47 protein-coding genes are annotated in these 47,269 nt (G+C 73.1%); 25 read left to right on the top strand and 22 right to left on the bottom strand.

The features are described 5' to 3' along the window. Positions 1-38 precede the first annotated feature (38 nt). Positions 39-1,334 (top strand): ThuA domain-containing protein, encoded by a 1,296-nt coding sequence (locus tag PV341_RS12880; RefSeq protein WP_500357791.1) that lies wholly within the window; start codon positions 39-41, stop codon positions 1,332-1,334. A gap of 61 nt (positions 1,335-1,395) precedes the next feature. On the opposite strand, the gene PV341_RS12875 is transcribed toward PV341_RS12880, so the two are convergent. Continuing rightward, a complete protein-coding gene (locus PV341_RS12875; RefSeq protein ID WP_500325153.1) occupies positions 1,396-2,244 on the bottom strand; it encodes an SDR family oxidoreductase in 849 nt (282 codons plus the stop codon). A 119-nt stretch (positions 2,245-2,363) separates the two neighbouring features. Between PV341_RS12875 and PV341_RS12870 the strand changes: the two genes are divergently transcribed. Together PV341_RS12870 and PV341_RS12865 are read left to right on the top strand one after the other, a co-directional pair. Next, positions 2,364-2,786, top strand: coding sequence for a winged helix-turn-helix transcriptional regulator (locus PV341_RS12870; protein WP_500325155.1), 423 nt, complete (start codon positions 2,364-2,366; stop codon positions 2,784-2,786). Between the two features lie 106 nt (positions 2,787-2,892). After that, positions 2,893-3,321 carry a type II toxin-antitoxin system Rv0910 family toxin gene (locus PV341_RS12865; protein WP_499510516.1) on the top strand — a complete coding sequence of 143 codons (429 nt, stop codon included), beginning with the start codon at positions 2,893-2,895 and terminating at the stop codon, positions 3,319-3,321. Between the two features lie 66 nt (positions 3,322-3,387). Here the strand turns inward: PV341_RS12865 and PV341_RS12860 are convergent, their stop codons facing one another. Beyond that, positions 3,388-5,679, bottom strand: a complete 2,292-nt coding sequence (locus PV341_RS12860; protein WP_500357789.1) for a glycoside hydrolase family 3 N-terminal domain-containing protein — start codon at positions 5,677-5,679, stop codon at positions 3,388-3,390. A gap of 107 nt (positions 5,680-5,786) precedes the next feature. On the opposite strand from PV341_RS12860, the gene PV341_RS12855 reads away from it, so the two are divergent. After that, positions 5,787-6,905, top strand: coding sequence for a LacI family DNA-binding transcriptional regulator (locus PV341_RS12855; protein WP_500357788.1), 1,119 nt, complete (start codon positions 5,787-5,789; stop codon positions 6,903-6,905). Between the two features lie 97 nt (positions 6,906-7,002). Beyond that, on the top strand, positions 7,003-7,629 hold the full coding sequence (locus PV341_RS12850) for a hypothetical protein (RefSeq protein WP_500325161.1): 627 nt from the start codon (positions 7,003-7,005) through the stop codon (positions 7,627-7,629). A gap of 94 nt (positions 7,630-7,723) precedes the next feature. Here PV341_RS12850 and PV341_RS12845 read toward each other — a convergent pair whose 3' ends face one another. Next, complete coding sequence (locus PV341_RS12845) at positions 7,724-8,335, bottom strand: PadR family transcriptional regulator (RefSeq protein WP_499510520.1); 612 nt, start codon at positions 8,333-8,335, stop codon at positions 7,724-7,726. A 230-nt stretch (positions 8,336-8,565) separates the two neighbouring features. On the opposite strand from PV341_RS12845, the gene PV341_RS12840 reads away from it, so the two are divergent. The 7 genes from PV341_RS12840 (at position 8,566) to PV341_RS12810 (ending at position 16,629) form a co-directional block, all read left to right on the top strand. Next, entirely contained in the window at positions 8,566-9,105 is a 540-nt protein-coding gene (locus PV341_RS12840) for an ArsR/SmtB family transcription factor (protein ID WP_500325163.1), read from the top strand. Then, positions 9,102-10,406, top strand: coding sequence for an MFS transporter (locus tag PV341_RS12835; RefSeq protein ID WP_500357786.1), 1,305 nt, complete (start codon positions 9,102-9,104; stop codon positions 10,404-10,406). The genes PV341_RS12840 and PV341_RS12835 overlap by 4 nt, the downstream gene beginning before the upstream one ends. A gap of 327 nt (positions 10,407-10,733) precedes the next feature. Continuing rightward, the gene (locus PV341_RS12830) at positions 10,734-11,300 is read left to right on the top strand and encodes a hypothetical protein (RefSeq protein ID WP_500357785.1); all 567 of its coding nucleotides are present in this window, start codon (positions 10,734-10,736) and stop codon (positions 11,298-11,300) included. A 273-nt stretch (positions 11,301-11,573) separates the two neighbouring features. Beyond that, a complete protein-coding gene (rox, locus tag PV341_RS12825) occupies positions 11,574-12,998 on the top strand; it encodes a rifampin monooxygenase (protein ID WP_500357792.1) in 1,425 nt (474 codons plus the stop codon). A gap of 295 nt (positions 12,999-13,293) precedes the next feature. Beyond that, positions 13,294-15,816, top strand: coding sequence for a Pls/PosA family non-ribosomal peptide synthetase (locus tag PV341_RS12820; RefSeq protein ID WP_500357784.1), 2,523 nt, complete (start codon positions 13,294-13,296; stop codon positions 15,814-15,816). Positions 15,817-15,928: 112 nt separating this feature from the next. Further along, positions 15,929-16,168: a Sec-independent protein translocase family protein gene (locus PV341_RS12815; RefSeq protein WP_499510525.1), complete on the top strand. Its 240-nt coding sequence runs from the start codon at positions 15,929-15,931 to the stop codon at positions 16,166-16,168. A 98-nt stretch (positions 16,169-16,266) separates the two neighbouring features. Then, complete coding sequence (locus PV341_RS12810) at positions 16,267-16,629, top strand: hypothetical protein (protein WP_500357783.1); 363 nt, start codon at positions 16,267-16,269, stop codon at positions 16,627-16,629. A 4-nt stretch (positions 16,630-16,633) separates the two neighbouring features. Here PV341_RS12810 and PV341_RS12805 read toward each other — a convergent pair whose 3' ends face one another. Together PV341_RS12805 and PV341_RS12800 are read right to left on the bottom strand one after the other, a co-directional pair. Then, positions 16,634-17,665, bottom strand: coding sequence for a hemolysin family protein (locus tag PV341_RS12805; RefSeq protein WP_500325172.1), 1,032 nt, complete (start codon positions 17,663-17,665; stop codon positions 16,634-16,636). Then, positions 17,662-18,963 carry a hemolysin family protein gene (locus PV341_RS12800; RefSeq protein ID WP_500325174.1) on the bottom strand — a complete coding sequence of 434 codons (1,302 nt, stop codon included), beginning with the start codon at positions 18,961-18,963 and terminating at the stop codon, positions 17,662-17,664. Before PV341_RS12800 ends, PV341_RS12805 begins: the two co-directional genes overlap by 4 nt. Positions 18,964-19,386: 423 nt before the next feature. Between PV341_RS12800 and PV341_RS12795 the strand changes: the two genes are divergently transcribed. Continuing rightward, positions 19,387-20,229: an undecaprenyl-diphosphate phosphatase gene (locus PV341_RS12795; protein WP_500325176.1), complete on the top strand. Its 843-nt coding sequence runs from the start codon at positions 19,387-19,389 to the stop codon at positions 20,227-20,229. A gap of 34 nt (positions 20,230-20,263) precedes the next feature. Here the strand turns inward: PV341_RS12795 and PV341_RS12790 are convergent, their stop codons facing one another. From PV341_RS12790 to PV341_RS12775, 4 genes are all read right to left on the bottom strand, one after another. Continuing rightward, positions 20,264-21,484, bottom strand: coding sequence for a serine/threonine-protein kinase (locus PV341_RS12790; protein WP_500357781.1), 1,221 nt, complete (start codon positions 21,482-21,484; stop codon positions 20,264-20,266). A gap of 96 nt (positions 21,485-21,580) precedes the next feature. After that, positions 21,581-22,306 (bottom strand): DUF2625 family protein, encoded by a 726-nt coding sequence (locus PV341_RS12785; RefSeq protein WP_500325179.1) that lies wholly within the window; start codon positions 22,304-22,306, stop codon positions 21,581-21,583. Between the two features lie 364 nt (positions 22,307-22,670). Continuing rightward, the gene (locus tag PV341_RS12780; protein ID WP_500357779.1) at positions 22,671-23,162 is read right to left on the bottom strand and encodes a cupin domain-containing protein; all 492 of its coding nucleotides are present in this window, start codon (positions 23,160-23,162) and stop codon (positions 22,671-22,673) included. Between the two features lie 47 nt (positions 23,163-23,209). Beyond that, positions 23,210-23,578, bottom strand: a complete 369-nt coding sequence (locus tag PV341_RS12775; protein ID WP_500325183.1) for a DUF4267 domain-containing protein — start codon at positions 23,576-23,578, stop codon at positions 23,210-23,212. An 87-nt stretch (positions 23,579-23,665) separates the two neighbouring features. Between PV341_RS12775 and PV341_RS12770 the strand changes: the two genes are divergently transcribed. Further along, positions 23,666-24,247: a TetR/AcrR family transcriptional regulator gene (locus tag PV341_RS12770; protein WP_500325185.1), complete on the top strand. Its 582-nt coding sequence runs from the start codon at positions 23,666-23,668 to the stop codon at positions 24,245-24,247. 44 nt (positions 24,248-24,291) lie between these two features. Here PV341_RS12770 and PV341_RS12765 read toward each other — a convergent pair whose 3' ends face one another. The 4 genes from PV341_RS12765 to PV341_RS12750 form a co-directional block, all read right to left on the bottom strand. Beyond that, a complete protein-coding gene (locus PV341_RS12765; protein WP_500357777.1) occupies positions 24,292-25,032 on the bottom strand; it encodes a GNAT family N-acetyltransferase in 741 nt (246 codons plus the stop codon). A 158-nt stretch (positions 25,033-25,190) separates the two neighbouring features. Then, on the bottom strand, positions 25,191-26,645 hold the full coding sequence (locus PV341_RS12760) for a glyceraldehyde-3-phosphate dehydrogenase (RefSeq protein ID WP_500325188.1): 1,455 nt from the start codon (positions 26,643-26,645) through the stop codon (positions 25,191-25,193). Between the two features lie 82 nt (positions 26,646-26,727). Beyond that, complete coding sequence (locus PV341_RS12755) at positions 26,728-27,186, bottom strand: hypothetical protein (RefSeq protein ID WP_500357775.1); 459 nt, start codon at positions 27,184-27,186, stop codon at positions 26,728-26,730. Between the two features lie 195 nt (positions 27,187-27,381). Then, the gene (locus PV341_RS12750; RefSeq protein WP_500357774.1) at positions 27,382-29,331 is read right to left on the bottom strand and encodes an N-acetylmuramoyl-L-alanine amidase; all 1,950 of its coding nucleotides are present in this window, start codon (positions 29,329-29,331) and stop codon (positions 27,382-27,384) included. 661 nt (positions 29,332-29,992) lie between these two features. On the opposite strand from PV341_RS12750, the gene PV341_RS12745 reads away from it, so the two are divergent. The 3 genes from PV341_RS12745 to PV341_RS12735 are packed head-to-tail and all read left to right on the top strand — an operon-like array spanning position 29,993 to position 32,872. Then, complete coding sequence (locus PV341_RS12745; RefSeq protein ID WP_500325256.1) at positions 29,993-31,504, top strand: GMC family oxidoreductase; 1,512 nt, start codon at positions 29,993-29,995, stop codon at positions 31,502-31,504. A gap of 59 nt (positions 31,505-31,563) precedes the next feature. Continuing rightward, positions 31,564-32,238, top strand: a complete 675-nt coding sequence (locus PV341_RS12740; protein ID WP_500325257.1) for a molybdopterin-dependent oxidoreductase — start codon at positions 31,564-31,566, stop codon at positions 32,236-32,238. Continuing rightward, on the top strand, positions 32,180-32,872 hold the full coding sequence (locus PV341_RS12735) for a cytochrome b/b6 domain-containing protein (RefSeq protein ID WP_500325194.1): 693 nt from the start codon (positions 32,180-32,182) through the stop codon (positions 32,870-32,872). The genes PV341_RS12740 and PV341_RS12735 overlap by 59 nt, the downstream gene beginning before the upstream one ends. Before the next feature lie 108 nt (positions 32,873-32,980). Here the strand turns inward: PV341_RS12735 and PV341_RS12730 are convergent, their stop codons facing one another. Continuing rightward, positions 32,981-33,544 (bottom strand): CGNR zinc finger domain-containing protein, encoded by a 564-nt coding sequence (locus PV341_RS12730; RefSeq protein WP_500325259.1) that lies wholly within the window; start codon positions 33,542-33,544, stop codon positions 32,981-32,983. 140 nt (positions 33,545-33,684) lie between these two features. Next, positions 33,685-34,158, bottom strand: coding sequence for a MarR family winged helix-turn-helix transcriptional regulator (locus PV341_RS12725; RefSeq protein WP_500325196.1), 474 nt, complete (start codon positions 34,156-34,158; stop codon positions 33,685-33,687). A 191-nt stretch (positions 34,159-34,349) separates the two neighbouring features. On the opposite strand from PV341_RS12725, the gene wrbA reads away from it, so the two are divergent. The 4 genes from wrbA (at position 34,350) to PV341_RS12705 (ending at position 37,286) form a co-directional block, all read left to right on the top strand. Further along, complete coding sequence (gene wrbA / locus PV341_RS12720) at positions 34,350-34,958, top strand: NAD(P)H:quinone oxidoreductase (protein WP_500325197.1); 609 nt, start codon at positions 34,350-34,352, stop codon at positions 34,956-34,958. 116 nt (positions 34,959-35,074) lie between these two features. Continuing rightward, positions 35,075-35,725 (top strand): DsbA family oxidoreductase, encoded by a 651-nt coding sequence (locus PV341_RS12715; RefSeq protein WP_500325198.1) that lies wholly within the window; start codon positions 35,075-35,077, stop codon positions 35,723-35,725. Positions 35,726-36,048: 323 nt separating this feature from the next. Continuing rightward, positions 36,049-36,447, top strand: coding sequence for an MmyB family transcriptional regulator (locus PV341_RS12710; protein ID WP_500325199.1), 399 nt, complete (start codon positions 36,049-36,051; stop codon positions 36,445-36,447). A gap of 125 nt (positions 36,448-36,572) precedes the next feature. After that, positions 36,573-37,286 carry an SDR family oxidoreductase gene (locus PV341_RS12705; RefSeq protein ID WP_500325201.1) on the top strand — a complete coding sequence of 238 codons (714 nt, stop codon included), beginning with the start codon at positions 36,573-36,575 and terminating at the stop codon, positions 37,284-37,286. A 70-nt stretch (positions 37,287-37,356) separates the two neighbouring features. Here the strand turns inward: PV341_RS12705 and PV341_RS12700 are convergent, their stop codons facing one another. From PV341_RS12700 to PV341_RS12685, 4 genes are all read right to left on the bottom strand, one after another. Further along, positions 37,357-38,070, bottom strand: coding sequence for an SDR family NAD(P)-dependent oxidoreductase (locus tag PV341_RS12700; RefSeq protein WP_500325203.1), 714 nt, complete (start codon positions 38,068-38,070; stop codon positions 37,357-37,359). An 86-nt stretch (positions 38,071-38,156) separates the two neighbouring features. After that, positions 38,157-39,461: a YbfB/YjiJ family MFS transporter gene (locus tag PV341_RS12695; RefSeq protein ID WP_500357772.1), complete on the bottom strand. Its 1,305-nt coding sequence runs from the start codon at positions 39,459-39,461 to the stop codon at positions 38,157-38,159. A 119-nt stretch (positions 39,462-39,580) separates the two neighbouring features. Further along, the gene (locus PV341_RS12690; RefSeq protein ID WP_500325207.1) at positions 39,581-39,883 is read right to left on the bottom strand and encodes a muconolactone Delta-isomerase family protein; all 303 of its coding nucleotides are present in this window, start codon (positions 39,881-39,883) and stop codon (positions 39,581-39,583) included. A 192-nt stretch (positions 39,884-40,075) separates the two neighbouring features. Further along, a complete protein-coding gene (locus PV341_RS12685) occupies positions 40,076-40,465 on the bottom strand; it encodes a YybH family protein (RefSeq protein ID WP_500325209.1) in 390 nt (129 codons plus the stop codon). A gap of 238 nt (positions 40,466-40,703) precedes the next feature. Here PV341_RS12685 and PV341_RS12680 point away from each other — a divergent pair, with 238 nt between their 5' ends. Then, a complete protein-coding gene (locus tag PV341_RS12680; RefSeq protein ID WP_500325211.1) occupies positions 40,704-41,735 on the top strand; it encodes a nitronate monooxygenase in 1,032 nt (343 codons plus the stop codon). A gap of 69 nt (positions 41,736-41,804) precedes the next feature. Here PV341_RS12680 and PV341_RS12675 read toward each other — a convergent pair whose 3' ends face one another. Further along, positions 41,805-42,425 carry an HAD-IA family hydrolase gene (locus PV341_RS12675; RefSeq protein ID WP_500357770.1) on the bottom strand — a complete coding sequence of 207 codons (621 nt, stop codon included), beginning with the start codon at positions 42,423-42,425 and terminating at the stop codon, positions 41,805-41,807. Between the two features lie 332 nt (positions 42,426-42,757). Here PV341_RS12675 and PV341_RS12670 point away from each other — a divergent pair, with 332 nt between their 5' ends. Continuing rightward, positions 42,758-43,816: an alpha/beta fold hydrolase gene (locus PV341_RS12670; RefSeq protein ID WP_500357768.1), complete on the top strand. Its 1,059-nt coding sequence runs from the start codon at positions 42,758-42,760 to the stop codon at positions 43,814-43,816. Between the two features lie 438 nt (positions 43,817-44,254). Here PV341_RS12670 and PV341_RS12665 read toward each other — a convergent pair whose 3' ends face one another. Both PV341_RS12665 and PV341_RS12660 read right to left on the bottom strand, forming a co-directional pair. Then, positions 44,255-45,940 carry a cytochrome c biogenesis protein DipZ gene (locus PV341_RS12665; protein ID WP_500325217.1) on the bottom strand — a complete coding sequence of 562 codons (1,686 nt, stop codon included), beginning with the start codon at positions 45,938-45,940 and terminating at the stop codon, positions 44,255-44,257. Between the two features lie 177 nt (positions 45,941-46,117). Next, a complete protein-coding gene (locus tag PV341_RS12660) occupies positions 46,118-46,549 on the bottom strand; it encodes an Ohr family peroxiredoxin (RefSeq protein WP_500325219.1) in 432 nt (143 codons plus the stop codon). A 216-nt stretch (positions 46,550-46,765) separates the two neighbouring features. Here PV341_RS12660 and PV341_RS12655 point away from each other — a divergent pair, with 216 nt between their 5' ends. Both PV341_RS12655 and PV341_RS12650 read left to right on the top strand, forming a co-directional pair. Further along, positions 46,766-46,945, top strand: coding sequence for a hypothetical protein (locus tag PV341_RS12655; RefSeq protein WP_500325221.1), 180 nt, complete (start codon positions 46,766-46,768; stop codon positions 46,943-46,945). Then, the gene (locus PV341_RS12650; RefSeq protein WP_500325223.1) at positions 46,942-47,073 is read left to right on the top strand and encodes a hypothetical protein; all 132 of its coding nucleotides are present in this window, start codon (positions 46,942-46,944) and stop codon (positions 47,071-47,073) included. Before PV341_RS12655 ends, PV341_RS12650 begins: the two co-directional genes overlap by 4 nt. Positions 47,074-47,269: the final 196 nt, after the last annotated feature.

Below are 47,269 nucleotides of genomic sequence, written 5' to 3'. Positions count from 1 at the left end.
CCCCACACGCGCCCGCCGACCGGGAAGGACCTCCCCCCATGACCCGTGCCACGAGCGCCGCGAGGCGCGCCGCCGCCCGCCTGTTACTGCTGCTCGCCGTCCTCCTGGGCGCCGTCGCCGCACCGGCCACGTCCGCCCCCGCCGCCGCCCCCTTCAAGGTGCTGGCGTTCTACAACGGCACCTGGGACGCCGCCCACATCAACTTCGTCAAGGAAGCCAACCAGTGGTTCCCGCAGGCGGGCGCCGCCAACGGCTTCACGTACACCTCGACGACCAACTGGAACCTGCTGACCGACGCGAACGCGCTGAAGCAGTACCAGGTCGTCCTCTTCCTCGACGACGCCCCGCAGAGCGCCGCTCAGCGCTCCGGCTTCGAGACCTACATGCGCGGCGGCGGCGCCTGGATGGGCTTCCACGTCTCGGCCTGGACCGACAACGCACAGAGCTGGCCCTGGTACTACAACCAGTTCCTCGGCAGCGGGAACTTCCGCTCCAATACCTGGGGCCCCACCACCGCCGTGCTGCGCGTCGAGGACCGCACCCACCCCTCCACCACGCACCTGCCCGCGACGTTCACCTCGTCGGTGAGCGAGTGGTACAGCTGGAGCAACGACCTGCGCAACAACCCGGACATCGACGTCCTGGCGTCCGTCGACCCGGTCAGCTTCCCCTTGGGCACCGACCCGAACCAGTCGTGGTACAGCGGCTACTACCCGATCCTGTGGACCAACACCAAGTACCGCATGCTGTACGCCAACTTCGGGCACAACGCGATGAACTACGACACCAACACCCCCCTGTCGTCGACCTTCGCCAGCGCCACCCAGAACACCTTCCTCCTCGACGGCCTCAAGTGGCTGGGCACCGGCTCCACGGGCGACCCCGCCCCCACCGACCCGATCTCCGAGACCTCCTGGTACTCCCTGGTCAACGCCGGCAGCGGCCGCTGCGTGGACGCACGCGCCGCCGCCACGGCCAACGGCACCGCGATCCAGCAGTACACCTGCAACTCCACCACCGCGCAGGACTTCCGCGTGCTGTCCACCGACAGCGGCTACACGCGCCTGGCCGCCCGCAACGACACCACGAAGGCCGTGGACGTCACGGACGTCTCCACCGCCGACAACGCCGCGCTCCAGCTGTGGACGTACGGCGGCGGCGCCAACCAGCAGTGGAAGCCCGTCGCCGAGTCCGGCGGCCGCTACCACTTCACCGCCCGGCACAGCGGCAAGTGCCTCACCGCCCCCACCGGCGACCCGAGCGGCACCCAGCTGGTCCAGCGCCCCTGCGACGGCTCCGCCGCGCAGTCCTTCCAGCTCGTCGTCCGTCCCTGACCCGGGCGACGGGATCACGGTGCCGCCCCGCCCCCACGAGGGCCGGGGCGGCACCTCCGCGTCAGCGGAAGGCCGCCGCGTGGCGGGCGGCCCAGGCGGCGAAGGGCCGCGCCGGACGCCCGAGCAACGCCTCGGCGTCGGGGCCGACCCTCTGTTCGGCGGGCAGCGGCTCACCCAGGATGTCCAGCGTGCCGTCCGCCACGGGCTCCGGCATGAAGCGCAGCATCCCCTCACGGGCCTGCTCGCGGCTGAGTTCGACGAAGCGCAGCGGGACTGCGAGTTCCCCGCCGAGCACCTCCGCCTGCCGGCGCGGGGAGACCGCTTCGGGCCCGGTCAGCACGTAGGTCCGGCCCGCGTGGGACCCCTCACGGAGGACGACCGCGGCGGCGTCGGCGACGTCGGCGGGATCGACGACCGGCAGCGCCACGTCCGCGAAGGGCGCGGCCACCGTGCGCGCGGTGCGCACCGAGTCCGCCCACGCCAGGGCGTTGGAGGCGAGGCCGCCCGAGCGCAGGACCGTCCAGTCCACGCCGGAGCCGCGGACCGCGGCCTCGAAGGCCCGCAGCGGCTCGTGGGAGACCGCGTCCGGCCGGGTCCCCGCCGCCTGAGAGGAGAGCAGGACGATGCGTCGCACCCCGCTGTCCCGGGCGGCCGCCACCAGGTCGTGCGGCCGCGCCCGCGGCCCCAGCAGCTCCCCCGCCACCAGCAGGAACAGCGCCTTCGCGCCGGCGAGGGCGGGCCGCAGCCCCTCCGGCGACGCGAGGTCGACGGTTACGTGAGGTACGCCGGCGGGCAGCCGGTCGCCCGCGGGGGCCCGGCGCGAGAGGGCCGTCACGGGCTCGCCCGCCGCCGCCAGTGCCCGTACGAGAGGGCGTCCGACGTTCCCGGTGGCCCCTGTCACTGCGATCATCTCCGGCTCCGTTCCGGTCCGTTGGTCAACGACCCGGCGAAGCTAACACCGTGGATATAGTAGGTACCTACAGGATAGTGACTATCCCCCAAGCCCCCAGGAAGCCCCAGGGAGCCGCCATGAACGCCGAGACCGCGCACCGCGACGCCGCCCCCGTTCCGACCCCTCGCGAAGGCCCCTCCCGCACCGCCGACCCGGCACTCGCCTGCCCCATCGGCCCGGTCGTGGACCTCGTCTTCAGCCGCTGGACGACACCGGTGCTGTGGAGCCTGCACGCCCACGGCCGGCAGCGGTTCGTCGAACTGCAGCGCCGGATCGGCGGGATCACCCCGAAGGTGCTGACGCAGCGCCTGCGCCAACTGGAGCGCGACGGACTGGTGGTCCGCACCTATCACCCGGAGGTCCCACCACGGGTCGAGTACGAGATCAGCGAGCTGGGGCGCAGCCTGGCGCCCCTGTTCGCGACGCTCGCACGCTGGTCGGACGCCCACCTGGACGAGGTGGAACAGGCGCGCGCGGCGTACGACGGCCCGATGCCCTGAGGAACGGCCGGCACCCCACAGCAGTCCTGACGGTTCATCAGTATTGAAACTTCCGGTCGAGGCGGTTACGTTCCGCTCACTCGCCGACACAAGGGAGTGTGGTCGTATGGCCGAGGTCTCCGCACAGGCCCGCATCGCAGCTCCGGCCGAGAAGGTCTGGCGCACCCTCACCGACTTCAGCTCGCACACGCAGTGGAGCACCACGCACACCGGCTTCCCCGACGGCGGTCCGGAGCCGTTGGAGACGGGCGCGACCTACCGGGAGAACATGAAGCTGATGGGCTTCCCGGCCGAGGTGAACTGGGAGGTCACGTCCGTGGACCCCGGGCGGGGGTTCGAGATCGCCGGCAAGGGCCCGATGGCCGTGGACCTGCTGACCCGCTACAGCCTCACGCCGGACGGCGACCAGACCGACGTCCGCATCGACGGCGCCTTCAACGGCGCGGCCGTCGCCCTCATGGCGGGCAAGCTCAAGGACACCGCCACCGCCGCGCTCAACGAGTCGCTGCGCAAGCTCGCCGGTCTCGTCGAGTAGCCCGGGACGCCCCGGAGGCCGGGGACCGCGGGCGGCGTGGTCGCCGCGGTCCCCGGCGCCCGCCGCCTAACGCAGCACCGCGTCGGCGCTCTTGTCCCCCACCGTGAAGGTGTACGTCCCGCGCTCGACCCGCCGTGTCCCCGCGCCGTCGATGTCGCCCGGCGTCACGGCGAGCGCGCCGCGGGCGAAGTCAAGCCGCACGGTCCGCTTCTCGCCCGCCTTCAGGTGCACCTTGGTGAAGGCGACCAGCTTGCGCGCCGGCCACAGCACCTCGCTGACCGCCCGTGACGCGTAGACCGGGACCACCAGGTCGCCGTCCCGGGCGCCGGTGTTGGAGACGGTCACCTTGACGCCCTTGGCGTCGGCGGTGAGGGCGTCGTAGGCGTACGTCGTGTACGACAGGCCCGACCCGAAGGGGTAGAGCGCGTCGTACGACGACTCAAGGCCGCCGTTCGTGCCCGGCAGCTGCTGGTAGTACATGGGCTCGTTGCCGATGTCCTTCGGCCACGAGACCGGCAGCCGCCCGCCCGGGTTGACCTTGCCGAACAGCACGTCGGCGACGGCGCCGCCGCCCTCGGTGCCGGGCAGCCAGGACATCACCAGGCCGTCGGTGCCGGCCGCGTCGCCCAGGACCAGCGGACGGCCCGCGACGACCACGGTGACGACCGGCTTGCCGCTCGCCTTCAGCGCCTTGACCAGCGCCTGCTGGTCGGCTGACAGTTCGGGCCGCGGGCTGTCCGCGGCGCCCTCGGCGGCGGCCTTCTCGCCGACCACGACGACGGTCAGGTCCGCGCCCTTCGCCTGTGCCACCGCGTCGTCCGCGGTCACGGCCCGTACGACCTCGGTGCCGGCGGGAGCCGCCGCGCGGATACCCTCCAAGATGGTCGTCCCGGGCAGTTCGACGCCCTCGGGCACGCCCTGCCAGCCGATCGTCCATCCGCCGGCCTGGTCGTTGATGTCGTCCGCGTACGAGCCCGCCACCACGATGCGCCCCGCGTCCGCGCGCACCGGCAGCACGCCGCCCTCGTTGCGGAGCAGCACCTGCGACTCGGCCGCGGCCCGCCGCGCGAGGGCGGCGTCCGCGCCGAGCACCGCCTTGTCGGCCTTGGCGGGGTCGACGTAGGGGTGCTCGAAGAGACCGAGCTCGAACTTCAGCCGCAGGATGCGCCCGACGGCCTCGTCGATGCGCCGCGTCGGGACCAGTCCGCGGTCGACGGCCGTCTTCAGGCCTGTGCTCCACTCCTTGGCGAAGTACGGCTCCATCGCCATGTCGAGGCCCGCGTTGACGGCGAGGGCGATCGCCTCCGGGTAGTCCGCGGCGATCTTGTACCGGGTCTGGAGGGCGCGCACGTCCTCCCAGTCGCTGACGGTGACGCCCCTGAAGCCCCACTGCTGGCGGAGCACCTTCGTGAGCAGGTACTTCGACGCGGTGGCCGGTACGCCGTTGACGGCACCGGAGTTGACCATCACGGTCTTGGCTCCGGCCTGGACCGCCTGCCGGTAGGAGGGCAGCAGGGTGTCCTGGAGGTAGCGGACGGAGACGTCGGCGGGGACGCGGTCGTGGCCGTTGGAGGGCTCGGAGTAGCCGCCGTAGTGCTTGACGCTGGCGGCGACGCGCTTGGACCCGCCGGCGTGCTCGATGCCCGTCACGGCGGAGGCGGCCAGGGTGCCGGCGAGCAGCGGGTCCTCGCCGTAGGTCTCGTAGTAGCGGCCCCACCGCTGGTCGCGGGCGAGGTCGGCGACGGGGGCGAAGTTCCAGTCGATGCCGGTGGCGGCGACGGCGCGGGCGGTGGCCGCGGCGGAGTCCTCCACCGTGCCCGGGTCCCAGGTGGCGCCGAGGCCGATCTGGTGCGGGAAGACGGTGGCGCCGAGCACGTTGTTGTGCCCGTGGACCGCGTCCACGCCGTACAGGACGGGGATGTGCAGGCGCGTGTTGGTGACCGCGTACTTCTGGACGGCGTTGACCATCTTCGCCCAGTCCTGGGGCGTGTTCCTGGCCGGGGCCATGCCGCCGCCGGAGATCACCGAGCCGACGGGGTAGTCGGCGAGCACGGTCTTCATGCAGCTCTCGTTGAGCTCACCGCCGCTCCACTCGCAGTCGCCCTGGATGCGGGCGACCGCGACCTGGTCCATCTGACCGATCTTCTCCTGCAGGGTCATGCGCCCCAGCAGGTCCTTGACGCGCAGTTCGACGGGCGCGCCGGCCCGGGCGTAGACGGGCCCGTCGGCGCGGGCGGGGACGGAGGCGACCGCGGCGGCGCAGGCGGCCGCGGTCGAGAGGACGAGGAGGTTCCGCCACCGGTTCCGGTTTCTCCGCCGGTCGCGGACGAGGCGTGCACGCGGTTCGTTCGCTGGCATAGCAGGCATCCCGTTCCTGTCCGGGCCCTTCAGGGCACTGGCCGTAAACGTTTCCGGCTGCTGTCGCACCCGACAGACTGACGCTGACATGACATATCGTCAAGACTGTGACCGTGCTGCGAACCCATGAGGACCCCTCGTCCGCGCCCCCGCCCGGAACCGGCCCCGCGATCACCCTCCGCGAGCTCGCCCGGCGCAGCGGGGTGTCCACCGCGACCGTCTCGCGCGCGCTCAACGGCCGGGCCGAGGTCAGCCAGGCCACCCGCGAGCGCATCCGGCGGCTGGCCGGCGAACTGGGCTACGCGCCCAACGAGCCCGCCCGCACCCTGGTGCGGCGCCGTTCCGACACCATCGGCCTGCTGTGGGACACCGGGCACGAGTCGCGCGGCCTCCACCACCCCTTCCTGCAGGGCCTGCTGAGCTCGGTGCGCACCGCCCTGTCCGACGCGGGCTACCACCTCATGCTGCTCACCACGGCAGGGCCCGAGGACCCGCAGACGACGTACGTCCAGGCCGTGCGGCGGCACAGCCTGGAGGGCGTGATCGCGATGGGCCGGCCCGCCGACGACCGCGCCCTGCGCGCCCTCGCGGCCTCGGGCATCCCTTGCGCCGGTCTCGACGTCGCCCTGGACGGCCCGCGCACGGTCGGCGTCGCCTCCGACAACCCCGGCGGGGCGGAGGCGGCCGTCGCCCACCTGCACTCCCTCGGGCACCGCCGGATCGCCACCGTCACCGGCCCGCCGGAACTCACCCCCGCCGCCGAGCGGCTGGCCGGTTTCCGCACCGCCTGCGCACGCCTCGGGCTGGCGGTGCCGGAGGAGTACGTCGTCCCGGGGGACTTCTTCCTGGACAGCGGGCGCCAGGCGGTCCGGCGGCTGCTCGCCCTGCCCCAGCCGCCGACGGCCCTGTTCGCCGCGGGCGACATGATGGCGATCGGCGCCCTGCACGCCGTCGCCGACGCGGGGCTGTCCGTCCCCGGGGACCTGGCGGTCGTCGGCTTCGACGACATCGAGGCGGCCACCCTCGTGCGCCCAGCGCTCACCACGGTCGCCCAGGACCACCGCGCCCTCGGCACCGCGGCCGTCGCGGCCCTGTGCGAGCTGCTCGACCCGCAGGCCGTCCGCCCGCTCCCGCCGCGCGTACTGCCGACGCGGCTGGTCGTCCGCGGCACCTGCGGCGCCCGGCCCGGCCGCGGGCCCGGGCTCCTGACCGGGCGTCACTCGTAAGTGAACGGTGCGGCATTGATCCGTTGTGCCCGGGTACGGTACCGCTTGCCCCGGCCGGGCCGGGCCGGGCCGACGGACCGACAGGGGAGTCCCGCCCATGCAGATCGCCCGCACCGCCGCCGCCCGCACCGCCGCCGCCCTCGCGCTCGCCTTCCTCGCCGCCGCCACCGCGACGGCCTGCGGTCCCGCCGACGGCGGCACCACAGGCGACGGCCGGCCCCCAGCGAGCGCTCCGGCCACGTCCGGACCGGCCAACCTGCCCTCGTTCGCCGGCATGGGCCTGCAGGCAGCCCAGGACAAGGCCCAGACGCTGGGCTTCTACCGCCTGGACTCGCACGACGCGCTGGGCCGCGGCCGCGAGCAGATCTGGGACCGCGACTGGAAGGTGTGCTTCCAGCGCCCGGCCCCGGGAAGCCGGACCACCACCGTCACCGTCGAGTTCGGCGCCGTGAAGCTCGAGGAGTCCTGCCCCGCCCGGGACGCTCCCCCGCCCGCCTCGGCGGGCCCCACGATGCCCGACCTCACCGGCACGTCCCTGAAGGTGGCCCGCACGACGCTCACCCCCTCGACCGGCATCACGGCGGAGGACGCCTCCGGGCAGGACCGCTTCATCCTCATGGAGACCAACTGGAAGGTGTGCTCGCAGGCGCCCGCCGCCGGCACCGGGCTCACGGGGCAGCCGGTGGTCTTCAAGGCCGTCAAGTTCGGCGAGGCCTGCCCGTGACCCGCAGGCGCGGCACGGGACGCGCCGCCGGCACCGGACGGGACGCGCCGCCGGCCCGGGACGCGTACGTCCCGGGCCGGCGGCGCCGAGAGGGTCAGTCCTCGTCGGCGAGGATCAGATAGAGCTTCTTGCGGGCCTCGTTGACCACGGTCAGCGCCTTGTCCCGCTGCTCGGGCGTACCGGTCGCCCAGACCTGCCGGAAGGCGTCGACCAGGCCGGCGCCCGCCTTGCGGATCTCGTTCATGGCCTCCCAGTCGATGCCGCGCCCGGCCTCCTCCCAGGGGGCGTCGGGCCCCGCTTCGGCCTCGGTGCGGCCGGCCTCGGTGAGCGTGAAGAGCTTCTTGCCGCCCTCCGACGCACTGCTGATCAGACCCTCGTCCTCCAGCAGTTGCAACGTCGGGTAGACCGAGCCGGGGCTCGGCTTCCACGCGCCGCCGCTGCGCTCGGCGATCTCCTGGATCATCTCGTAGCCGTGCATGGGCCGGTCGGCCAGCAGCGCCAGGATCGAGGCGCGCACGTCGCCGCGCCGCGCCCGGCCTCGCGGGCCTCCCCTGCCGCCCCGCCCGCCGTGCCACGGGCCGGGCCCCCAGGGCCCACCGCCGAACGGCGGCCCGAACGGGCCGAACGCCGCGCGCCGCCCCTCCTCCTCGTGGTCGCCGCGGCCGTGATGGCCGGGCCCAAAGTGTCCATGTCCATGGGAACGCATGGTGACGCTCCTTCCATCATCGTACGGTCGCGATACCTCAACGATATATCGGTAACAGTCGCAAGGCAAGGACCTCCCACCTGCGGCTGTTGTCCCGCCCCATGAGGTCCGGCCCCGGATCGGCAGCGGGTGGGAGGCGTTGGCAGGAGATCCCGCGCGTCGGACGGCGGATCCGGAAGTCCGCGCGAATCCCCTTGCGCAATGGTCAAGAATCGTTGACCATTGCTCGCATGCCTACCGACGATCTGCCCGAGACGTTCCACGTCACCACTGACGAGCAACTGCGCGCCGTCTCCAGCCTCACGCGTCACCGGATCATGGCCGTGCTCCGCTTCGAGCCAGCGACGATCACGCAGATCGCCGAGCGCGTGGGTCTTGCGAAGGGGAGTTCCAGCTACCACGTACGGCTGCTGGAGCGGGCCGGCCTGGTGAAGGTGGTGCGGACGCGGAAGGTCCGGGGGGTCACCGAGCGGTACTACGCGATGGCCGCACGGTCGATCGAACTGCCGGACCCGGGCGAGGGAGGGCCGGACGTGCTGATGCGGCACGCGGTGGCGGACCTGGAGGCAGCGCCGGCGGATGCCGAGCGGCATGTGCGGATGGCGCATCTGCGGCTCACCGAGGAGCAGTTCGCGGAGCTGGGGGCGCGGCTGCAGGCACTGGCGGACGAGTACCGGGAGCTGTCCGATCCGTCGCTGCCCGATGCGTCACTCGTCTTCGCACTGTTCCACCCGGCGTCGCGCGAGCAGGCCGAAGGGGGCGCCAAGTGACCTCGGACATCCGGAAGTTGCCGACCGGGTTCGGACGGCTGTGGACCGCACAGACGGTGTCCTCGCTCGGTGACGGGGTCACGCATGCCGCACTGCCGCTGCTCGCGTTGACGTTGACGCGGGATCCGATGGCGCTCGCCGTCGTCACGGCCGCCGGAACGTTACCGTGGCTGCTCTTCGGGGTGCTCGGCGGCGCGCTGGTGGACCGCTGGGACCGTCGGCGCACGATGTGGATCACGGACGCGGCACGTGCGGTGCTGCTCGCGATACCGGCGGCAGCGGCCGCGCTCGACCGCTTGAGCATTCCGCTGCTCTCGGCCGTCGCCTTCCTCCTCGGCCTCGGCGGGCTCTTCTTCGACACGGCCGCCACGGCCTATCTGCCGGATCTGCTCGGCCGCGACCCCGCGTCCCTGGAGCGCGCCAACTCCCGCCTGCGCGGCACCCAGACCGCCGCGTCCGGCTTCGCCGGGCCACCCGCGGGCAGTGCCCTGCTCGCGCTCGGGCGGGCGGTCCCGCTGCTCGCCGACGCGGTCTCGTTCGCGCTCTCCGCACTGCTCGTACGGTCACTGCCCGCCGCACCCCGGCCCGCACCGCAGGCCCGTGAGTCGCTGCTGCGGCAGGCGCGGGCCGGCGCCTCGTACGTATTCCGGGATCAGCTGCTGCTCGGGCTCGCGCTGCGTCCGGCGGTCGGGAACATCGCCTTCCTCGCCGTGGAGACCATGCTCGCCCTCTTCGCGCACGATCGCCTCGGCATCGACACCTACGGCTTCGGCCTGCTCCTCACGGCGGAGGCCACCGGCGGTCTGCTCGGCGCAGGCATCGCCTCCTTCCTCGGCCGGCGACTCGGCACCGGCGCCGCCCTGACCTGCACGGCCGCAGTGGAGGGACTCGCCATTGCGGGCCTCGCCGCGGCCCCGAACCCGTACGTCGCCGGCCTCGCGCTGGCCGTCTGCGGAGCGGGCATGGGCGCCACGATGGTGCTCGCGCCCTCCCTCCGACAGGCGATCGTCCCCGCCCACCTGATGGGCCGGGTCGCCTCCACCTCCCGCATGCTCGCCATGTGCGCCGCCCCGTTCGGCGCCTTCCTCGGCGGCTGGCTGGCCACCACCTACGACGTACGCACCCCGCTCTACACGGCCGCCGGCCTCCTCCTCACCATGACCGCCATCACCGCGACCATGACCAGCAACCGCCGGGTCGAGGCGGCGCTGCGTGCCGCCGCCCCGGCCGAGGATCCAGATCACCCGGAAGCCCGGCACCCCGCTCAGGTGCTTGCCGTCGAAGGCTCCGCGAGGTCGTGAAGCCAGTGCTGAGCCCGGCCCGGCGTTCCCCGCCTCGGGCCCGGAGCGTGGGGCGCCCGGCCTCCACGGGATGCAACGAGTGGGCCGGCGGGCCGGGTACGCCGCCGTCGATCCTCGTCGTCCTCGACAGCCGCCGGGTCCCGGAAGGGGCGCAGGCCCTGACCGGGTCCGAGGCCACAAGCCAAGGTCGCAGTGAGCGGACTCCGGTAGGACGACCTCGACGGCGCAGGTCACTTCCTCGGGTGAGCACCGCGCTCGGTACAGCGGCCGGACCCGAAGGCCGGGGCGGATGTCGCGTGCACAGGCGGATCAGCCATACTGCCCGCCGTGGAGCAGAGCAGAGGTTCGAACATCCCGCTCGTACAGGCCGCCGGCATCGATCCGGCACACGTCCCCGGCATCCTGGGGCCGGAACCGGATGAAGACGACAGAACCGAGGCCGCGGCCTCCGAGACCGACCGCGCGTCCGACGCCGCGGCTGACGTGACGACCGATACCGGGCCGTCCCCCGCCGTGGCCGCGGAAGAGTCCACCGCCGGCACCGACGACGACGTTGACGACGCCGAAGTCACCGAAGGCTCCGGTGGGGGCCCGGTGTTCGAGGCCGCGGACCGCAGGGGGGCGATCCGGGTGGACCGGGACGGCCTCACCTTCCGGTTGGACGACACCGAGGCCGAGTTCGGTTGGAAAGAGATCGGCGCGCTCGAGGTCGACGTCCCCAAGTGGGGGCATCGGTTCGGCGTCACGGTCTACCTGTCCCCGCGCCGCTGGTTCGAGACGTGGGTCGACGCGCCCAGCCGACGCCGGCTGCGGGCCTGGAGCGATGAGCTCGACGCCGTCCTCGACGTCTACTTCGAAGCCGACACCGAGAAGCACGACTCCGTGGAGGACTAGGGGTTGATTCCAGGCGCCGGCTGGGGCTGGTGTTGAGCGTCGTAGTGGGTCTCGTCCTCGTGGGGTGGAACGCTGCCGACGCGGGAGCACCGGCGGCTGTGGCGCGAGCGCGCCTGATCGACGGCACGCTGACCAAGGGCCGCAACGACGAAAGCGAGGAGCACCGCTCCTCGCCACTGTCAACCTATAGCGCACGGGGGGCCTTGCGGCAAGGCCCCCGTCGTGCCGCAGAATCACCGCCCTGATTCGGAACCTGCGGGGATGGGTGTGTTGATGATCGACGTCATCGTCGTCGGCGGCGGGCCGACCGGCCTGATGCTCGCCGCCGAGCTGCGGCTGCAAGGTGTGCACGCGCTCGTGCTGGAGAAGGAGGCCGAGCCGGGCGTGCAGACCCGCTCGCGCGGGCTGCACGTACGCAGCGTGGAGGTGTTGGACCAGCGCGGTCTGCTGGAGCGGTTCCTGGCGCAGGGCGAGAAGTTCACGGTCGGCGGGTTCTTCGGCGGCCTCGGGAAGCGGTGGCCCGACGGGCTGGACACCGCCCACTCTTACGTCCTCGCCATCCCGCAGCCGGTCACCGAGCGCCTGCTCGCCGAGCACGCGGGCGAGCTCGGCGTGGAGATCCGGCGCGGCTGCGAACTGACCGGGCTGAACCAGGACGACGGCGGGGTGACCGCCGAGCTGGCCGACGGGACGAGGTTGCGCTCGCGCTACCTCGTCGGCTGCGACGGAGGGCGCAGCACCGTGCGCAAGCTGCTGGGCGTCGGCTTCCCCGGCGAGCCCTCCCGGGTCGAGACGCTGCTGGGCGAGATGGAGGTGGCCGCGCCCCCGGAGACGGTGGCCGCCGTGGTGGCCGAGGTCCGCAGGACGCAGGGGCGGTTCGGCGTCATCCCCGAGCGCAGCGGGCGGCACTGTCTCATCGTGCCCGCCGACGGGGTGGCCGAGGACCGTGCGGCGCCGACCTTCGAGGAGTTCAAGGAGCGGCTGCGGGCGGTCGCCGGCACCGACTTCGGTGTGCACTCGCCGCGCTGGCTCTCCCGCTTCGGCGACGCCACCCGGCAGGTGGAGCGCTACCGGGTGGGCCGGGCGCTGCTCGCCGGCGACGCGGCGCACGTCCACCCGCCGACCGGCGGGCAGGGGCTGAACCTGGGCATCCAGGACGCGTTCAACCTCGGCTGGAAGCTCGCCGCCGCGGTCAACGGCTGGGCGCCGGAGGCCCTGCTGGACAGCTACCACGCCGAACGGCACCCGGTGGCCGCCGCCGTGCTGGACAACACCCGCGCGCAGATGCACCTGCTGTCCACCGAGCCGGGTCCGCAGGCCGTGCGCCGGCTGCTGGCCGAGCTGATGGACTTCGAGGAGGTGAACCGGCACCTGATCGAGAAGATCACCGCGATCGGGATCCGGTACGACTTCGGCGAGGGCCACGCCCTGCTCGGCCGGCGGCTGCGGGACGTGGAGCTGAAGCGGGGGCGGCTGTACGGCCTGACGCACGGCGGCCGCGGCCTGCTGCTGGACCGGACGGGCGGACTGTCGGTGGCCGGTTGGGAGGACCGGGTCGACCACGTCGTCGACGTCGCCGAGGAACTGGACGTCCCCGCGGTGCTGCTGCGCCCGGACGGCCACGTCGCCTGGGCCGGCGAGGACCAGCGGGAACTGCTCCGCGTCCTCCCGCGGTGGTTCGGCGCCGCCGCCCGCTGACCGCCCGCCCTCGGCGCAGCCGCGGGCCGGCCACCGCACCGCCCACCGCCGCCGCCGCACCGCCAACCACCAGGGGGTATCACGTTCCGGCGACGTGGAGTTGCCGAAGGTGACGGCCCGGCCGAGTGGCGTCCGCGGCCCCCGGGGCCGAGACTGCGAGTACGACACACACATCCGATGCCGGACACAGGGCACACCTACCGCTTCCGGATCGCGCGCCCGGACGTATGCCGAGGCGGTGTCGCCTCGGTGCTCAGCTCGACCGGACGTGGTCCGCACCTCTCATGGAGCCGCCATGGCGGACATCCCGGTCGACGTCCTGACCCCCGATCCCGACGAGTCCTCTGCCACCGACCGCGAACGGATCCTCGCCGAGGTGCTGGCGCCGGTCGTGCAGGCCGAGCACGTCCCGCTCGACGGCAACTTCTTCACCGACCTCGGCGCGGACTCCATGGTCATGGCCCGCTTCTGCGCGCGGCTCAGGAAGCGCCAGGACGTGCCGTCCGTCTCGATCAAGGACGTCTACCGCCATCCGACCGTCAGGAGCCTGGCGGCGGCCCTCGCGCAGGCCCCGCCCCCGGCTGCCGTGCCGGCCGCCGCCTCCCCGGTGGCGGCGCCGTACGGCCCGGGCACGCCGGGGAGCCCGTCCGGTACGTCGCGTTACGTGCTGTGCGCGACGCTGCAACTGCTGTTCTTCCTCGCCTACTCCTATGCCGCGGCCCTCGTCTTCGCGGGCGGCGTGAAGTGGATCGCGGACGGTTCCGGGCTGCTCGGCACCTACCTGCGGGCGGTCGTGTTCGGGGCCGTCGTCTTCCTCGGGGTGTGCGTGCTGCCCATCGTGGCCAAGTGGGTGCTCGTCGGCCGGTGGCGCCCGCGGGAGATCCGCCTGTGGAGCCTGGCGTACGTCCGCTTCTGGTGCGCCAAGACGCTCATCCGGTCGAACCCGCTGGCGCTGTTCGCCGGGTCCCCGGTCTACTCCCTGTACCTGCGGGCGCTCGGCGCGAGGATCGGACGCCGCGTCACGATCCTCACCCGTCACGTACCGGTCTGCACCGACCTGCTCACCGTCGGCGACGGCACGGTGATCCGCAAGGACGTCTTCCTCAACTGCTACCGGGCGCAGTCCGGGGTGATCCGCACCGGGACGGTCACCCTCGGCAGGGACGTGCTGATCGGCGAGGCGACGGTGCTCGACATCGGGACCGCCATGGGCGACGGCACCCAGCTCGGGCACGCCTCCTCGCTGCACACCGGCCAGTCCGTGCCCGATGGCGAACGCTGGCACGGGTCCCCGGCCCAGCCGGCCGGGGTGGACCACCGCCGCGCCGCCGGCGCCGTCCGCTGCGGTGCCGTCCGCAGGGCCGCCTACGGGGCGACCCAGGTGCTGACGGCCCTGATCGTGTACGTCCCCCTGGCCGTCGGCGGCGCCGTCCTGGTGGTCGCCGCGGTCCCGCAGTTCGAGGCGCTGCTGCGACCCGGGCCGACGGCGCTGACGAGCTGGACGTTCTACGTCGACGCCCTGGCCGCGTCCGCGATCTTCTTCTTCGGCGCCGTCGTCGTCGGGGCCCTGCTGTCCGTGAGCGTCCCGCGCGTGCTGGGCCTCCTCGTCCGGCCGGACACGGACTACCCCCTGTTCGGCTTCCGCTACGGGGTGCACCGGGCCGTCGGCTTCCTCACCAACCGGCGCTTCCACAAGGTGCTGTTCGGCGACAGCTCGGCGATCGTCCCCTACCTGAGCCGCCTCGGCTACGACCTGGGCGACGCCGAGCAGACCGGCTCCAACTTCGGCCTCACGGTGCGGCAGGACACCCCCGGTCTGACCAGCGTCGGCAGGGGGACGATGGTCGCCGACGGGCTGTCGGTCATCAACACCGACTACACCGGCACGTCCTTCCGGACGTCACGGGTGACGATCGGCCCGCACAACTTCCTGGGCAACCACATCGCCTTCCCCGCCCGCGGCAGGACCGGTGACAACTGCCTCCTGGCCACGAAGGTGATGGTCCCGCTCGACGGGGAGGTCCGCGAAGGCGTGGGGCTGCTCGGCTCGCCGAGCTTCGAGATCCCCCGGTCCGTCCTGCGGGACAGCAGGTTCGACCACCTCAAGGACGGCGCGACCTTCCGGCGCCGCCTGGCGGCGAAGAACAAGCACAACGCCGCCACCATGGCCCTGCACCTGATGTCGCGGTGGCTGTTCTTCTTCTCGGTCGCGCTGGTGGTGTCGGTCGCCGCGGACCTCTACGGCACGCTCGGCCCGGCGGTGATCGCGCTCGCCAACGTCCTCACGGTGCTGTTCGCCGTCGCCGACATGATGCTGACCGAGCGCGCCACCGCGGGCCCGGGCGGTCTGCGGCCGCTGTACTGCTCGATCTACGAACGTCCCTTCTGGCGGCACGAACGCTACTGGAAGATCACCAACCCGACCGAGGCGATCGCGGTCCTCAACGGCACGCCCTTCAAGACCGTCGTCTGGCGGCTGCTCGGCGTCCGGATCGGCAGCCGGGTCTTCGACGACGGCTGCTACGTGCCGGAACGGTCCCTCGTGGCCATCGGCGACGAGTGCGTCCTCAACGAGGGCACCCGGATCCAGTGCCACTCGCAGGAGGACGGCACCTTCAAGTCGGACCGCACCACGCTGGGCAGCCGTTGCACCGTCGGCGTGGGCGCCCTCGTCCACTACGGCGTCACGATGGGCGACGGGGCCGTCCTCGCGCCCGACTCCTTCCTGATGAAGGGCGAGGAGGTCCCGGAGCGGGCCCACTGGGGCGGCAACCCGGCCCGGGAGCTGCGCGGCGCCGTGGCCGGCGCTCCCGGCTGAAGGCGCCCCGCGGGAAGGCTCGCGCCCCCGCTCGTCCCCACAGTCCTGTAGTTTCCACAGGGTCGTCACCACGGGCGTCCCGCGCCCCGTCCCATCGGAGGGAACCGGCACGATGTTCGGCCTCAGCGAGCTCGCCCTGCTGCTCATCGTGGTCATCGTCCTGATCGGCATCAGGAAGCTCCCCGGCCTCGTGCGCTCCGCCGGGAAGGCCACCCGCATCCTCAAGAGCGAGGCCGCGGCCATGAAAGCGGACGACGACCCGTCCGCCGACGGACCCGCCCCGCGCGTCATCCGGGCGGCCCCCGGGGACGTGACCCGCAGGACCGACGAGGTGGACGGCACGGGGCGCTGAGCCTCCGCCGGCCGTCGAGCGCGCGGCCGCGGACGCGTGCTTGACGGGCGTGCGAACATCGCCCTGTACGGACCGCCGGGTGAGGGGCAGGGGGAGCCGTGACGGGGTTCGAGATCGCGCTGGTCATCCTCGCGGGCGGTTACGTCACCGGAGGTGCCTACGACCGGCTGAGGAAAGCCGCGACCGAGCGGCGCGAGGCCCGGCAGCAGGAGCTGAACGGACCGCGGCCGGTGTGCGGTTGCGGGCACCACCTCGCCTACCACGACGCGCGCGAGGGCCTGTGCTACGCCTCCGTCCCGGCACCGTCCGGCCGCAAGGACGAGGCCGGCGACAAGGACGAGGCCGAGGACCGGCGGTGTCCGTGCCGGCGGTACGCCGGCCCGGAACCGCTGGCGACCCTGTACGCGCCGGAGATCGCCGCGCCGCCCGCGGAACGTTCCCGGCCCGACGCCGCCGGGTAGCGGCTCAGGCCGCCTCCTCGACCGCCGTGGCCGGTCCGACGAGCTCCTCGAGGACGTCCTCCATCGTGACGTAGCCGAGCAGCGTGCCGTCGTCCCCGGTGACCGCGGCGAGGTGGGTGCCCGCGGCCCGCAGGGCGGTGAGCGTGTCGTCCAGCGGGGTGGTGGGGCGGAGCCGGATGACGGGGTGGAAGGCGCCCGGGGGGAAGGGACGGTCGCGCCCGGCGGCGCCGAGGGTGTCCTTGATGTGGAGGTAACCGAGGACGCCGCCGTCGGCGCCGGTGACCGGCAGACGGGAGTAGCCGGACGCGGCGGCGGTCCGCTCCAGCTCGTCCGGGGTGACCCGCTCGCCGACGGTGACCATGCGGCCGGCCGGTACGAGGATCTCCCCCACCGGACGGCTGCCGAGCTCCAGGGCGTCGCGCAGGCGCTCGCCGCCCGTGACGTCGAGCAGGCCGGCGGCGCTGGAGTCCTGGACCAGGCGGGCCAGTTCGTCGTCGGTGAAGACGGCCGCGACCTCGTTCTTCGGCTCGACGCGCAGCAGCCGCAGCAGGGCGTTGGCGAAGGCGTTGATGCCGAAGACCACCGGGCGCAGCGCGCGGGTGACGTTCACCAGCGGCGGGCCGAGCAGCAGCGCGGCGCGCTCGGGCGCGGCGAGTGCGATGTTCTTGGGCACCATCTCGCCGACCAGCATGTGCAGGTAGGTGGCCGCGGTCAGGGCGATCACGAACGAGATCGGGTGCACCAGCGCGTGCGGGACGTGCGCGGCCTCGAAGCCCGGCTCCAGCAGGTGCGCGATGGCGGGCTCCGCGACCGCGCCCAGCACCAGCGAGGAGACGGTGATGCCCAGCTGCGCGGTGGCCAGCAGGGCGGACAGGTGTTCCAGACCCCACAGCACGGTGCGGGCGCGCTTGTCGCCCCCTTGCGCGCGCGGCTCGATCTGGCTGCGCCGTACGGAGATCAGGGCGAATTCGCCGCCCACGAAGAAGGCGTTCGTCAGCAGCGTGAGGGCGCCGACGGCGAGCTGCAGCGCGGTCATCGGGCGTCCTCCGCGATGCGTGCGACACGGACCCGCTCGGCGACATGGTGGTCGACGCTGAGCACGGTGAAGCGCCAGCCGTCGACCTCGGCGGCGTCGCCCCGCGCGGGGATCCTGCCGAGGGTGGCGGCCAGCAGCCCGGCGACGGTCTCGTACGGGCCCTCGGACGCGGTCAGGCCGATGCCGGCGAGCTGGTCCATGCGGACGTTGCCGTCGGCCTCCCAGGACCCGTCGCCGGCGGGGGCGAGGTCGGGCCGCTGCTGGGGGTCGTGCTCGTCGCGCACGTCGCCGACGACCTCCTCCACGACGTCCTCGACGGTGACGACACCGGCCGTGCCGCCGTACTCGTCGATGACGACGGCCATGGTGCGGCGGCTGCGCATCCGGTCCAGCAGCCGGTTCACGGGCAGGCTGTCGGGCACGAGCAGCGGCGCGGTGGCCAGGGCGCTCACGGGTGTGGTGGCGCGTTCCGCGGCCGGAAGGGCCAGGACGTCACGGATGTGGACGGTGCCGATGACCTCGTCGAGGCCGTCCCTGTACACGGGGAAGCGGGACAGCCCGGTGGACAGCGAAAGGGCGGCGGCGTCGGCGGCGCTCGCGTGGGCCTCCAGCGCCCGTACGTCCACGCGCGGGGTCATGACGTTCTCCGCGGTCAGCTCGCTCAGGTGGAGCGTGCGGACGAAGAGCTCGGCGGAGTCGGGCTCCAGGACGCCCACGGCGGCGGAGTGGCGGGCCAGGGCCCGCAGCTCGTCCGGTGTGCGGGCGGAGGCCAGTTCCTCCGCCGGTTCCAGGCCGAACCGGCGCACCAGGCGGTTCGCAGCGTCGTTGAGGTGGTTGATCAACGGCGAGAAGGCCGCGGTGAAGCCGCGCTGCGGCCCGGCCACCGCCTTCGCGACGGCCAGCGGGCTGGAGATCGCCCAGTTCTTGGGCACCAGCTCGCCGATCACCATCAGCACCACGGTCGAGACGACGACACCCAGGACGGTCGCCGTCATGGACGCGGCGCCCTCGGGCAGGCCGGCGGCCTCGATCGGGCCGCTCAGCAGCGCCGCCAGGGACGGTTCGGCGAGCATGCCGATGACCAGTGAGGTCACCGTGATGCCCAGCTGCGCGCCGGACAGCTGCAGCGTCAACCGCCGCACGGCCTTGAGGGCGCCGTCCGCGCCGCGCTCACCGGCAGCGGCGGAACGTTCCAGCTCACCGCGCTCCACCGTGGTCAGGGAGAACTCCGCCGCGACGAACACCGCACAGGCCAGGGTCAGCAGCAGGGCCAGCAGCAGGAGCAGCACTTCGGTCACCGTGTCACCCCCATTTCCACGCCTCGGCGGGCCTCTCGGGGTATGACACGGTCGGTACTCGGGGGATGGTCCATCGCGGGAACCGCGGCTCCTTCTTCGTGCTCGGTACGACGGGTTTCCCCCATGGTAAAGGAAGCGCAAAGGCCACGGTCGGCGGACGGACCCCTGGTCACCGCCCGCCCTCTCCCCTCACGACCGGCCGGAGACCGCTCGGCCATCAGGACTCTTGGGAACTTCTTTACCTGACGCGGTAGTTCTGCGGGTGGCCCGCAGGGGCCGGCGGCCGGCGGCACGGCCCGATCCACCGCGGGCCGCAGCCCGCCCGTCTGCGGCCACTGCCACCGTACGACCTCATGTCGCGCACCTCCCCGAGCGGCGCCGCCGCCGGGCCGCCGCCCCGACCATCCGCGGAGTCACCCCCCGATGTCCTGGTTCGAAGCCGCCGTCCTCGGCCTGCTGCAGGGGCTCACCGAGTTCCTGCCCGTGTCCTCCAGCGCGCACCTGCGCGTGTTCTCCGCCCTGGCCGGCTGGGAGGACCCGGGGTCCGCCTTCACGGCCGTGACGCAACTGGGCACCGAGACGGCCGTGCTGATCTACTTCCGCCGCGACATCGTCTCGATCGTCAAGGCCTGGACGACGTCCCTCTTCGTGCCCGACCGGCGCAAGGACCCGAACGCCCGCATGGGCTGGTTCGTCATCATCGGGACGATCCCCATCGCGGTCCTCGGCGCGGTGTTCCAGCACAGCATCGAGACGTCACTGCGCGATCTGCGGATCACCGGCACCGTGCTGATCCTCTTCGGGCTGGTCCTCGCCGTGGCCGACCGCAGCCGGGCGATCCGCAACGCCAAGCCCATCACCGAGCTGACGCTCCCCCACGCCCTCGGCTACGGCTTCGCCCAGTCCCTCGCCCTCATCCCCGGCGTCTCCCGCTCCGGCGGCACCATCAGCGCGGGCCTCTTCCTCGGTTACAGCCGTGAGGCGGCGGCCCGTTACTCGTTCCTGCTGGCCATCCCCGCGGTGCTCGCGTCCGGCACCCTGGAGCTGTTCAAGATCGGCGACGGCGCCGCCCCCGCCTGGGGGCCGACGCTGCTCGCCACCGGGATCGCCTTCGTCGTGGGCTACGCGGCCATCGCCTGGTTCCTCAAGTACGTCTCCACGCACAGCTTCACGCCGTTCGTGGTCTACCGCGTGCTCCTCGGCGTACTGATCATCGGACTGGTCGCCGCCGGTGCGGTCGCACCGGGCGCGGGAGGCGTGGGCTGACCGGCCCGCCCGGTCCGCCGCCCCGTCCCCCGGCTCAGTCCTCGTCGTCCGAGTCGTCGTCGCCCTGGTCGTCGCCCTGGTCGTCCTGGCCGGCGGACGGTGCGCCGGCGCCGGGCGCGGGCCCGGTCCCCTGGGTCGGCGTCGCGCTGGGACCGGTGGTGGGGGTCTTCGCGGAGCTGCTCTCCGGTGAGAACAGGAGCATGCCGAGGAGCACCGCCACCGCGAAGGCCACCACCCCGGCGATGGCGCTCGCGACGCGGGGCCGGTAGCGGATGAACTCGCCGGGGCTGCGTCGCTGCGCCGGAGCCGCCCGCCGCCTCGACGCCGGCCCCGGCCGCGCGGAGCGTGTCGCCGTCGGCCGCACCTGCGGCGCGGTACCGGCCTCGTGGCCCGCGACGTTCGGGGCGCCGTGCGACGGCACGGTGGCGGGCAGGGACACCGGGTGCGCGCGCCACGCGTCGGTGCGGAACCAGTCGGCCACGTCCTGGGCCGAGGGCCGGTCCTCCGGCTGCTTGGCGAGGAGCCCGAGCAGGTACCCCTCGAAGGCGGCGGGCAGATCGGCGCCGAGCTGGGAGGGCGGCACGGGGGCGCTGTCGATGTGCTGGTAGAGCAGGGCCGTGGCGCTGTCGCCCTGGAACGGCGTACGGCCCGTCAGCAGCTGGTACAGGACGCACCCGAGCGCGTAGACGTCGGAGGCCGGCCCCGCGGTCCGGCCCAGTGCCCGCTCGGGGGCGAGGTAGAGGCTGGTGCCGACGATCTGTCCGGTCATGGTGAGCGCGGCGGCCGGATCGTCGACGAACCGGGCGATCCCGAAGTCACCGATCTTGAGCGATCCGGCGGCGTCGAGCATCAGGTTGCCGGGCTTGATGTCGCGGTGGACGATGCCCTGCTGGTGGGCGGCCGCCAGGCCCGCGGCCGCCTGCGCGGCGACGACCGCGACGTGATCGGCGCCGAGCACGTGCCCTGCCTCCAGCAGCTGGCCCAGGCTGTCGCCCTCGACCAGTTCCATGACGAGGAAGAACCGCCCGTCCCAGGAACCGAAGTCGAAGACCGCCACGACGTGCGGGTGACCCAGGCGCGCCGCCGTCTGCGCCTCCAGCCGGAACCGCGCGGCCGCCGAGGCGTCGGAACCGTCGCCCAGCAGGAGCTTCACGGCGACGGGACGTCCCAGCACCTCGTCGGTCGCCCGCCACACCTCGCCCATGCCACCGCGGCCGATGGGCGCGTCCAAGCGATACCGATCCGCCACCAGCACGTCGTACGACCTCGATCCCGCGAGCCAAACCAGACCTTGCTTAAGGTACTTCACCCGCGCACCCGCGGTGACCTGCGGCCGCAACCGCCGGGGGACTCACACCTCGCCGAGGAACCCCGGGTCCGCCGGGCCCGTCCGCCGGGCGAAGTCGGCGGCGAACGCGAGGACTTGGCTCATCGGAACCGCCTGCCGGGTGGTCGCCGCGAGATCGGCGTGGGCCTCCTCGGACCACAGGAACGGGTACACCGCGATCCCCTGCGAGGGCGTGAGGGCAGTTGCCTCCTCGCGCCAGCCCGGCCAGCGCAGCCCGTCGTAGAACGTCTCCAGCCGTCCCGACAGCAGCCAGGCGACCCAACCGGAGTAGTCCATCTCCATCGCCTCCCAGGCGAGGGTGTCGGGCGCGAAGTAGGTCATCTGGCCCGGCATTCCCGGCCGGCCCACGGCCGCGGGAGCGTGGCCGTTGAGCGCGAAGACCCCGCCCACCGCGTCGTGGCCGACGACGAGACCGGTGCCGGGATGCCAGGCCGGGTCGAGGACCGCCGGGAAGCGGTTGACCTGCCCCAGGCTCGGCAGGCCTCCGCCGGCGGCCGGGCCGCCGCCGAACACCCGTACCCACCCGTCGTCCAGCAGCACCCCGCCGGTGTTCAGCACCAGGGCACCCAGCGCCGAACGCGCGGTGACCTGCAACTGCAGCAGGCACCGCATCCCTTCGGCACGATCGCCGGGCAGCACCCGGGCGGCCACGGGGCCACCGGTGAGCCCGGCCTCCAGCTCCGGCCACGCCGGGGTGTCCACGTCGGTCAATTCGTCGATCTGCCGCACCCGAGGATGATCGCAGCCCGATGCCCGCCCGCCGGGGGCGGGGTGGGTGCGGTGCCGCGGAACCTCAGGTCACCTCAGACCGGTTGCGCGTCGAGACCGCCGCACGGCAGTGTGCGAGTCGGTCGAGGGGTCGCTTCCGGCCCATCGGGAGGAGGAAAGGTGAACACGGTCCTCGCATGGCGGCACCTGCTCGGAGGCGTCCTCCTCCTCGCCGGCGTCGTCACGGCGGCGCACGGCTTCGGCACCTCGCAGGCCGGTGGCGCGGGCGGAACGGTCGTGGTCACCGTGGTCCTGGCGGGCTGCGGTGCCCGCCTCGTCCGTACCGCGGCCCCCGGCCGGCGCCGAGCCGGACCGGCGCCCCGGCTCAGCGCCGGTCGTCCCAGGCCGCGTTGCGCAGGAAGTAGGTGTCGTACCGTTCCTGCACCTCCAGCAGGCTCTCCGGGGTGACCTCGCCCAGGGCGATGCGCTGCAAGTGGCGGAAGTACTCGAAGCGTTCGACGCCCGGGGTGATGACGATGAGCATGTCGGCGTCGCACCCGGGCGCCGCGGCGAAGGCGTGCGGGCGGCCGGGCGGGACGACGACCAGGTCGCCGGCGCCTGCGGTGACGACCTCGTCCCCGGACAGGAACCGGGCCTCGCCGTCGAGCATGTAGAACATCTCGGCCGACCGGTCGTGCCGGTGCGGGCGGGCGCCGTCGGCGCCCCCGGTCAGGGTCACGCGCTGGGTGGAGAGCGCGCCTCCCGTCGCACCGCTGTCGGCCAGCAGCCGGACGGTGGTGGGGGCGCGGCCGATGACCTCGGCCTCGGTGGAGCGGACGATCACGGAGGCGTCGAAGTCGGGCACGATCAATGACATGGCGAACTCCTTGTCCGGGTGGTGACGGGTCTTCGGGAACTGCCGGGTCACACGGCGAAGAGCAGGGCGGCGCTGACGAGGACGACGACCGCGGTGGCGAAGTGGATGCCGAAGGCCACCGCCTTGGTGCCTCCGTGCCGCAGGACCACCAAGGTGTCGCCGAGCGGGACGAGCGCCACGACCAGCATGAACCAGGCCTCCGCGCGGGCACCGGCGAAGGCGAGCAGGGCCAGGCCCATCACCCCGAAGGTGGTGTCCCGCAGGCCCTTGACGGTGAGGTAGGCGGCGGTCCCGTCCCCGTCGGCGGGCACGCCGTAGCCGGCGGCCGCGGGGCGGGGCTGGAGCAGGAACCGGACTCCGATGAAGAGCACCAGGAGGTCGAGCACGACGGCCAGGGTGTACGCGGTGGTGGTCACGTCCACATCTCCTTGCTAGCAGCGCTAGGGACAAGAGCGAAGCTAGCAGAGCGCCGACAGAAGGTCTAGCAGTGCTAGAATTTCTCCATGACGATCCGGACGCGCCGGGAGCGCGAGCGAGCCGAGCGCGAGCAGCTGATCATCACGGCCGCGCGGGAACTGGCCGAGGCCGAGGGCTGGGACGCCGTCACCACGCGGCGGCTGGCCGCCGAGATCGAGTACAGCCAGCCCGTCCTGTACAGCCACTTCAAGGGCAAGGACGCGATCATGGCCGCCGTAGCGGTGCAGGGGTTCGCGGAGCTGGCCGCCGAACTGCGGGAGGCGCGCACCGCGGTGGCGGGTCCGCGGGAGACCCTCGCCGCGGTGGGCGAGGCGTACACCGCGTTCGCGCGGCGGCGGCCGGCCCTCTACGACGCGATGTTCACCCACCACGTCGGCCTGCCGTTCGCCACGCCCGAGGCCCCGGCGGCCCTGCGCGAGGCGTTCGGCGAACTGCTGCGGGCCGTGGAGCCGGTCGCGGGCGCCGGCGACGCGCCGGACCTCCTCACCGAGACGTACTGGGCGTCCCTGCACGGCCTGGTCACCCTCATGCGCAGCGGCCGGCTGCCGGAAGGGGCGCACGAGCGCCGCCTCACCCTGCTGAACGGGCGCTTCACTAACGGCGGTTGAAGCACGGCGGCGGCACACGCCGCACCCCCACCGCCCGGCACCGCTCAGGGGACGAGGACGGTGAGCGAGGTGGCGATGACGGCGAACCCCAGCTGCTCGTACCGCCGGCGAGCGGGATTGCCGTCGCTCACCGCCAGGGCGATCCTCGGGAGACCGCCGGCCGCCGCGTCCGCCAGCGCCCGGCGCAGCAGCCGGGAACCGAGGCCGGCGTGGCGGGGGTCCGGCTGCCGGAAGACCGTCGCGACCCACGGGAGGCCGTCCCGGTCCGTCACCACGACCCCCGCGACGACGTGGCCGTCGCCGTCGACGGCCAGGGTGCTGCACGGCAGGACCGGCCCGAGCACGGCGCCCGACAGCACCGGAGCCAGCTGGGCTTCGAGGGCCTCCTCGTCACTTCCTTGATGGTGGTCGGGATGGCCCGGCCCGAAGGCGGCACGCCACGCGGGGAACAGCTCGTGTGCCTCCCGGTCGCAGGGTACGGCGCACAGTCCGTCCGGCAGGGGCGCCGGGGCCCACTCGCGCGGCGGGGGGTCGGCGACGAGGTCGCGCTCCATCGTGTGCGCGTGCCGGAGGACCCGGGCACCGTGCCGGACGAGCTGCTCCCCGAGTTCGACGGAACCCGACACGGCCCACCCCGGCATGCCCGCGAGCACGGCCGGTACGGGGTCCGGTCCCACCGCCTCCGCGAGGTCGGCCCACGGCCGGCCGTCCCGGACCCCCTCGACGTACGTCAGTTCCGGCAGTCCCCCCGGGCCGCGCAGGACCAGGCGCTCTTCTTCGTGCACGGCCACTCAGTACCCGCCCACCGGCATCGGCATCGCTCTCATGCGGCCCATGCTGCGGGCCGCCCGCCGGTGCGGGCAACCGGTTTCCGGCCGGGGGACGCCCTGCCGCACCGGCGCACCCACGCACCGGTGCGTCGGTGCGTCGGTGCGCCGGACCCTCAGGCCTGCGGGGCCGGGTAGGTCGGGTACTCGACCTCGGACACGTGCTGCACGACACGGATGACCTGGCACGAGTAGCCGAACTCGTTGTCGTACCAGAGGTAGAGGATGGCGTTGTCGCCGTCGACCTTGGTGGCGCCGGCGTCGACGATCGAGGCGTGCCGCGAGCCGATGAAGTCGCTGGAGACGGCGTCGGGGGCGCTGATGTAGTCGATCTGGCGCTTGAGCGGCGAGGTCAGCGACACCTCGCGGAGGTGGTCGAGGACCTCCTCACGGGTGGTCTCCCTGGCGAGCTGCAGGCTGAGGATCGCGATCGAGACGTCCGGCACCGGCACGCGGATGGAGCTGCCGGTGATCCTGGCCTTGAGGTCGGGCAGCGCCTTGGCGACGGCCGAGGCGGCACCGGTCTCGGTGATGACCATGTTGAGCGGCGCCGAACGGCCGCGGCGGTCGGAGCTGTGGTAGTTGTCCAGCAGGTTCTGGTCGTTGGTGAACGAGTGGACCGTCTCGACGTGGCCGCGCAGGACGCCGTACTCGTCCGCCATCGCTTTCAGCGGGGGCACGATCGCGTTGGTGGTGCAGGAGGCGCAGGACAGGATCCGCTCGTCCGGCTTGATCATGTCGTGGTTGACGCCGTGGACGACGTTGGGGACGTCGCCCTTGCCCGGCGCGGTCAGGACGACCTTGTCGACGCCGGGGCGCAGGTGCTGCGAAAGGCCTTCGCGGTCACGCCACTTGCCGGTGTTGTCGATGAGGATGGCGTCCTTGATGCCGTACGCGGTGTAGTCCAGCGACGTCGGGTCGTCGGCGTGGATCACCTTGATGGCGTTGCCGTTGGCGACGATCGTGCTGTTCGCCTCGTCGACGGTGATCGTGCCCTGGAACTGGCCGTGGATGGAGTCGCGGCGCAGCAGCGAGGCGCGCTTGACGAGGTCTTCGCCGGCCCGTCCGGCCCCCTTGCGGACGACGATGGCGCGCAGCCGCAGGCCGTTGCCGGAACCGGCCTTCTCGATCAGCAGCCGGGCGAGGAGGCGGCCGATGCGGCCGAAGCCGTAGAGGACGACGTCGCGCGGCTCACGCCGCTCGATCTTGTTGGCACCCGTGGCGCCCGCGACGGCCGCCGCGGTGAACTCGGCCACCGACAGCCCGCGGTCGTCGGCCCGGTACGTCGCGGCGAGCATGCCGAGGTCGATCTGGGACGGGCCGAGGTCGAGCGTGGTGAGTGCGTGCAGGAACGGCAGCGTCTCGGTGACCGAGAGCTCCTCGCCGGCGATCTGCCGGACGAAGCGGTGGGCCTTGAGGATGCTGATCACCGACTTGTTCACCAAGGAGCGGCTGTGCAGCAGGACGGTCACGTCCCGCTCCCTGTGCAGCTTCCCGATGATCGGAATCATCGATTCCGCGATCTCCTCGCGGTGCTTCCAGTCGGTGAACGAGTCCTCGTTGACAGTCACAGGCTTATCTTTCGAGCTAGGCGGTGCTCATATGTTAACCACACCGCCATCTCGCTCTTGCCGCGGGTCCCACCGGGTGACGTCAGGAGACGGCGACGACCCCCACCGCCGCCGAGCCGGTCTTCGCGCGCAGGAGGACGTCGTAGAGGTACCGGTCACCGTCGCGCGGCGCCACGACCGCCCGCGCCCCGGTCGGCAGCGCCCGGGACACGGCCTCGTGCCGCTCCCCCGGCGCCGACCCGCTGACCGCCACGAGCCGCACCGAGGTGCTGCCGATGTTCTCGAACGTCACGGAACGGGTCCGGGGACAGGGGCCGTCGTGCTCACCGGTGCAGTGGAAGCGGACGTCGCCGAGGTTCACCAGCCCGCACGAGACGTCGGTGGCGAAGGCGAAGTGCGAGGAGCAGACGGCCCCCACCCGCAGGTCCTCCGCGGGGGCCTCGGCGGCCGTGCCACCGGGGCGGGGCGCGTCCGCGCAGGAGACGGCGGACACACCGAGTGCGGCGGTGGCGAGTGCTGCGGGCAGGAGTGCTGTGCGCACCTGTGGCTCCAGAAGTGGTGCAGTCGGTGAGTCCCGCTCACCGGGGTGCCGCTCCACGCCGGACCGGCGCGGGCGAAGGACGGGAAAGGGCAGGACAGGGGGCCCCGAACAGGGGGCCCGGATGCGGGTGGGGCCCGGAAGCCGTGGCTCACGGGCCCCACCCTCAGCGCGTCGGAACGGGCGCCGGCGACCGGATCAGCGGTCGTTGTGCGCGGGACGCTCCGTGGCGATGACGTCGCCCGCGTACACCAGCGCGGTGCGGTGGTTGTACTGGATGGTGTACATCTTCTTGGCGCCGAAGACGACCTTGCCGTCGTTCTTGAAGTAGTCGTCGGTCAGGGCGGGCGGCGCGGTGGCGACGTACGCCTGGCCGGACGGGATGCTGTACATGCTCAGCGGGGCCTGCGAGGAGGCGCCATACCCGGCCGGGTACTCCGAGGCGTCCGGGTAGCTGGTGCCGTACACCTTGCCGGGCGGCGTGGCGGGCGTCACGCCGGCCTTGATGAGGGTGTAACCGCCGTGCGCCGGAACGGTGTTGGCGCAGTGCGGGTTGTAGAACCACACCTTCGCGCCGCTGAACCAGATCGCGGTCCAGGCGCCCTCCTTGCCGGCGACGACGAACTGCTGGCCGGCCTGCACGGTGTTGCCCCAGTCGTTGATCCGGTCGGTGCCGGCGGCACCGGAGTGGATCGCCGGGTCCCCGAAGAGGGGCGCGGTGCTGCTGGGGGCGGTGCGCACGAACAGGGTGTTGGCCGCCTGCGTCACCTTGGTGCACTCGGGGGTGGCACCGGTCGGGTCCTCGGACGGGCAGATCTCGGCGGTCTGCTGGTTCCGCTCGAAGCCGGGGGCGATGGTCACCACCGAGCCGATGTCACCGACCCCGTGCTCGCCCGTGACGGGCGCGCCGAGCAGGGCCATGAAGTGCTCCCAGTCCCAGGCGGTGCCCGGGTCCCAGTGCATGCCCGCGACGTAGGACGACGCAGGGCCGACAACGTTGTCGTGGCCCAGGATGTGCTGCCGGTCGAGCGGGATGTCGAAGCGCTCGGCCAGGTACTTCACCAGCTCCGCCGTGGCCTCGTACTGCGCCTCGGTGTACCAGTCGGCCCCGTGCGCCGCGTAGCCCTCGTGCTCGATGCCGATGGAGTGCATGTTGGTGGAGTAGTTGCCCGCGTGGAAGGCGATGTCCTTCGTGGGCATCATCTGCGTCACCGCACCGTCCGACGACCGCATCACATAGTGCGAGGCGGTCGTGCTGCCCGGGGCCTGGAAGGTGGCGATCGCCGACTCGTACGAGCCCTCGGTGTCGTGGATGACGATGGTGTCGATGCGGACCCCGTTGGCGGGCCGGCTGGAGACCTGGCCGTTGGTCGACGCCGCCGGCACGAAGGTGCAGTCCACGGTGGCGGGGCACTCGACGTCGGCGGTCGCCGCGGCCTTCAGGTGCAGCTTCGCCAACTGGCTCGTGGCGGGCTTGACCTGCGGCGCGGCGGCGAGGCTGACCCGCTGCCCGTCCGTCGTGGTACGGCCGGCGCCCTTGGCCAGGGTGGCGAAGACACGGTTCGCGAACGCCTTGGCACCCTGCGCTTGCGAGGCCTGGCTGTAACGGGCCACGGCTCCGTACCAGTCGCCGGGTTCGGCGGAGGCGGTTCCGGCCGTGGCCTGCTGGTACGACGCGAGGAGCGCCGCGCCGCCGCGGATGTTGGCCGCCGGATCGTTCCTCAGCTCCCGCGCCGACAGGCCGGTGAGCTTCGCCGCGGCCTGGAGGGTGTGCAGGGCCGGGTCGGCGACGAAGGACGCGAGGTCGCTGCGGCCGGCCGCTCCGGCGTCACCACCGGCCACCATCTCCGCCGTCACGTCGGTGAGGTGCATCGGACCGTAGCCGCCGCTCGCGCTGTGCGCGCCCGCGTGCCCGTCCCACGCCGACTCCTGGTACGCCACGGCCAGCAGCACCTGCTCCGGCACGTGGTACTCCTCGGCCGCCGCGGCGAAGTCGCGCTGCCGGGCGGTCTCCGCCGGCGCCGCACCGGTGGCCTGCGCCGTCAACGGCACGGCCACCGAACCCGCGATCACCAGCGCGCCGACCGCGGCCAGCAGACCGGGCCTGCGCCGCCTGGCGTGCCGGCGTATGGATGTTTCTGATGTCATGAACGATCCCAAATCTTGAACGTGTGAGGCCAATTCCCCTGGCCGGACGTCGATGTGACGCTCCATCGGCCCGTGGAAGGCTCGCGGATTCTACCCACGCCGAATCCCCGGAACTTGAGGCACCGTCACTATCGAGCCACCGTCGCGCGGTTCGCCGGCGGCGGGCCGGATCCTCCGGACGGCGAGCGGGAAGAGCGCGGGGGTCCATCAGCCGAATTCCCGGCATCCGCCGCAACTCCCGCACCCGCGAGGGGGAACCGGGAGGCGTGAGGGGCGGGGACCGCATCGGCGGCCGAACTCGGCCGGTGCATCGCAGTCGCACGACCTCCCGGTGCGTCACCGCCCCGACGGTGGAAGCTCACGAAGATCCCTCTTCTTGTCCGGACGGGCGTGCACGCGAGAGCCGCAGACCCCGGGCCAATAGCTTGCTGCGTCAAGGAGTAGATCAGGAAAGTGCTGCACCATGCAAGTAACTGCGACGCATAATGGCGTCAATCGGTTCATTCACGACGCCGCGTCTCACCATGCGACCCTGGACGCCCTCACTCGTCACCGCCTTGACAGGTGACTTTTTTCTGTGCGAAAGTCATCACCACTTCAATAGGTGATCAGATCGGTCATCGCGTCCCCGGAACCGAGGAGAGGCCGCGTGAGCCAGGCTGTGGATTACGACTACGTCGTGGTGGGCGCGGGAACGGCCGGCAGTGTGCTGGCTTCGCGCCTGTCCGAGGACGGCGGCGCCCGCGTCCTCCTGCTGGAAGCGGGCGGCCCCGACGTGCCGGAGGCGATGCCGGTTCCCCCCGCGTGGCCGCGGTTGCTGGGCACGTCGTCCGACTGGGGCGACCGCACGACCGAGCAGGCCGCCACCGGCACGTCCGTGGCGCTCGCCCGGGGCAGGGGCCTCGGCGGGTCGTCGGCGATCAACGCCATGGTCTTCACCCGCGGGCACCGCAGCGCCTATGACGCGTGGGCCGCCGGCGGCGCGAAGGGCTGGGGCTTCGACGCCCTCCTGCCGTACCTCATGCGCAGCGAGCGCGCGGAGGGCCGCGACCCCCGCACGCGCGGGCAGCACGGACCGCTGGCCGTGGCCCCCGCCCGCGAGCCGAACCCGGTGCTGGAGGCCTGTCTGGAAGCGGCCGCGGAAGCGGGCCACCGCAGGGCGGCCGACATCAGCTCCGGGCTGGAGGAGGGATTCGGCTGGCCTGACCTGAACATCGTCGACGGCCGGCGTCAGAGCGCCGCCGACGCCTACCTCACCCCCGCGTCGGGACGGGCCGGCCTGCGCGTGGTGACCGGTGCGCTCGTCCACCGCGTCCTGCTGGACGGCGACCGCTGCACCGGGGTGGCGTACACCGCCGGAGGAGAAGAGGTCACCGCCCGCGCCACCCGTGAGGTGATCCTCACGGCCGGCGCCATCGGCACCCCGCACCTGCTCATGCTCTCGGGCATCGGCCCCGGCCGGCACCTGCGGGAGACCGGCGTTGAGGTCGTCCACGACCTGCCCGGCGTCGGGAGCGGCCTGCAGGACCATGTGATGGCCGGTCTGGTCTACTCCGCCGCCCGCCCGGTCCCCGCCGCGCGGAACAACCACGGGGAGGCACTGGGCCTGCTGCGCAGCACGCCCTCCGCCGACGCCCCCGACCTGCAGATCATCTTCGTCGACGTCCCGAGCCATGCGCCCGCCCTCGCGGGGCCGCGTGAGGGCTACACGATCCGCGTCTCGCTGATGCGCCCGCACAGCCGCGGCACGGTGCGGCTCGCCTCATCCGCGCCCGGGACCGCCCCCCTGATCGACCCGGACTACTACGCCGACCCCCGTGACCTGCGGACCATGGTCGCCGGCATCCGCGCGGCCCGTGAGATCGGCCGGGCCAGGGCGCTCGACGGCTGGCGCGGCGAGGAGGTGCTGCCCGGCGTGGACGTCGACGACGACGCGGCGGTCGCCGCCTACCTCCGCAGGGGCCTGGCGTCCTACTTCCACCCGGTCGGCACGTGCAGGCTCGGCACCGACGAGGGCGCCGTGGTGGACGAGGAGCTCAGGGTCCGCGGCATCGACGGGCTGCGCGTCGCCGACGCCTCGGTGATGCCGTCGATCGTCTCGGGGAACACCAACGCGACGGTCTACGCCATCGCCGAGCGGGCCGCCGAGTTCGTCTCCCGGAAGGGGGCGTGATGACCGCGGCCGACCACGAGAAGCAGCCGGAGCGCGGGGCCCCCGTGGCGCGCCGCACCATGCTCGGCATGCTCGGCGCCGGCGTCGCCGGCGTCGCCGCCGCACCCTGGCTGCAGCGCGGCTGGGAGAACTTCCTCGGCGCGGCCTCCCAGGCCGACCCCACCGGGCTCACCGGGGTGCTCCCCAACCCGGGCGGCTTCCGCTACTACAGCGTCGTCGGCTCGGTGCCCCGCAAGGACGAGCGGACCTACCGGCTGAAGGTCAACGGTCTCGTCGACCGTCCGCGGACGTACACCCTCGACGACCTCCGCGCGCTCCCGCAGCAGCGGATCGTGCGCGACGTGCAGTGCACCGACGGCTGGCGGGTGGCGGACACCCCCTTCGAGGGCGTGCCGCTGTCGGACCTCCTGGACGCGGCAGGGGTGCGCCCGGAGGGCAAGGCGATCCACTTCACGTGCTTCGACGGCGTCTACACCGAGAGCCTGACCCTCACCCAGGCGCGCCGCCCCGACATGCTGGTCGCCCTGAAGATGCAGGACAAGCCCGTCAGCCACGAGCACGGCGGCCCCGTCCGGCTCTACGCCGCGCCGATGTACTTCTACAAGTCGGCCAAGTGGCTGTCCGGAATCACCGTGACCGACGAGGTCATCCCCGGCTACTGGGAGGAGTACGGCTATGACGTCGACGGCTGGCTCGACGGCGCCGACCAGCGCGGCGACGCGCAGGCCGCCTGAACGCTCCGGGCGCGTACTGCGGTTCACCAGGGCCGAGCGCTGGGTGCATCGCGGCACCGGTCTGCTGATGCTGGTGTGCCTGGTGACCGCGGCCTGCCTCTACCTGGGGCCGCTGGCCCAGCTCGTCGGCCGCCGCCACCTGCTCGCGACGGTCCACGAATGGTCGGGGATCCTGCTGCCGCTGCCCTTCCTGCTCGGACTCGCCTCCCCCGCCTTCCGCGCGGACCTGCGCAGGCTGAACCGCTTCGCCCCGTACGACAAGCGCTGGCTGCGGGCCGCGCGCCGGCGGCTGACCTCGCCGGACATGCGTCCCGCCGGCAAGTTCAACGCCGGTCAGAAGCTCTACGCTGGCTGGCTCGCCGGGGTCGTGCTGGTCATGACGGCCACGGGGCTGCTGATGTGGTTCACGGGCCTGCTGCCGGCGGTCTCCCGCACCAGCGCGATCTTCGTGCACGACCTCCTGGCCTGGGCCATCGCCCTGGTGCTGATCGGGCACATCCGCAAGGCGTTCCAGGACCCCGAGGCGCGGCTCGGGATGCGCACCGGGTACGTCTCCCTGGGCTGGGCGCGGCGATGGCACGCCCACTGGCTGGACGAGGACCGCCCGGCGGCCGAGGACACGCCGGAGCGCTGAACGTCGCCGCGCCGCACCCACGCAACGCCCGGGTGGCCGGGCCCCGTTCTGCGGGGCCCGGCCACCCGGGCGTATCGACGGGCACTCGCTCCCCCGCGCGGCGGTGTGCTACGCGGACACGGCCGTCCGCGGCGTGGCCGCCTTCTTTCGCGCGCGGTACGCCGCCGCCTTCACACGGTTGCCACAGGGGTCCATGGCGCACCACTCGCGACGGCTGCCGTGCGAGCGGTCGAGGTAGATCTGCGTGCACTCCGGCCTGCTGCACTCCTTGACCAGCTCCGCGTCCGGGCCGCTGAGGAGCCGCACGGCCTCCCGGGCCAGCGACGACAGGGCCTGCTGCGGCGTCGCCTCGACCCTGCGCCCGTCCCTGGTGAGCTGCGGGACGGCGGACGGCCTGCGTGCCGCCGCGTTGAGGAGCGCGAGCGCGTCGGTGTCGTAGTCCTCCTTGTTCAGCGCGGACCTGACGAGCGAGAAGACCGCCTCCCGCAGGGAGACCGCCTCCGCCACGTCGGACGGCTGCGAGAGGACGTCCCCGTCGACGAGCCCCGACTCGCGGAACCAGGCGTCGAGGCTCTCGGGCGTGGTGAGCATCTCCTGGGGCTCCGGGTTGCGACGGCGCCTCAGGGTTCCCACGAAGTCCAGCACGGGCATGCCGCACTTGAACACATGCATCATGTCACCATTTTGACAGGTGACGAACAAGAGGGCAAGGCACCGGCCCGACGGCGGCACACCCATTCTGCCCACTGCAGCCCGCCGGCGTGCCGGCGTGCCGGCCTCGACGGCGAACAGGCGGAGGTCTCAGGCCGGGGTCAGGCGGAGGCGCCCTGGTCGGTCGCCACCCGGCCCAGCGCGATGGTCAGCGCGGCGAGGTCCTGGTCGGCGAAGGGTTCGACGAGGTGGCGTCGCACGCTGGCGAGGTGCGTCGGCCAGGCCTGCTCCAGGCGCTCGAGCCCGGCGTCCGTCAGCACGGCGTTCCAACCACGGCCGTCCTCGGCGCACTTGACGCGTTCCACCCAGCCGTGCTTCTCGAGCCGGATGACGACGCGGGTCATCCCGCTCAGGGAGAGGCTGCAGGCGGCGGCGAGTTCGCTCATCCGCATCGCGCGCCCCGGGGTCTCGGACAGGTGCCTCAGCGGCGTGTACTCGGAGAGCGGCAGCCCCGCCCCCTCGACCATGTCGGCGTCGACGGCACGCGGGAGCTCCAGGAGCACCCGGCCCAGCGCGCGCACGAAAGCCTCCTCCCTCGCGCTGAGGGGCTGCAACTGCTGCTTCGTGGACGCCATCCCCCCACTTTAGCTTCTTGACGGGTCAATGAGGCCTCAATGATCGGCACTCCGGCGAGAACCGGTGCGAGCACATGCCTTTGACAGTTGTCGACCGGTCGTCTAGCTTCAAATAGGCGACCGGTCAGTTAGTTCCTCCGGTCCGCCCATCCCCCCATCGCACAGCAACGAAAAGAAGCGGAGAGCCTCCTGTGGCCACCCCCGTCAAGCTCGCCATCGTCTACTACTCGTCGACCGGCACCATCACCGAGATCGCCAGGGAACTGCACGACGCCGCGGTCAAGGCCGGCGCCGAGGTGCGCCTGGTGAAGACGGCCGAACTCGCCCCCCAGGCCGCCATCGAGAGCAACCCGGCCTGGGCCGCCCACCACGCGGCGAACACGCACGTCCCGCACGCCACGCCCGAGGACGTCGAGTGGGCCGACGCCGTGATCTTCGGCACCCCCACCCGCTTCGGCAACGTCTCGGCGCAGCTCAAGCAGTTCATCGACACGCTCGGCGGGCTGTGGGCCGAGGGCAAGCTGATCGACAAGGTCTACAGCGCCTTCGTCTCCAGCGCCACCGCGCACGCGGGCCAGGAGGCCACGCTGCTGGCCCTCTACACCTCGATCCACCACTTCGGCGGCATCACCGTCACCCCGGGCTTCACCCAGCCCTCCAAGTTCGTCGACGGCAACCCCTACGGCACCTCCCACGTGGACGGCCAGGGCAACAACCCCGTGGACGAGGTCACCCGCACTGCCGCCCGGGTCCAGGCCGAGCGCGTCGTGCGCGTCGCCGCGCAGCTCAAGGCGGCCTGACCCCTCCCGGCACCCCGCCGGCAGCGGCGCCGCGCGGCAGGCCCCCTCACCGGGGGAACCGCGCGGCGCCGCTCCCCACATCCTCACCGAACCCACGAACAGGGAGATGCGGAAACATGCGCGTCGAGATCTGGACCGACATCGCCTGCCCTTGGTGCTACGCCGGCAAGGCCCGTTTCGAGCGGGCCCTCGCCGGCTTCGAGCACCGTGACGGCGTCGAGGTGGTACACCGGTCGTTCGAGCTCAACCCGGACGCCAAGAACGGCACGACACCGATCATCGACGCCGTGGCCGCGCAGTACGGGCGCACCCGCGAGCAGCAGGTCGCACGGGAGGAGCACGCCGCGTCCGAGGCGCGCACCGAAGGACTGGACTTCCGGATCGGCGGCCGCGTCCACGGCAACACCTTCGACGTCCACCGCCTCCTGCACTTCGCCAAGGAGCACGGCGTCCAGCAGGAGCTCCTGGACCTCGCCTTCCGGGTGAACTTCGCGGACGAGCGTTCCGTCTACGACACGGAGACCCTGCTGGACCTGGCGGCCGAGGCGGGACTGGACCGGGCGCAGGCAGGCGCCGTCCTGGCCGACCCCGACGCCTACGCCCAGCAGGTACGGGCCGACGAGCGGCTGGCCGCTGAACTCGGCGCCGGCGGCGTGCCGTTCTTCGTGCTGAACCGGAAGTACGGCGTGAGCGGACTGCAGCCCGTCGAGCTGTTCACCCGTGCCCTGGAGCAGGCGTGGGAGGACCACGCGGGGGCCCGGGCCTGACGCCCGGCCCCGGGGGGCTCCCGCAGTACCCCTGCGCGGCGCGTTCCCCCGTGGCGGGCGCCGTGGCGTGAGGGAGACATACGCGCACATGACCAGGGACAACGCCCGGAACGCCGCGCTCGGGGAGTTCCTCCGCTCACGCCGCGCGAAGATCTCCCCCGCGCAGGCCGGCCCGGTCCCCGAACCGCCCGCGCCCTGCGCCTGACCGACGACGAACGGGTCCATCTGTTCACCGTGGCCAGGTCCTCCGCCCCACCGCCCCGGCGCCCCGTCCGCTGCCGCCGCAACAGGTCCGTCCGGCCCTGCACCGCCTCCTGGAGCCGATGACCGAGGGCCCCGCGCTGGTGGTGGGGCGCCGCACCTGCGTCCCGGCCGCCGACCGGCTCGCCCATGCGCTCCACACCGGCTTCGACGCGCTCCCCCAGCGGCAGCGGAGCATGGCCCGCTTCATCTTCCTCGACGCCCGCCTCTACTCCGGCAAGCACCCCCACGACCCCCGGCTCGCCGAGCTGGTCGGCGAACTGTCCGGGCGCGACGAGGACCTCCCGACGTGGTGGGACGGCCACGGCATCAAGCGCCACCGGCGATCCGGACCAGATCCTCGGCGTCCGCACCGCGGAGCCCGCGACCGCCTCCGACCGGGCCCTGCGCCGGCTCGCCCAGTGGGCCGAACAGGGCGGCCAGCGGCCCGACCGGCCCAGTCATCTGACTTTCACACTTAAAGTCAGCTGTTAGCCTGGCCCCGCAGGCCGATCCACGCCTGCGCCGAGGGCTGCCGCACACCGCCCGGGGCCGCCGACGACCGCGCGGCCGTCCGGGCAGGGCGCGCCCGCAGGAAGGAGGCACGATGCACATCAAGGGGTCGGTCGCCCTGGTGACGGGCGCGAGCCGCGGCATCGGCCGCGCCTTCGCCCGCGCGCTCATCACGCACGGCGCGTCCAAGGTCTACGCGGGCGTCCGCGATCCGGAGAGCCTCGTCGACCAGAGCCTGGTGGACGACACCCTCGTACCCCTGCGCCTGGACGTCACCAAGCCCGACGAGGTCGCCGCGGCGGCCGCCGCGGCCGGCGACGTCAGCATCGTCGTCAACAACGCGGGCACGGGCGGCGCCGGCACCCGTCTGCTGGAGGGTTCCTTCGACGGCGCGCGCCAGGCGATGGAGGTCAACTACTTCGGCACCTGGGCCGTTTCCCGGGCCTTCGCCCCGATCCTGGCCGCGAACGGGGGCGGGGCGCTGGTCAACATGCTCTCGCTGGCGTCCTGGGTCGGCCAGCCGCTGATCCCCGGGTACGCGGCCTCCAAGGCGGCCGCATGGTCGCTGACCGACACCCTCCGGCAGGCCCTGCACCCCCAAGGCACGCTGGTGGTGGGCGTCCACGCGAGCTTCGTGGACACCGAACTCAGCGCGTGGACCGACGCCCCGAAGATCAGCGCCGGGACCGTGGCCGAACTGACCATGGACGCGCTGCTCCACGACCGGCCGGAAGTCCTCGCCGACGAGGAGACCCGGCGCGCCAAGTCCGCGCTCTCCGGACCCCCGAGCCCCACCCCGGGCGCATGACGCGGCGGCGGCCCCGGACGTCTCCGTCCGGGGCCGCCGCCGTGAACTCACGGCCTGTGCAGCCAGCCGGTCAGCGGCCGGCGGTCTGGCCGCCGTCGACGGGCAGGGTCACGCCCGTCACGAACGGCGCGTTCTCCAGGTAGAGCACCGCCTCGACGATGTCGGCGATCTCGCCCATGCGCCCGACCGGGTGCAGCTCGGCCAGCCACTCGTGGGTCTCCACCGGGTGCATCGGGGTCTTGATCGTGCCGAGCGCCACCGCGTTCGCCCGGATCCCCTGCTTCGCGTACTCGGTCGCCAGCGCCCGGGTCGCCGACTGCAGGCCGCCCTTCGTGAGCGAGGCCAGCACCGACGTGATCTTCGCGTCCGCCTGGTCCCCGAGGCTGCTGGAGATCTGGACCACGTGCCCGCCGCCCTGCTGCAGCATCCGCTCCACCGCCAGCTGCGTGATGCGGAAGAAGCCGTCCACGTTGATGCCGAGCACGGCGCGGTACTCCGCCTCGGTGTACTCCGTGAACGGCTTCGCCACGAAGATCCCCGCATTGTTGACCAGCGTGTCCACCCGGCCGAAGCGCTCCACCGCCGTCGCGATCACCCGCTCCGCGGTCGCCCACTCGGCGATGTCGCCGCGGACCGTCACGACGCCCGGGTCCGCCGAGTCGCCGATGTTCCGCGACGTGGCCACCACCGCGTACCCCAGCTTCCGGTACGCCTCGACCAGACCGGCACCGATGCCCTGCGACGCACCGGTGATGACCGCGACCTTCTGACCCTCAATGCTCATGGTGTTACTTCTTCCAGGGGGGTGTCATGGGGAATCCGGTACTAGACGACCGGTCACATATAACGTAGACGACCGGTCGAGAACTGTCAAAGACCCGGAACCCGGACGGGGGCGGCGCCGCCGGAGGCGGCTTCCCGAGGGGCGGGCAGGTCCAAGCGGTGCGGGAACCCGATGCGCAGCACGAACGCCGCCGCGGCGGCGGCCAGGACGACCAGTGCCGCCAGGACCAGTGCCTGCTGGTAGCCGTGGCGCAGCAGCGGCGCGACGGCCACAGGGCCGAGGATCTGACCCACCGAGTAGCCGGCGGTCAGCAGGGCGACCGCACGTGGGAACCGCAGATGCGTCCCGGCCGCGAGGGCGACCGTGCTCACGCCGATGAAGGTGGCGCCGAAGAGGAACGCCGAGACGAGCGCGGCGGCGGACCCCCCGACCAGGGCCGGCAGGGCGATGCCGGCGGCCTGCACGACCAGCGCGGCGAGCAGCACGTCCGGGCGGGACCAGCGCCGTCCCAGCCACGCCCACAGCGCGGCGGAGGGGACGGCCGCCACCCCTGCCAGCACCCACGCGGCGGTGCCGAGCGGTCCGGGTGAGCCCTGGTCGATCGCGGCGACCAGGAAGGTGCCGGCGATGATGTAGCCGACGCCTTCCAGCGTGTACGACGCGAACAGGGCACCGAACCAGCGGTGCGTGCGCGGCGCCGCCGTCCGCCCCGGCGCTCCGGGGGCCGCATCGACCGACGCGGCCGGCGCGTCCGGCGCGTCCGGCGCGTCCGGCGCGTCCGGCGCGTCCGGCGCGGGTTCCGTCCGCATGGTCCACGCCGGCACGGCGAGCAGCGCGGCGAGTGCGGCGGACGCCCACCACGCGGCCCGCCAGTCGGCGAAGCCGCGCAGGACGAGGACGAGCAGGCCGGACAGCGCGATCCCTGCGCCGACCCCGCCGAAGCCCCAGCCCGGCAGGTGTGCGGGGTGCGCGCGCAGCCGCCCGAGGAGCGCGCTGACGGCGATGACGAAGACCGTCGCGCTCACCGTGCCCGCGACCAGCCGGAGCACCAGCCATACGGCGGTCGCGTGCGTGAGCGGCATGGCGGCAAGGCTCACGACGAGCAGCACCAGCGAACCGCGCAGGACGGCGGCGGAGCGCGTCAGCCGGGGGAGGACGGTCCCGGCGAGCGCTCCGGCGAGGTAGCCGACGTAGTTGGCCGTCGCCAGGTGCGCACCGGCCCCGGCCGTCAGGCCCGCTTGAGCGTGCATCAGGGGGAGGATCGGGGTGTAGACGAAACGGCCGACCCCCATGGCCGCCGCCAGCGCCGCCCCGGCCCGGGCCACATGGGCCCAGGGCGACCCGGGGGCGCCGCCGCGTGCGGCGGCCGGGCGCCGGGTTGATTGGATCATGACACATTCCTCGACGGGTGGGTTCCGGGACGGGACCGGACGGACCACGGCTCCCCGTCGCGACCGTGTCCGGGCGGCGGGGAGCCGTGTGTGGTGCCGCGTGCGGCGGGCGTGCGCCGTCAGGCGTCGCCGTTCGCCTTCCCCGGGTCATTGGGGTGGGACTGCACGGCGGTGACGGCCGCGGCCATCCACGGCCACAGCGGCAGCGTGCCGAGGACCTTCTCGTACAGCTCGGCCTCGTCGGCGGCGCGCCAGAGGCCGATGCTGCGCAGTTCGCCCACGGGGCGCCACAGCCTGACGAGGTGGCCGGCGGCGGCCAGTTCCCCGGCGCGGACGGCCTCGGCCGCGCGACGCCGGTCCACCTCGGCGGGGTCGGTGCCCTCGGGGACGGTGGTGGTGAGTTCGACCAGGAACTCCTTCACGGTGTTGCCTCTCTTCGAAACTGCCGGAACCTTCGACGGGCGGGCACGCGGCCGGACCGGTGTACGAACCGCCGGTCCTGCGCCCTTCCACCCTGCGCCCACGGGCGGGGGCGGCGCCACGACCGCCGCCCTCCCTGCTGGGAGGCGGAACCTCGCAACGCGCTCCACCCGGCGGACGGGGGGCCTTCGGCCTCAGTGGTCGGTGACGATCCGCGAGACGTGGTAGGCGCGGATCAGCCAGTCGTCACCCTCGCGCTGCAGGACCAGCGAGAGGTGCACGGCGGCCTCCCAACCCTCCGCGCCCCGGAAGACGACGTCGGCGAAGCCGCCGGCCACCCGGTCGCCGATGCGGTAGCCCTGCACCTTCCCCACGTCCGCCCAGCGGTCCTCCGTCACGGCCTCGTAGTAGGCGCGCACCGCGTCACGGCCGGCCGTGGTTTCGGGCCCGAACCCCTGGAACAGGGCGTCCACGGTGAACAACTCGGCCATCTCGTCCGGCCGGTGGCCGTCGAAGGCGGCCTTCCAGCGGGACAGCGTCTCGCGCATCGGGTCGTTCGCGGCGTCCTTCGGGTCAGCGCTCATGTCGGTTCTCCTCTGTGCTCAACGGTAGGAAGAACGGCACCCGTCCGCGTGCGGAGGGCGGCCGGATCAGTGGATGGCCGATGATAGTCGACCGGTCTAATAAAAATAGTTGGGCGGTCGTATACTGGCAAACACGGGCCGCACCGTGACGCCGGCGAGAAGCCCGCCGCCGGCACCGCCCGCCCCGCGCCCACCGCGCGAACGACCGTCGCCGCCCCGCAGGAGGAACACTCACATCATGGTCTCGCCACTGGCCGCACTCGGGGTCGACGCCCCGGTCCTCGCCGCGCCGATGGCCGGCGGTCCCACCACCCCCGCGCTGGTCACCGCGGCCGCCCGAGCCGGCGGCCTGGGCTTCCTGCCCGGCGGATACCGCACCGCGGCGGCGCTCGCCGAGCAGATCGCCGCGGTCCGGCCCGGACAGGTGCCCTTCGGCGTCAACCTCTTCGCACCCAATCCCGTCCCGGTGGACCCCGACGCCTTCCGGCGCTACGCACGCGCCATCGCGCCCGACGCCGGGACGCACGGCATCGACGCGCAGGCGGCGGAGATCGTCGAGGACGACGACCACTGGGCGGACAAGGTCGACCTGCTGCTCTCCGACCCGGTGCCGGTGGTCAGCTTCACCTTCGGCGTCCCGCACGCCTCGGTCGTCTCCGCGCTGCGCGCCGCCGGAAGCCTGGTCGTCCTGACCGTCACCTCGGCCGCGGAGGCCCGGGCCGCCGCGGAGGCGGGCGCGGACGCACTGGCCGTGCAGGCGTCCGCCGCGGGCGGGCACTCCGGCACGCTCACCCCGCAGCACGTACCGGCGGCCGTCCCCCTCGAGGACCTGCTCGGCGAGGTGCGCGCGGCGGTGCCCCTGCCGCTCGTCGCCGCCGGAGGCCTGGCGACCCCGGCCGCCGTGGCCGGTGCGCTGCGGGCCGGAGCCGACGCGGTCATGGTCGGCACCGTCCTGCTGCGCGCCGAGGAGGCCGGCACCTCCGCGCCGCACCGGGCGGCGCTGGCCGACCCGGCACGCACCGGGACGGTGGTGACCCGGGCGTTCACGGGTCGTCCGGCGAGGGCACTGCGCAACGGCTTCACCGACCGCCACACCGGGCACGCTCCGGCCGGCTACCCGGCCCTGCACCATCTGACCAGCCCGATGCGCAAGGCGGCCGCCGCCGCGGGCGACCCCGAGCGGATCAACCTGTGGGCGGGCACGGGCTACCGCCACGCCACCGAGGAGCCCGCGGAGCGGATCCTGCGGCGGCTGGCGTCCGCAATCTGATCCCGGGGCACACGGGCGGGCCGCACACGGCGGCCCACCCGGCCCCGGGCCCGGTCCCGGTCCCGCCGCTCAGGTCAGTGCGACGCCGAGCAGGACCTCCAGCTGCGCGATCGTCTCCTTGGGGTCCTTGGCGTGGACGCCCGCGAGCCCCAGCTGCGCCGCGGGCGCCAGGTACTGCTCGGTGTCGTCGACGAACACGCAGGCCTCGGCGGGCAGACCGAGCTTCTCCAGCGCCAGTTCGAAGATGGCGGGCTCGGGCTTGCGCATCCCGTGGTGCTCGGAGATGACCACCGCGTCGTACGAACCCTCCAGGTCGTGGCCGTCGTAGAGGTCCCACGGCGCGGAGCCCACGGAGTTGGACAGGATCCCCACGCGCACCCCGGCGCGCCGGGCGGCGGCCGCGGCGTCGATCAGGGCCGTCTCGGGGCGGAGGTCGGCGAAGATCCGGCCCATGAGGTTGTCGGGCGCCACGCCGAGGCTGCGGGCCGCCGCGATGTTCCATTCCACCTGGGTGATCGTGCCGCGTTCGAGGTCGTGGGTGCGCCGGGTCCCCTCCTCGTCGAGGTAGAGCGCGGTGATGCACGCCCCCTCGGCCAGTCCCTCGCGCCGTTCGAAGGCGAGCACGGCGGGCAGCAAAGGCGTGGTGAGGACACCGCCGAAGTCGAGGATCAGGCCGGTGCGGTGGGACATGACGGAACTCCTGCGGTAGCGACGAGGACGCCTGCCGCCGCGATGCGGACGCGGCAGCCGCGCGATGGGCCGTCCGCCGGCGACGCTGCCGCACGGTGCCCGAGGGGGCCGGCCGGGAGCGGCGGCCACACGGGCGGCACGCACGGGGCGACGACCGGACGTCATCCTGCCATCCCCTTCCGCGGCCCGCCCGGCCACCCCTCCCCCGGACCTCAGTGGGCCCCCGGACGACGTCGGCAGTGCGTCACCTGCGTCACCACCTTGACCGGTGACGCATGCGCGTGCGAGGGTTGCCGCCGGGAGAACCCCGGGAACAGGAAAGAAGGTTGGGAATGATCGACAGGCGGAGCTTCGGCAAGGTTTTCGGTGCGGGCGCGGCCGCGGCGTCACTCGCGGGGCTGTCGGGCCTCGCGTCGCAGCCCGCCTCGGCGGCGACACCGCACGGGCCGCGGCCGGGCACCGGGGGACCCGCATCCGTCCGGGGGACGTACACCTCCCTCGGCGCCCTCAAGCAGGTCGACGCCGGCGTCCTGAACATCGGTTACGCCGAGTCCGGCCCCGCCGAGGGCCCCGTGGTGATACTCCTGCACGGCTGGCCGTACGACATCCACAGCTACGTCGACGTCGCACCCCTGCTGGCGGCGGAGGGCTACCGCGTCATCGTCCCGCACCTGCGCGGCCACGGCACGACGCGCTTCCGCTCCCCCAGGGCCTTCCGCAACGCCCAGCAGTCGGTGGTCGCGCTCGACGTCATCGCCCTGATGAACGCCCTGCGGATCGAGAAGGCGGTCCTCGCCGGCTACGACTGGGGCTCGCGGACCGCCGACATCATCGCCGCGGTCTGGCCGGAGCGCTGCAAGGCCCTGGTCTCCGTCACCGGTTACCTGATCACCAACCGCGAGGCGAACAAGCAGCCGCTGCCGCCCAAGGCGGAGTGGGCGTGGTGGTACCAGTACTACTTCTCGACCGAGCGCGGACGGCTCGGCCTGGAGGAGAACCGGCACGACCTCGCCCGGCTGGTCTGGCAGTTCAACTCCCCCACGTGGGAGTTCGACGACGCCACGTTCCGCCGCACCGCGGCGTCCTTCGAGAACCCGGATTACGTGGCCATCGTGCTCCACAACTACCGCTGGCGGCTGGGCCTCGAGAAGGGCGATCCGCGCTACGACCGCCTGGAGCGGCGCCTCGCCGCAGGCCCGATGATCGGGGTGCCCACCATCACCCTCGACGGCGAGGCCGACCCGTTCACCCCGGCCGGGGAGGGGGCCGCCTACCGCGCCAAGTTCTCGGGGAAGTACGCCCACCGCACGCTGAAGGGCATCGGGCACAACGTCCCCCAGGAAGCACCGGAGGCCTTCGCCGCGGCCGTCGTCGACGTCGACGCCTTCTGAAGAGCCGCGCCCACCGGCAGGGGGCGGGCGGCGGCGTGACCGCCCGTCACGGAGATCGGTTCGGGGCGGATCGGGAGCACGGCACCCTCGGAGCCGGGCGACCCGGTCCGCCCCTTTCCGCTCCCTCATCGGCCAGGACACCGCCGGCTGCATCCGGCTCGCGGGCGAGGCCGTACCCGGCGTAACCCTCCTCCGCGCGGCCGTTGGCGAGTCCCCCTCGGGTCCCGACAGCGGCACGGACACGGCCGTCGTCGGCACCCACCGCCCGCACCTCGCCGTCCCCCGCCAGGGTCCGCTGTCATCGGCGCCCACCCGTCGCGGTGGCGCGGTGCGCAGGCACGGCGTTCGCGGTGGCCTGGCAGGAACCCCCGGGAAGCAGGCCACCGCCCCCGGCCGCGGGGCGGACGAGGGCGGTAGGGCCGGCCGGCAGCCGTGCGATCAGCCGAAGGTGAAGGAGTAGGCGCTGAGTCCGGGCGAGAGCTTCAGCGTCAGGACGCCCTGCCGGGACGAACTCCCGGTCACCACACGGTGGATGCCGGGGGCGCCGGAGACGGTGAAGGTGCTGGTCCTCCCGTCCAGGGTCGCGGTGACGGTTCCCGTGCCGCCGACGTCGAGGTAGACGTCGCGGGCGAAGAAGTCCAGGGTGATCCCGGCGTTCCGCCCGCTGGTGATCGCCTCCTCGCCGGCGTCCCAGGCCCCGGTCAGGGCGGCCTGTCCCGGCAGGAGCGTCTCCGGGCGGCGGAACTCACCGGTCCCCGTGGCCACGGGTCCGTTCACCACCGCCGCGCTGCGGCCCGCCCCCAGCGGGATCTCCGGGGTCTGCCTCCCGTCGGTCGGGGTGTCGTCGGGTACGTCGGTGGGGGGCGGCAGCGCGGTGCCGGGGCGCGCGTCGGTGAGCAGCCGCCGGATCAGCGACTCGGTGCCGCCGTAACCGCCCTCGCCCACGGCGACGTGCCGGACCCTGCCCCGGGCGTCGATCAGGTACTGGGTGGGCCAGGCCTGGTTGCCGAAGTTGTCCCAGGTCGCATAGGAGTTGTCCAGGGCCACCGGGTAGTCGACGCCGAGCCGCCGGGCGCCCGCCGCGACGTTGCCGGGGACGCGCTCGAAGGCGTACTCGGGGGTGTGCACGCCGATCACCACGAGGCCGTCGGACCGGTAGTTCCCGTACCAGGCGTCGACGTGCTCGATGGCGCGCTGGCAGTTGATGCAGGAGTAGGCCCAGAAGTCGACGAGGACGACCTTGCCGGCCAGTGACTCCTTCGTCAGCGGTGCGTTCCCCGGGGTGTTGAGCCACTGCTGGATCCCCGAGATCTCCGGCGCCGCGCCGCAGTCCAGGAGGACGGAGGCCGGTTCCTCCGCGCAGGAGCGCAGCTCCCGTGAGCCGGACGGGCCGTGCCCACCGGGGAGCCCGGGGCCGGCGATCGCGTCGTTGATGCGCGAGGTGTAGTCGGGGACGGCACGCTGCACGACGTCGGTGAGGTTGAAGGTGAGGCCGAAGGCCAGGACGACGAAGGTCAGTCCGGCGGCGAACCGCACCCCCCGCTGCCGTTCGCGGAACGCGCGCACCCGCTCGCCGACCCTGCGGCCTGCGAGCGCGAAGAAGAGCAGCGGCACCGCCGTGCCGACGGCGAAGGCGACGGCGAGCACGACCGTCCCCGCGCCGATCCGGTGCGTGGCGCCGGCGACGGCGATCGCCGCCAGGACGGGCCCGGCGCAGGGCACGTAGACCGTGCCGAGAACGAGTCCCAGGAGGAAGCCGCCGCGTCCGCCACCGACCCGCCGCTGCCCGATACGTGCGAACGGGCGCTCCAGCAGGTCCTGCACCGCGGGGAACATCATGGCCACGCCGAGCAGGAGAAGCACCCCGAGTCCCACCCACCGCAGGATGTCCGGGGGCACCGGCAGGGCACCGAGCACGAGGGTGCCGAACAGCGTGATGAGGCTGAAGCTGACGACCAGCCCGGCCATCACCGCGTACGGCCGGCTCCTGCGCGCCGGTTCGGCCGCCTGCCCGGACGCCGGGACCCCTCCCGAGAGGAAGACCAGGGGCAGGACGGGGAGCACGCACGGGGAGACGGCGGTGACGAATCCGCCGACCAGTCCGATGAGCAGCAGCGTGAGCAAGACGACCTCCGGACGGAGCCCTCACGGACGGCCCCGGGGGGAACGGCGTCGTGCCGGGGCCCGTGGCCCCGGCACGACGCGGACGGACGGTGCCGCCGCGGGTGGGGCCGGGGCCCGTGGCCCCGGCACGACGCGGACGGACGGTGCCGCCGCGGGTGGGCGGCGGCGGGTACGGCGTCAGACGACGGTGGCCTCGACGGTCACCGGGATGGCGAGCGCCTTGGAGTAGGGGCAGATCTGGTGGGCGCCCGCACCGAGTTCGTCGGCGGTCTTCTGGTCCACGCCGCCGACCTCCAGGTGCAGCACGGCGCTCAGGCCGTAGTCGCCCTGTTCGTGCCGGTGGTGGAGGGTGACCTCGGCGACGACGGCCACGTCGGGCACGCGCACCTTGCGCTGCGCCGCGGTGATCTTCACCGCGCCCAGGAAGCACGAGGCCCATCCCGCGGCGAGCAACTGCTCGGGGTTGGTCGCCCCGCCGTTGCCGCCGAACTCCTCCGGGACGGCGAGGGTCAGGTCCAGGTGCCCGTCGCTGGACGCCGCCCGGCCTCCGTTGCGGCCCTCGCCGGTGGCGGTGACGACGGCGGTGTAGTGCGTCTCGGTCACGATCATGCCTCTCTCGCGCGTCCCGGGCCGGTCGCCCCAGCGGATCACCTGTCCGGGTGGTGCGACTGTCGCAGAACCTTTCATCACCTGTCAAACAGGTGACGCACTACGTCCCCTTGCCGCCCACCCCGCGACCCGTGAGGTGAATCACTTCCTTGACAGGTGACGAAATGGGGGACATCGTCAACGGGAACGACACCCTTCGGCGGAGGAGACGACGCGATGCCGCCCACGCAACACAAGACCCCCGATGCCGCCGCGGCGGCGCGCAGGGCCCGGTTCGGCAAGCTGCCGGAGCGCGTCCGGCCCGAACAGATGGTCCAGGAGAGCCCGGCCACGGCACCCGACCCGGCCCGGGACGTGTACACCGCCGACGACTGGCTCGTCCGCTACTGCCTGTGAACCCCACCGGCTCCGCCGGCCGAGCAACGGAGGTCTCCCCCGTGCGCATCCCCAAGCCGCTCCTGGCGGCATCCCTGACGGTGCTCGCGGCAGCCGTGAGCGTCGCCTGCTTCGCCCAGGTCGTCTGACCGCCCCGCCCCCATCGCCACCACGCCGGCCCGCCCCGACCACCGTCGGGAGCGGGCCGGCGCCGTCGCACCCGGGGTGCGGCCGGAGCCGGCGGCCACGCTTGACGCATGTGAGACGACCGGTCATATTGGTTCTTCGGTGCAGGCCCGCCCGTCGCTCCGGCGTGACGGGCGGGCCTGCACCGAAGAACCAATA

It is taken from the genome of Streptomyces sp. PA03-1a (genome assembly GCF_033792805.1).
GTDB lineage: Bacteria > Actinomycetota > Actinomycetes > Streptomycetales > Streptomycetaceae > Actinacidiphila.
Note: the sequence above shows the minus strand (reverse complement) of the source record. Positions and strands in the feature narration are given on the sequence as shown.

What these genes read in the sequence shown, in the direction of transcription:
- PV341_RS12670 (WP_500357768.1), top strand. Translation starts at nt 42,758, where the DNA reads ATGATCGACAGGCGGAGCTTCGGCAAGGTTTTCGGTGCGGGCGCGGCC.
- PV341_RS12870 (WP_500325155.1), top strand. Translation starts at nt 2,364, where the DNA reads ATGAACGCCGAGACCGCGCACCGCGACGCCGCCCCCGTTCCGACCCCT.
- PV341_RS12850 (WP_500325161.1), top strand. Translation starts at nt 7,003, where the DNA reads ATGCAGATCGCCCGCACCGCCGCCGCCCGCACCGCCGCCGCCCTCGCG.
- PV341_RS12750 (WP_500357774.1), bottom strand. Translation starts at nt 29,331, where the DNA reads ATGACATCAGAAACATCCATACGCCGGCACGCCAGGCGGCGCAGGCCC.
- PV341_RS12770 (WP_500325185.1), top strand. Translation starts at nt 23,666, where the DNA reads ATGACGATCCGGACGCGCCGGGAGCGCGAGCGAGCCGAGCGCGAGCAG.
- PV341_RS12695 (WP_500357772.1), bottom strand. Translation starts at nt 39,461, where the DNA reads ATGATCCAATCAACCCGGCGCCCGGCCGCCGCACGCGGCGGCGCCCCC.
- PV341_RS12730 (WP_500325259.1), bottom strand. Translation starts at nt 33,544, where the DNA reads ATGCATGTGTTCAAGTGCGGCATGCCCGTGCTGGACTTCGTGGGAACC.
- PV341_RS12660 (WP_500325219.1), bottom strand. Translation starts at nt 46,549, where the DNA reads ATGATCGTGACCGAGACGCACTACACCGCCGTCGTCACCGCCACCGGC.
- PV341_RS12735 (WP_500325194.1), top strand. Translation starts at nt 32,180, where the DNA reads ATGACGTCGACGGCTGGCTCGACGGCGCCGACCAGCGCGGCGACGCGC.
- PV341_RS12705 (WP_500325201.1), top strand. Translation starts at nt 36,573, where the DNA reads ATGCACATCAAGGGGTCGGTCGCCCTGGTGACGGGCGCGAGCCGCGGC.
- PV341_RS12840 (WP_500325163.1), top strand. Translation starts at nt 8,566, where the DNA reads ATGCCTACCGACGATCTGCCCGAGACGTTCCACGTCACCACTGACGAG.
- PV341_RS12860 (WP_500357789.1), bottom strand. Translation starts at nt 5,679, where the DNA reads ATGCCAGCGAACGAACCGCGTGCACGCCTCGTCCGCGACCGGCGGAGA.
- PV341_RS12715 (WP_500325198.1), top strand. Translation starts at nt 35,075, where the DNA reads ATGCGCGTCGAGATCTGGACCGACATCGCCTGCCCTTGGTGCTACGCC.
- PV341_RS12820 (WP_500357784.1), top strand. Translation starts at nt 13,294, where the DNA reads ATGGCGGACATCCCGGTCGACGTCCTGACCCCCGATCCCGACGAGTCC.
- PV341_RS12795 (WP_500325176.1), top strand. Translation starts at nt 19,387, where the DNA reads ATGTCCTGGTTCGAAGCCGCCGTCCTCGGCCTGCTGCAGGGGCTCACC.
- PV341_RS12805 (WP_500325172.1), bottom strand. Translation starts at nt 17,665, where the DNA reads ATGACCGCGCTGCAGCTCGCCGTCGGCGCCCTCACGCTGCTGACGAAC.
- rox (WP_500357792.1), top strand. Translation starts at nt 11,574, where the DNA reads ATGATCGACGTCATCGTCGTCGGCGGCGGGCCGACCGGCCTGATGCTC.
- PV341_RS12740 (WP_500325257.1), top strand. Translation starts at nt 31,564, where the DNA reads ATGCTCGGCATGCTCGGCGCCGGCGTCGCCGGCGTCGCCGCCGCACCC.
- PV341_RS12845 (WP_499510520.1), bottom strand. Translation starts at nt 8,335, where the DNA reads ATGCGTTCCCATGGACATGGACACTTTGGGCCCGGCCATCACGGCCGC.
- PV341_RS12710 (WP_500325199.1), top strand. Translation starts at nt 36,049, where the DNA reads ATGACCGAGGGCCCCGCGCTGGTGGTGGGGCGCCGCACCTGCGTCCCG.
- PV341_RS12700 (WP_500325203.1), bottom strand. Translation starts at nt 38,070, where the DNA reads ATGAGCATTGAGGGTCAGAAGGTCGCGGTCATCACCGGTGCGTCGCAG.
- PV341_RS12880 (WP_500357791.1), top strand. Translation starts at nt 39, where the DNA reads ATGACCCGTGCCACGAGCGCCGCGAGGCGCGCCGCCGCCCGCCTGTTA.
- PV341_RS12815 (WP_499510525.1), top strand. Translation starts at nt 15,929, where the DNA reads ATGTTCGGCCTCAGCGAGCTCGCCCTGCTGCTCATCGTGGTCATCGTC.
- PV341_RS12675 (WP_500357770.1), bottom strand. Translation starts at nt 42,425, where the DNA reads ATGTCCCACCGCACCGGCCTGATCCTCGACTTCGGCGGTGTCCTCACC.
- PV341_RS12875 (WP_500325153.1), bottom strand. Translation starts at nt 2,244, where the DNA reads ATGATCGCAGTGACAGGGGCCACCGGGAACGTCGGACGCCCTCTCGTA.
- PV341_RS12680 (WP_500325211.1), top strand. Translation starts at nt 40,704, where the DNA reads ATGGTCTCGCCACTGGCCGCACTCGGGGTCGACGCCCCGGTCCTCGCC.
- PV341_RS12725 (WP_500325196.1), bottom strand. Translation starts at nt 34,158, where the DNA reads ATGGCGTCCACGAAGCAGCAGTTGCAGCCCCTCAGCGCGAGGGAGGAG.
- PV341_RS12685 (WP_500325209.1), bottom strand. Translation starts at nt 40,465, where the DNA reads ATGAGCGCTGACCCGAAGGACGCCGCGAACGACCCGATGCGCGAGACG.
- PV341_RS12780 (WP_500357779.1), bottom strand. Translation starts at nt 23,162, where the DNA reads ATGTCATTGATCGTGCCCGACTTCGACGCCTCCGTGATCGTCCGCTCC.
- PV341_RS12865 (WP_499510516.1), top strand. Translation starts at nt 2,893, where the DNA reads ATGGCCGAGGTCTCCGCACAGGCCCGCATCGCAGCTCCGGCCGAGAAG.
- PV341_RS12655 (WP_500325221.1), top strand. Translation starts at nt 46,766, where the DNA reads ATGCCGCCCACGCAACACAAGACCCCCGATGCCGCCGCGGCGGCGCGC.